Source organism: Enterococcus sp. 2STP, assembly GCF_032465635.1.
Lineage (GTDB): Bacteria > Bacillota > Bacilli > Lactobacillales > Enterococcaceae > Enterococcus_B > Enterococcus_B lactis.
The window spans coordinates 1-56012 of sequence record NZ_JAWDJH010000011.1; the positions used below are offsets into that span (position 1 = coordinate 1).

A 56012-nucleotide genomic window follows, 5' to 3' on the forward strand; every position below is an offset into this window, starting at 1 on the left:
CTACATCTTGCTGATAGATATGCTGAAAGGAAAACACCAACATTATGTTTTGTGCGGTCCATATCAACATCTTTTGCGCTTGGTGTCTCATATTTCTTTACATCGAAAAGTACCATCCTCTGATTCCCCCAATTATGATATAATACTTGTGTCAGAAATATTATTCATAGTCGGAGGAATCCGGCTTTTTTATTTACTAAATATTGTTATGAGTTTTCCGCCTTCTCGAACATAGGTTCTATTAATTTTTTTGAAGTTTTTTATACATCCTAAAAAACACATAAAATACTCTGGCGAGCTATTCATCTCAATTTCTTGCAAAGTAATTTTTTTATCATTCTTATTAGCAAGATAATTCAGAGTATCAGCCTCCATTTTCTTGCTTTTTTCTAACCTAGATTCCATTTTCTTCATACCGTTTCCTCAAACATCAAATCAAACAGTTCTCTTGAAATGTCTAACCAAGCTCCGCTTTCGTGAGTAAGTTCTACTTCTGTGTCATTGTCTTCGATATCTTCTTCACTTTCCCAGATACTCCCTTTCAGAATATCAACCTCTCGCTCTGTTTCAACTCCATCATCGCATTCAGGTAAACTGAATGTTTCTAAGCATTTGTATTTCATTCCATTTCCTCCATCCCTCTAATTCCTAGCACTACATATCCATCTTGCTGAGCGTAATCAGTAATATAAGTGATTTCTGCTTTGTATGAGTTGCCTGTATATTTTTCGCCAGTCCACTCTCTCAAAATTAACTGACTACCAACTTTAAAATTACGATCATTCCTGCGGATCTCGAATTGTTTGCGTCCGCTTGTGACTGCTTCAAAATATTCTGGTAGTATTTTTAGTTCGTGGATCATTCCGCTTCCTCCTATTCTAATCCCCACTGTGCAAATGCTGCTAGGACTTCATTTTCTTGTTTTCTGTCAAGTTGCCAGTGAGCTTTTCTAACCTTTAAATCTGTCATTCTATCTAATTGATTAATTGCTAGTATCGGAAGTTTTAAAGAGTAGTCATTACTCTTCAACCACTCCAACACGATTTTCTGGTTGTCGTCTAGCTGTATTTCTTCAAGGGCTTGGGCATTTAATAGCGCATAATTGAATCCTTCTAAAAAGCTATGATTTACCGTTTTGTGAGGGTCGTTATTCTCGTTACACTCTTTTTCTAATCTGTCTGATTCTGCTTCTAACCATTTCAACGACTTGCTCATTCTTCCACCGCCTCATATGTTTTTTCAAAAATATCTGGCTTACATGGATAAAATTCGCCTTCCACACCTTGAATAATATAGTCTCCATCTATAACAGTCATATTGCCTTCTAAAGTAGAAATGAAAAATCTGCCTTCACGTTCTTCGGTTCCTTTCGCTGTAGTTAATCTAGCCATATCTGTAACCATCGGATAGTACTTTGCAACATCCTTTTCCGCTTTTGATCGATCAAATTGTACTGCTTCAATAACTACTGGTTTCTTTCTATATTTCATCCTTCTGCCACCTCAAACATTAAATTGAATAGTTCCCTTGAAATTTCTAACCACCAGCCATTTTTATGAGTAATCACTACTTCCTGATCCATTTCTCTGACAGGTTTCTCGCTCTCCCAAATACTACCTGCCGGCACGATAAGTTCTCGCTCTGTTTCAACTTCATCATCGTATTTAGGTAAACTGAATGTTTCTAAGCATTTATATTTCATCCTTCTACCACCTCTTCCTGTTCTACTTCCTTTATTTCCCAAAAAGGTTTAATTTTATAGAATTTATGCATTTCTCGATTCATGGAACGAACCATGCTTTCTAATACAGTTGATCGTGTACCTAGCGAAACATTTTGTTTCTTCGCTTTCTTAACACTTGTCATGCCAAGATATTTTTCACTAAAAACATATATCCCTTGGGAATAATATTTCCACATCAATTTATCGTCTTGCTGCATCTTCTCCCATAAATCTTGAGTAATGACTAAATAATTGTAATCGCCTATAAACGTTTGTTTCGCTTTGCTTTTCAAATCAGCCATGCTTACTTTAATTTCATAGCATCGGATTGTATTGTCTGTTGAATAAGTAATATAATCTACTCTTTCATTACCAGACCATCCAATTGTTACTTCAAAACAACCAAATACTCCCATGCGATTTGTTTCATGCCACAAGCATTTTTCTGCTTGCATAGTGAGTTCTGTCTTCATCCTTCTGCCTCCTCTTCCACTGGCACAGCAAACGGCCAGAATCTCTCATCTATTGCTTTGATTTCTTGTTCGGTAAAACTTACTTGCTCGTAGTTACCTATAACATTTTCGTTATTTGATAAATAGAACAATTTTGTTTTAATGTTTTTCACTAAAAATTTCTGTTCCTTCAAAATATCAAATACTACGTAATACAACGGCTCTTTCTCGACCTCGTAGCCAATTAGCCAAGCACGCATGAACGGCTCTGGATTTGCAACTACCCAACTAATCTCATCGCTGTAGTCACCTTCTTCTGATTCTAACCAATCCTTAAAGCAAACAAGAATATCAGTTAGCTGTACATCATCTTCTTTGTATTTTTCTATTAATACCGCTATGGATTGTGGCACCACTGGCTTTTGCGGTTCGTCTAGTTGTTTTATTATCGTAATACCTGCATTTATACCCTCGTTATAGCAAGCAGCTCTTGCATCATTTCCTATCATTTTAAGACTTTCTAAATCCTTGATGGCTTCCTGTTTATTCATCGCTGTCCTCCTAACCATTCATCCAAAACATAAACTTCACCAAATCTTCTTGTGTACCATTTACATAAAGGTTCAGTTCTGCTCCAACTGCAATCAAAATTCCAACGGTTAATAAAGTGATTCCTAATACTGTGCAGTCTTTTCCTCGCTTGTTTGTATGATTGATTAAATAAAAACCAAAGATTGCTAATACTGCGCCCATCACGCTCCAAAAAATTGTCATTTCAACCATTATTTTTTTCCACCTTCAAATTTACTTTTCCGAACTTCACTAAGTTTTCTAAATATCTTACTTGCTGAGCCACATATGCTTCTTCTTTGCAACATTCCAAGCGATGATTGACATCGCTTAGAACTGACAAAGGAAAATCATATTTGCTTATTAACTCATTGATTTTATCCATCGTTTTCACTAGTCACTACTTGGCTCATTGATTTTAATAGTTCTTGTTCCTCATCAGTCAATCCTCCGTTTTTAGGACGTAAGACCTCCTCAGCATAGTAATAGTTACCTGCTTTATCATGTTCACCAGCAATTCCTGTTGCATATTTGTTATACAAAGGTGTTTTACAACTAGGACATTTTGTAAATACATTGCCATATTTGGTTATATTTCTGCCTCTATACCTACATACAGGACATGTGACTTCTGCTTGAACCCATTTTGGAATATTGTTTTCTACAGATTTCGTTTTTGCTTCTTTGTTGGTGTTGGTTGTTTCGCTATCTTCTTTGATAAATAAAGCTTCAAAATTTCCTGTAGCCAATTGATGTGCTGCAATTATTTCTTGTGTGTCTAATTCTCGCTCCGATTTAATTGTTACTGTGATTTCTTTGCCTTGAATGACTGTTCTCATTTTATTTCCTCCTAAAAAATAGATTGCCAAATGATTACTGCTAACTTCATTAAAGCCCCCACAAGCATAAGAATGAGAGCAAGAACAAAAGTACATCCTAATAAATCGCTGATAATATCAAACCAATTTTCGATTTTTTTCATTTCTTTAATCCTCCAACTTTGCAGTCAACCCAAATGGCAACTGAATTTTGGGCGGAAATACCCAGAGATGATACATATTGGCTTCATCCACTAATTCACTCATTTTTGGAAAAAACTCTATAGCTTCACGTTCTTCTCCAAATAATTCATTTTTGATTCTTTGTTTTTCTCGCCAAGGAATATCCGTGTTTTCAATGTTACGAATAGCCGCATGAAGTACTGGACCATATTCTTTTGTCTCAACAGTCCGAACTAAAACGGCAAAACTACCATCCGTGTAGCCTCTATCCATTTCAGCAACCCAACCGTGACATCTATTGGTTGATTTTGGGCTTGCTCCTTGTCGCCAATTTTTAGGCAACGGCGAGCGCATACCTTTAACTCTATCGAAACTTTTGCGTTCTTTTTTATTCATTTTTCCTCAACCTTCCTGATATTAATTTCCAAAAGCCTTTCTTACTTCATATGCATCATTAATGATTTTCGTTAATGTATCAGAAGGATAGATACGCTTATTCATGACTTTCTTATCTTGTTCATAAAGCCAGTCGAGCTTCTCTATTGTTCCATCATCAAGCGAATACCTTGGGCGTTTCTTCTTAGGTGGGACATCTTTTTTATTCAACTGTCCCACCTACTTTTTTGTTCTGCGTTTCTTCCGCATTTTTTTAACTGCATGTTCAGGGAAATTTTGGTATTTCCAGTTTAAAAATCTGCCAGAAGAAACTCCTACCGCTTTTTGTATGTCTCTAGATAAATAACCGAGATCAATTAAGTGTTTATATTTTTCATAGGTCAGTTCACTTAATTCCATCTTTGGCAACGGTCTTGATGTTCCCATTAAATCAGAACTAATTTTTTTGCTAATTGATTGAACAGTTTTAAGCTCTTCTTCTGTTAAGTCATTGACAGAACGACCTGCCATTAATACAATAAGTTGCTTTCTTGCTCTAATTTTCTCTTCTTTGGTTACGTTCATACAATCATCCTTCATATATAATTAGATGTGCTATTCCCCTGTGCCGATGTCGACTCTTTTTTCCGTTTCAAATATTCTTCAAAACGTCGGTCAATTTCAGCTTTTTTATTAGGGTCTAGTGCATTTTCTTCTTGCTGTTTATCTACCCAGTCAGGTAACTTTTCACGTCGCACATTATTTTGATATTTTGAATTTGAAGATTTTGCCTGCTGATTTTTCCGTTTTTCCTCTTCACCTTCAATAGCAGCCTTACTAAATAGACGTTTGTTGAAACGATTCTTGAGAATACCTTCTAAATATTTCCATCTGCGATTATTATTTTCGATTGCTGTATTTACACCATGGATCATCCAAGCATCTGCTTGTTCAATGGTCAATCCTGCTTCTTCTAGGTCTTTTAACCAAAAATTGATATTGTCTCCCATAGTATTTCCATACGGACTACCGAACCCATTTTTTTCGAGATAAGAATATATTTGGAGCGAATACTGTTCTGATTCAGTAGTATTTTCTTTACTTTTATTTTCTTTACTTTCCTTTACTTTACTTTGTGGATTAATGTTTACATTATCTCCATTAGAAGAAGAGTTAATGTTTACATTAATTACGTATTGGGTTGGTTTTGGTGATTTTCGTCTTTTTGTTGCTTCGAAGTACACGGCTTGGATGTTTTCAGATGTCAGCACCTTAGCCGAATTGAACAGGTCTTCGTTAAAGAATTCCCACGCAACCAAGCGGGCTACAATCTGATCTAATAATTCCTTACTTACTCCAGGCAGGCGTTTTAAAAGGGTCGCTTTGGTTAAATCATTCCACACAATGAAGTATCCTTTTTTATATACCGCACATAGCAGTTTGATAACCGCAAGCTCACCTTTTATGCCAAATTCCCCAGCAATAGCCTCTATTTTTTCATCTTCGAAAATATCAACATCAAGTGGAAAATAATCAAGACCATCCTTTGTAGGTCTTGCCAAGTCATTACCTCCTAGTACTTATGCAGTTTCTAATTCAAAATATCCTTGTAATACTTCCTGCTCTTTAAATTCATCTAAAACTTTCTTAGAAGTAAGCTTCAGTTTTAAAATATCTTCTTCCTCTAATCGAACCGGAATAATCTGATTCGCTTTAACGAAATAATTTATACCTTGCTGATGCTGTAGTTGGTGATGTTTACGACATAGTGCCATGAGCAGCAATAAACGATGATCGGTTCTCTTTCTATTTTTTCCTGCTCCCACTGATTGAAAGTGAGCAATGTCTGCATGTTCGCCACAAAGACAACATTTTCGATGTTTCAAAGAGGAATAAAACCAATAATCATCTTCTAGAAGATAAATGTAATCTCCAGGAAGCTCGATATTTGCTTCTAGGACAAAATCAATTAAGAAATGAATCCATTGGTTAGCCTCATGACGAGTAGCTAACCGATGGGAAAACACTTCTCCTGTTCTTCCTTTGTAGTAATATTTCATCAATAGCTCTGTTCTTTCAGGGTAGTCGTTGCTATATCTCGCAATATCCCGAATCAATGAATGAGAAAGAGCATTTTGCTTTGATGTAATCTTTCGATTGTCATGGACCTTTACTTCTACATAAAGTTCTTGTCCATCCGCTAATAAATTTAAAAACTCACGATTGATTGGCTTACTAGACTGTATTCGAAACCAATTATTTTTCACTTCAAATACTTTAGCTAGGAATCTCATTCATCCATCTCCACCTGATACTTCACGCCTAAATCTTCGATTGTCTTTTTGATAATGGAAATTTGTTTTGCCGTTCCTGTGATATTTAAAGTAAATGAGTAAGTCGGTTCATCTTCGCTTTCTTCTGCATGTAGTTCTTTGTGTACTTCTACAGCCGTTTTATTTGGTAAAGCTTGCTTGATTTCTGCTTCTGCTTTTTCTAGTTCCCTTTGTTCTTGCTCTAAAACTTCCTTAGCTGCTGCATCTATCTTTGGAAAGATATTAGCAGCCGTTAAGCCTTCATCAATCAACATGACCCAAGAATGTGGTTCTAGCTTGTTTGCCTTTGCGTAACTTTCAACTAGTTTTTTATTCTGTTCTCTTGTGTCTTTTCTTTGTTTTATCTCAATACATTCAGCTAGAATCTCTTTTTCAATCTTTTTAGTAAGTTTATTTTTAGCAGTAAAGTTTGAAGAGTTAAGCCATGAAGACTTCAACTCTATTTCTGAAACTTCTAATCCATAATTGGTAGCTTGTTCGGTTAGTTCAGCTAACACAATTACTTTTCGATCTTCCTTAGTTTTTTCTTCAAATTCTTTGATTTGAGAATCAATTTTATTCGAAACCATTTGTATTTCAGTACTGTACTCTTTTATTTTTTCTTCAAAAGATTTCAATGGTTCGTTAAAATCCTTTTTCACTTCTTTTCGTTTATCATCAATCAAAGTAAAAATTCTCTTCAATTCTTTTCGAGCTTTTTTAGCATCTGCAATATCCGACTCTTTAAAAATTAAATTGTCATATTTTTGAACTGTTGCATTGATGAGCAAGGCTAGTTGATCCTCATTAGTAATATTGATGATGCTTGGTGTGTACTCTACGTCAAACAATAATTCTGTTGAAAGTTCGTTTGTCATTTAAAAGTCCTCCCACGATGATTTTTGGGGCTGTTCTTTGGGTTGTCTGTTGTATTTACCTTCTGCTTTTTTGAATAGAATTTTTAGATAACCAATTAATTCCGAATAAAATTCTTCGGTCACTTGTTCTATGCGTTCATAACCATGCTTGCCCAATACATTGGCAGCAATCACTTCTTTTGATGCTTTGGTTATATTAGAAATATCCTGAACGTATTTATTGAATGTTTCTATAAATACCTCATTGAGATTTTCTTCTTCTGATGATTGATCCGTTGGTGGTAATGCATCAGAATCTTTTGTATCATCAATCAAGTACAATCCGTTTAGCGCATATTTACGGGCATAAGACGAAGCAGAACCGGTCACTTGACTATCATCCATTTTTGTCTTTGATTCAGCTTCTCTCGCATATCCGACAATACTTTTACTCTCATTACCATCAGTTAATAGAGCAGTCGCCTTTATATAAAAGCGGTCACCAATCATTACTGGCTCATCTGTTAAGGTTAAAAGCAATCCCATCTTTTTGTTTAATGGTTTCACGGCTTTTAGAATGTCTTCACAACTTCTATAGTTATAATTGCCATATTTGCTATACTGGCTTTTCGGAGCCTTCAAATCATTTTGAATGGAGATTATTTTTTCATTAAAGGATAGATTTTCACTTTCAGTCATATCATCACCGGCTTTCCCACACTATTTTCAATGAACGCTTTTAAATCATCTTCACGAACATACTCATTTTCAATTGAATAAACTGTTTCCCCTGGATACAGAGGTTTACCTCGCCAGTCGAATGCCTTTGGTTCTTCTTCGTCAGGCAAAGTTTTCAATTGATGATCCAGTGCTTGTCCAAAATCATTCATGCCGATTACCTCCGTTCATGAAACGCATTAATTCTTCAAAGGTCATTTCTACGTGCTGATGTTTTGGTTGTTCAATACCGAAAATATCCCTTAAATAATGACAAACTTCGCATGGACATTCTGCCTTTTCCATAGATTCAGTCCAAGAAGTCAAGCTATTGAGTAAAGCAATTCCTGATTCAGAAATTGCTCCGCCAATCGAAGAAATTCCTTTCCCTGTATTCATATCAAACGTGGAAATAGCGTGTCCAACATCTTCTTTTTTCAATTCTTCTTTTAATTCAGCAATCAGATTTTCAATTTTTTTATTCATGTGGTAAAATCTCCTTAGTTATGATTTTTTTAAATTTGCCGATTAGCGACGGCCATCGCTGGTCGGTCTTTTTTGTGTTGGCATTTTGAAACTTTCTCTTACAGCAGTAACTACTACTAAAGTTCCCCAATAAATCAGCGCATATGCTGGATTAATACTTGCCAATACAATTGCTACTAAACTCATTAGCAAAGCACCTTTTACAGTCATTTTGTATACAGTCTTCATTTACCCCACCTCAATTAATTTTGTATATTCTATTCTTTTTTAACATTTCCGGATCAGAAAATTCTCTATAGTCCTTTTGGCTACTGATAGCAGATTTCATAAATCTTCTAATTTCAAAAAGAGGAATCGAAAGGGTTCCAAATTTTATTGCCCTTAATTCTCCCGTTTTAATAAGGTTTCTTATTACGTGTTCACTAGTATTCATAATTTTAGCGGTTTCCTTAACAGAGAAACTTTCTTTTGGTATGTTTGTTGTTTGATTCACAGATAATCATCCTTTCATGTATCCTTGATTAATCCAATATGATAATCTCTCTTCACTTAGCTTCCGAATATCGATTCCCAGCATTTCACATAGACCACTGATAAGTGTTACTTCAACCATAATTTCGTCTAAATACTCATAAGCGTATGAGATTATTTGTTGCCGATCATCAACGGTTAAATACTCAACGTTTTTGAGAAGAATTTTTTCGACTTCTTGTTTCTTCTGCTTTCGCTCATCGGATTCAATTCTTTGAAGCTTGTCTAGCGAAGAAGGGTCTTTTCTATAGACTTCACTATCAATAGATTTGAATAGCCCAAAAAACTCATGAATCACTTGCATAGTAAAATCAGAATCTCTGAAATGATCCGTTAAAACTTGAGCATTTTCTAATGTTACAGGCTTAGTCTTATGTGGTGTTGTCCAGTCACTCAATGACTGTTGAGATACATTAACTTGCTTTGCTATTTCTTTCTTCGTTTTGCCACTCTTATTTATCACCTTAATTAATGATTCTCGAATGACAGCTGATTGTCTTAACAGTTTAAACACCTCAATTTCTTATTCGCCCGTATATCAATACGAGCGATTTTTTTATACTATTAATTTAAAGAATCAAACGAAAGCTGCTTCGTCTAATTCACGTTCAAGCTCTTTTTGAACTTCTTCAACTAAACGATCAAGTTGATCATCTGTAGCACACTTGATGATGTGAACAAGTCTAGGTCTTGCATCAAGTACGATGTTTATTTTTTCTTGTCGTGACATGAAAAGCACTCCTTTTTTAGTTAACTAATAATTGGTAAACAATTGAAACAATAATAGAAAGTAATATTGGCAAAACAATCGTACAAAATTTACCTTCAAGAAAATCTTTATCGTTTTTCATTTAATTACCTCAACCACACGTTTTTGTTCCGTTTTAGTTAACTCAGACTCTAAAAAAATGTCATCTGGTTCTTTACCAAATACTAAAGCGATTCTTACTGCATTCTCGTAAGAAAGTTTTCTCTTTCCTTTCTCTATCATCCAGTAGAATTCTTTAGTTAATCCAGCTTGATCCGCTACATCTTGAAAAGTTTTTCCGCTTTCTTTTCGGATTTTTTCTAACTTTTTTAAAACCATTTGTTTTCCTCCTTATATTTGTTAACCTCAGGTTAACTTTATTATAAGTTAACTGTTAGTTAATTGTCAACAGCAAAATTACTATTTAGCTAACTTTTTTTTAATGCTTGAGTTAACAGGTAGTTAACGATAAAATCATATTTAGAAATGAGGTGTTAATATGGACTTTGGTACTAGATTAAAAGAACTTAGAAAAAGTAAAAAACTAACGCAGCAAGAATTAGGAAATATTGTCCATGTCTCTAAAGTTTCTATTTCTGGTTATGAACGTGGAGAAAGAAGTCCGGATAGAGAAACACTAACAGCTCTTGCGGATTTTTTCGGTGTCACTACTGATTATTTATTAGGTAGAAATAAAACGCCCGACTGGGCAAAAAAAGAAGATGTCATACAGTTAGATAAGATTCTTAAGTCTAATTCCGGCATGTCATATGGTGACGATTTGGCAACTGAAAAAGACAGAGAAGTAATAGATGATTTAATCGCAGGATATTTTTGGTCAAAAAAACAAAAAGAAAAGAACAAAGAAGGTTAAATTATGGTATGGGCTGTAGACGAGTTACATGAAATAGCTAAAAAAATAGGAACATATAATCCTTTTGCTATTGCTGAGTATAAAAATGTTGACATAGTTTTTACGGATAAACTTCCTGAAAATCAAATGGGATTAGCTGTTTCAGAATTAGAGGTAGCTTTTATCAAGAGCTATTTTCGGGAGCAGCCTTTTTCTCTGTTTTTGTGTGCACATGAACTTACTCATGTCATTTTTCACGATGGTATACAAGCCTATTACAATAGAAACAGATTTGCTAAAGGAAAAATAGAAAATGAAGCAGATAAAGGTGCTGTATATTTGCTTGTGAATTACTACGCAGAACTATTTCCTTACGCAGATTACTTTCGTGCCGATCTCATATTAGAGTACTTTGACTTGCCTAAATATCTGTTTGGTAAAGTAGAAAAAGAAATGAAATTATTTGCTTTGGAAAAAATTAATTTTTAAATTTTGGCGACTACTACTACCTGCCATTAAATGGGAGTAAATATATTTTTATTGTTGTGGAGGAAATATGGAGAATTTTGTATTAATTTTATTCGTAGTATTTTTTATTAGTTTCATTGTTGGTTTGGTATGGTTAATAACTAGTTTTTTGAAAAAAAAACCAAAGAAAAAAAGCCTTATTACATTAGGTATATCATTAGCTTCTTTTGTACTAATGATTATTACAACTCAAGTAGCTGCTTCCAATCAAGCAAAAGAACTAAAAGAAACAGAATATACGGATGATTCAACTTTTAATTCTTATTATGATAGCTTAGTGGCAAAAGCTTCTAGCGAAATTAATTCTAAAGAAAATTCAGGAAACACTACTGATTCTTCAACTGAATTATCTTCAGAAGATACATCAACTGTTTCTTCAAACGAAGAAAAACACACAGAATTTAAAACTGGCAATTATAAAATTGGTGAAAAAATGCCTGCTGGTGAATATAAACTAACTAGTGATGGTAGTATCGCTTATTACAAAATAAGTTCAGACCCAAACGGGGAAGAAATCATTACAAATGGAACTTTCAACACATTTGGTTACTTATCTGTTCAAGATGGACAATACTTAACTTTACAAGATATTGTTGCTACACCTATCTCGGAAGTTTCCCCTTACACTGGAGATTATAAACAAGGAACTTATAAAGTGGGCTTTGATATCAAAGCTGGTGAATATGAATTAAAAGCTGATTCAAATGATGCTTACGTAAAAATATCAACAGATGCTAACGGGGAAGATATTGTTTCGAATGATACCTTTACTAACAATAAGTTTATCCAGATTACAGACGGACAATACTTAACTTTACAAGCTTGTGAAATTATTCAATAAAAAAGACTTGCCTTCGGGCTTTTCTTTTTAAACAAGACAGAACATAAGTTCTTATTATTAGTGAAGATATAAGAAAGTAAACAAATTTAACTCACATTGACTGATATAGTTTAAACAGTTTGTCATATTTCTTTATTACAAATACGAAAGGAAAATAAGTATGAATGGCTCAGTAAGAAAACGTGGAAATAGTTGGTATTACAGAATGGATTTAGCTTATATAAATGGCGAACGGAAACAAATAGAACGCTTTGGAGGTAAAACTAAAGAAGAAGCTCAGAACGCATTAAGAGACGCCATTAAAGAATATCAAACCACAGGAGACGTGCTATCCCTCTCTGACATATCTGTTATTGATTATTACGAATATTGGTTCAATAACTACGTAAAAATAAACCTTAAAAAAAATACTCAAAAGAATTATCGAGGGATTTTAGACAATCATATTTATCCATATATAGGTAATTATAAGTTGAAATCTGTGAAACCTGGTAAGCTTCAAGAATTGCTTAACGAAGAATTTAACAAAGGATTTTCAAAACAAACTTTGTCAATTATAAAAGGTGTTTTAAATAAGGGATTTCAAATGGCTATATATCCCTATGGTTATTTACATCAGGATCCTACACGATATATCAAAATCCCTAAATATGACTTAAAAGAATGGAAAGATAAAGGAGACTTGAAAATTATTTCAATGGAAGATTTTAAACTACTCTCTTCCGCAATTTCCCCTAGTGATCCTTACTATTTACCCATGATGATTAGTTTTCAAACTGGTTTACGGCGTGCAGAAGTATGTGGTCTAATGTGGAAAGATATAGATTTCGAAGATGAAACATTAAGAGTGGAAAGAATTATGATCCAAGATGGAAAAGACTTTACTCTTGGAACACCAAAAACAAAAGCTTCGTATAGGACCATTCTTCTGGGAGATACTCTATTAAAAATATTAAAAATGATGAAAAAGAGACAAAAAGAAAATAAATTATTTTATGGAAGTAAATATATAGATTCGGACTTTGTGTGTGTAAAAGAAAATGGTCAACCAGTTACTCCCAATTCAATCAAGTGGTATACTGCAAAATTACGCAAACAAACAAAAGTGAATTTTAATTTCCACTCATTTCGCCATACACATGCTACCATGCTTTTAGAACAAGGAGCAAAACCTAAAGAAATACAAGCAAGATTAGGGCATTCTAGATTAGCTACTACTATGGATACTTACGCACATGTAACTAAAAAAATGAAAAAAGACACTATCGACATCTTTGAAAAGATGTTACGTGATAATGTCTTTTAATCATCTCCCATTTTAACGTGGGAAAAATGTGGGAAAAGTCAGCGCAAGGGTTTTAATGAATAGAGAAAAACCCTTGCTACTTCTTCGGTTCATCCTCATCCATTTTCAGAACGGCCATGAAGGCTTCTTGCGGAACTTCGACGGAGCCGATTTGTTTCATCCGCTTCTTCCCTTCTTTTTGTTTCTCTAAGAGTTTACGTTTACGAGAAACATCTCCACCATAACATTTAGCCAAGACGTTTTTACGCAAGGCCTTGATGTCTGAACGGGCAACGATTTTTTGTCCAATAGCTGCTTGGATTGGCACCTCAAATTGTTGGCGTGGGATTAGTTTTTTCAGTTTTTCAACGATTGCTTTTCCACGTTCATAGGCAAAGTCTCGGTGAACGATAAAGCTTAATGCATCGACTTTTTCTCCATTCAGTAAGATGTCCATCTTCACTAACTTGCTTTTTTGATAACCAGACATTTCATAATCCAATGAGGCATAGCCTTTTGTGCTTGATTTCAATTTGTCAAAAAAGTCAAAGACGATTTCAGAAAGCGGAATATTATAGACGACATTTACTCGGTAATCGTCTAAGTAATCCATCGTAATGAATTCTCCACGTTTTCGTTGAGAAAGTTCCATGACTGCACCGACAAAATCATTGGGCACCATAATCTGTGCTTTGACAAATGGTTCTTCTACATCTTGGATCGTTACAGGTTCAGGAAAATCTGCCGGGTTATCAACTGTAGCAGTCGTACCATCTGTTTTATTAACATGGTAAATAACGGATGGTGCAGTCGTGATCAATTCTAGATTGAATTCTCGTTCCAAACGTTCTTGGACGACATCCATATGAAGAAGTCCTAAGAATCCGCAGCGGAACCCAAATCCTAATGCTTGAGAGGTTTCTGGTTCGAATTGCAAAGCAGCATCATTCAATTGCAGTTTTTCTAAAGCTTCCCGCAAATCGTTGTAACGAGAAGTATCAATTGGATAAAGACCACAATAAACCATCGGATTCATTTTTCGGTAACCTGGTAAAGCTTCAGCGGCAGGATGGTCTGCTAACGTTACTGTATCCCCTACTCGAGTATCTTGGACAGTTTTGATACTTGCTGTGATATAACCGACATCACCGACCATCAAAAAGTCTCTAGCAACTGCTTTTGGCGAGAAGACCCCAACCTCTGTAACATCAAATGTTTTGCCATTACTCATCAGTTTGATTTTATCTCCTGGTTTGACCATACCGTCCGTGATCCGGACATTTAGAACAACACCGCGGTAACTATCATAAATAGAATCAAAGATCAAAGCTTTTAGCGGTGCGTCTAAGTCTCCAGTTGGTGCTGGAACATATTCCACGATTTGCTCGAGAATATCTTCGATCCCAATCCCTGATTTGGCACTGGCTAATACAGCTTCACTAGCATCGATTCCGATTACGTCTTCGATTTCTTGACGGACACGTTCGGGATCTGCTGCAGGTAGGTCGATTTTATTGATGACTGGCAGGATCTCCAAATCATTGTCTAACGCTAAATAAACATTGGCCAATGTTTGGGCTTCGATTCCTTGGGCTGCATCGACCACTAAAACGGCGCCTTCACAGGCAGCAAGGCTTCGAGAGACTTCATAGGTGAAGTCGACGTGCCCTGGAGTGTCGATCAAGTGAAAGATATATGTTTCTCCGTTTTTCGCTGTGTAATTGAGTTCTACAGCATTTAATTTAATCGTGATTCCACGTTCACGTTCCAAATCCATCGAGTCTAACAGCTGATCTTGCATTTCGCGAGACGTCACAGTGTGCGTCATTTCTAAAATACGATCGGCCAATGTAGATTTTCCATGGTCGATATGAGCAATGATCGAAAAATTACGAATCTGCTCTTGGCGTTCTTTCATTTTCTTTATATCCATAGCGTCTCCTCTTTTCATATAATCAGCACTTTCCATTATACCAACGAAAAGCAGTAATTTAAAGACTTTTTAATTAGTCAGCTTTAGAAGTTTTTTTGGTAGAATTTTGCTATACTGTTATCAAGCTAATAAATGGAGATGAAAAAATGGATCAAAAAGATTTTAGAGAAAATCTTGAATTAAAACCAGTCACTCAAGAACATATCGATCAGTTCAACGAATTACTTTCCTATGTGTTCCAAGTGACTGAAGCAGATATCGAGGAAAGCGGGTTTGAGAACAAACGAGCTTTTATCCGTTCCAAAAGACCGATTTTAGAAGTATCGAAAGTGTTCGGGTGGTTCCATGAAAACAAACTAATCTCTCAAATCGCTATCTATCCTTGTGAAGTCAATATTCACGGTGCACGTTATAAAATGGGAGGTGTGACTGGAGTTGGAACTTATCCAGAATATGCGAACCACGGATTGATGCAAGATTTAATCATCGTTGCATTGGATAATATGCGCAAGAACAAGCAATGGATCTCTTATTTGTATCCTTATAGTATCCCCTATTATCGGCGCAAAGGATGGGAGATCATGTCTGATAAACTTTCCTTTAAAATCAGAGATACACAGCTACCTAAACAAGTCCCAGTAAGTGGTATGGTTGAGCGATTATCAGTTGATCATCCAGACGTATTTGCCGTTTATGACAAATTTGCCCAACGAAACCATGGTGCTTTATTCCGCAGTGATTTTCATTGGGAAGAATATTGGCGTTTCGAAAATGAAGATGAGCGCACAGCCGCTGTCTACTACGATAGCAATCATGAACCAAGAGGTGTTCTATTCTACTGGGTAGCTGAAGAAATATTTCACGTAAAAGAAATGTTCTATCTTGATCAAGAAGCTCGAAATGGCTTATGGAACTTTATTTCCGCTCATTTTTCCATGATTTACTGGGTACATGGAGATATTTACAAAAATGAGCCCTTAGCTTTTTTGATTGAAGACAGTCAGATCAAAGAGCAGATCGAACCATATTTTATGGCTCGGATCGTTGATGTAAAAGAATTCCTTCAACGGTTTCCGTTTGTTGGAACAGCTGATGCTTTTCATTTCATCATTGAAGATCCTGTCGCTCCTTGGAATAATGGCGTCTTTGCTTTAACATGGGATGAACAAGGAAAAGTCCGTGTCTTGAATGAACCTATAGGAAACCCTGTTCGATTGAATATCCAAACATTGACTTGCTTGATGATGAATTATCGACGTGCTTCTTATTTAGCAAGAATCGAACGGTTAGAAACAGATGAAGAAACACTGAAGTCACTAGAGCGTATCATTCCAAACATGGAAGCTTACTTTAGCGATTATTTTTAATAAAAAGGATGATGTTTAGATGAAAATTTATTTTGCCGCACCAATGTTTGCTAAAAGTGATTTGTTATATAACGAGCAGATAGTTAAAGAAGTCAGAGCGCTCTCTCCTGAACTTTCAATTTATCTTCCTCAAGAAAATGAAGCAATCAATGACAAAACTGCTTATGCAGACAGTCGGATGATTGCTCTTGCAGACTCAGAAAAAGTGTTGGAAAGCGATTTGATGATTGCTTTATTAGATGGATTGACGATTGATGCTGGCGTAGCATCGGAAATCGGTGTGGCTTATGCGAAAGGTATCCCAGTGATTGGCTTGTATACTGATACTCGGCAGCAAGGCGGAACCCACCCGAAAAAAATCGCTGCGCTACAAGAAACAGCTGAGAATCAATTTCACTATCTGAACTTATATACAGTAGGACTGATCAAATTGAATGGAAAAGTGGTTTCTTCAGAGACTGAGTTGCTTTCAGAAGTAAAAAGATTTTTAGATGGAGGGACTTTCAGTGATTAAAGAAATCAAAAAGGTTCAAATAGCTTTACTTGCTTTTGGTGTATTCGTTGTCTGCTATAATTTTTATGAATTTATCACCCAAAAGTATTCGACTTCTCAAGGAATCACATTTATCGTGGAATCTTTATTAGGGATTGCATTGATTTTCATGCCACAAGTCATTTTGACAGTTTTCAAACTTAAAATTCCAGCAGCAATCGTTTTGTTTTACTGGTTTTTCTTATTCATCTCTGTCTTTTTAGGTACAGGGATGCATTTGATCAGTATCATCTCTTTTTGGGACAAAATCTTACATGCGGTGAGTCCAATGGTCCTGACAGCTCTTGGCTATGGATTGATTGGTTACTTGATGAAAGATGCGGAGATATCAAAAACCAGTCCTTGGTTGTTCCTTTTATTCGGCTTTGCGTTTGCTGGACTTTGCGGCGTGTTTTGGGAGTTCTGGGAATTCTTATGCGACCAGTTCTTAGGCATGAATCTTCAACGTTTTGCTGCTTCTGATGGCACACTGTTTGTCGGACGAGCAGCATTGATGGATACGATGGGCGACTTGCTGACAAATACGATAGGTGCTGCCCTGATGGGATTGTTTGCATGGTCTCAAAGTAAAAAAGATGAGCGTTACTTTGAAAGTTATAAATTAGAAAAAGTGAAAAATACCTAATAAAAGAGGTTGTGACAGAAGCGGGCAGCTTCAAGAAATTTCGGCTTATTTTTCGAAGAAGCTACTTCTGGAACATTGTTTATTTGAAAAAAAGGAGGTCTGACACTAGTTGTGTCAGACCCCTTTTTTCTTTTATAGTCTCAATGGAAGATTAGACGATTTCTTCTAGCTCTTCTGTTTTGAAATGAAGTTGTCCATCAAGTAAAGTAATCGTTACTTTTGATTTAGGCATAACATGTCCTGCAACGATTTCTTTAGCTAGTGGTGTTTCTACTTCCTTAGTGATAAATCGTTTCAATGGTCTTGCACCATATGCTGGTTCATAAGCATTTTCAGCAATCCACGTTTTGGCTTCATCACTGATTGTCAACAGGATTTCTTGATGTTCCAGACGTTGTGCCAATTGCGCCACCATTTTGTCAACGATTCCTTTCACGTTGTCTAGGCTCAATGGTGTAAATAAAATCGTGTCGTCGATTCGGTTCAAGAATTCTGGTTTGAAGTTTCCACGTAATAGCGTGTTGACTTGTTCAGCCACTGCTTCTGGAATCGTTCCATCAGCAGTCACACCTTCCAACAGTAACTGTGAACCGATATTGCTAGTCATGATCAGAACTGTATTTTTGAAATCAACGACTCGCCCTTTTGAATCAGTTAGGCGTCCGTCATCTAGGACTTGTAACAAGATATTGAAGACATCGGGATGCGCTTTTTCGATTTCATCCAACAAGACGATTGTATAAGGATTTCGTCTGACAGCTTCCGTTAATTGACCGCCTTCTTCGTAACCTACATAGCCTGGAGGAGCTCCGACTAGACGAGACACAGCATGTTTTTCCATATATTCACTCATATCGATCCGTACCATATGATCTTCTGAGTCAAACAAGTTCTCAGCTAAAGCTTTCGCTAATTCGGTTTTTCCGACACCAGTTGGTCCTAGGAAAAGGAAAGAACCTAGAGGACGATTTGGGTCTTGCAATCCAGCACGTGAACGAATCACCGCGTCACTGACCGCATCAACTGCTTCATCTTGACCAATCACTCGTTTATGAAGTGTTTCATTCAATTTAATCAGTTTTTCTCGTTCGCCTTCTACAAGTTTCGTTACGGGGATACCCGTTAATCTGCCAACGACTTGAGCAATCTCATTTTCGGTAACGGACTCTTGAACCATCTTAATCTCGCTGTCTTTTGCTTTGGCTTCTAATTCCTTCAATTCTTTTTCTAATTGAGGTATCGTACCATGACGCAATACAGCAGCGCGTTCCAAATCATAGTTATTTTCTGCATCTTCTAATTCGTGTTTTGCTTTATCGATTTCAGCACGTTTTGCTGAAACAGAATTGACCTCTTCTTTTTCTGTTTCCCACTGCATCTTCATTGCATTTGCTTCTTCACGAAGTTCAGCTAATTCTTCTTGCAAATTTTTCAGTCGTTTTTTACTTGCATCATCTGATTCTTTTTTCAGTGCAGCTTCTTCGATTTCCAACTGCATCAAACGTCTGGTCACTTGATCTAATTCCGTTGGCATAGAGTTCATTTCTACCCGAATCGTTGCACTGGCTTCATCGATCAAATCGATTGCTTTGTCCGGTAAGAACCGATCAGTAATATAACGGTCAGATAAAGTAGCTGCTGCTACTAATGCGTTGTCATGGATATTAACACCATGGTGGATCTCAAAACGTTCTTTTAATCCACGCAGAATACTGATCGTATCTTCCACCGTTGGCTCTTTGACTAATACCTTTTGAAAACGACGTTCCAACGCTTTGTCTTTTTCCATATATTGACGGTACTCATCTAAAGTTGTGGCACCGATCAAATGTAATTCACCGCGAGCAAGCATTGGTTTCAACAGATTTCCGGCATCCATGCTTCCTTCTGTTTTTCCTGCCCCTACGATATTGTGGATTTCATCGATGAACAAGATGATACGTCCATCACTTTTTTTGACTTCTTTCAAGACTGCTTTTAGTCTTTCTTCAAATTCACCGCGGAATTTTGCTCCAGCGATCAATGCTCCCATATCTAATGAAAAAATCGTTTTATCTTTTAAATTTTCAGGAACATCTTTGCGTACGATACGTTGAGCAAGTCCTTCAACGATCGCCGTTTTCCCTACACCGGGTTCTCCTATCAGAACAGGATTATTTTTTGTTTTTCGTGAAAGAATACGGATGACATCACGGATTTCTTCATCACGACCGATGATTGGATCCATTTTTCCACTTTTGACTTGCTGTACTAAATCAACGCCGTATTTTTCTAATGCTTTGTATTGTTCTTCTTGGTTTTGCGAGGTCACCCTTTCTCCTCCTCTCATCTCTTCGATGTTTTTACGCAATTCTTTTTCAGATAATCCGTTTTTATTCAAATAAACAGTTAACGGATAATTTTTTAATTTCATCAACGCTAAAATAACGACTTCCGTTGAAAGAAACTCGTCGCCGAAGCTTTCGCGTATTTGGTCTGCTTCATTCAATAATCGAAAGAAGTTCTGGCTGAGGTTTTGTCCATATTGGACGTTTCCACCAGAAACAACTGGATACTCATCCAGTAGACGATCGATTTCATGTTCAAAAGATTCGACATCCAATCCGGCATCCGTATAGAAATTTCGGCCAAAATGATTAGGTTGTAAAAAGATTTTCCATACATGGGCAATGTCGATATCTTGGTGTTTTCGAGTGACCGCAATCTGTTGAGCTTCAGCAATTGCTTCTTGAAGCGTCGTAGTCATTTTCTCAATATTCATACAGGTATACCTCCTAATTAAAGGTAAGATCAATTATTTCTTTGATCTTTACAAAAACTATTATATCGCTTTGGTCAATTTTGGTCAAAATATACACATAGTTTTTTGACTTTTTTTCTCGTCTTATATAAATCTTAAAAAAACAAATTTGATTGTATGTATACAAAAAAAGAGCCAAGCAAACGTAAAATCATCTTACCTATTATGGTTATTTGGCAAGCATTCTTTTTTCAATAGAAGAATAATATTTTGGCTGCTTGGCTCTTTTTTCATTGATTATTTACGTTAAATACTTGCTTTTAATAACTATATTTTTCACCACTGCGTTTCTTCCATACGATCTTCTAATTCTCGAATCGTATGAGACAGTTCTTCTATTTCTTCTTTTATTTCGTCCAGTGTCATGCCACTAGCACTGTATCCTTTATAGTAGGCAGTCATATAGTCTGTATCTTCTAGTCTCTGGAGCCGATTTCTGAGATTTCCTAAAAGCTCTAGATCAAATTCATCGTATAGTCCATTCATGTTCATTTCTGTCCCTCCTTGTTAGGCTAATGCATTCGGACTTGGAAGCTGAGGCCCTTTTCCTTCACGAGCTAATACCCAATCGTCGTTGTCCCACATTTCCGTTTGTCGGCGTCCGTGAAAATAATCCCATCTTGAGTCGATTTCCATCTCAACGAGTTTGCCGTTGGCTCCTAATGTAACCCAGTTGTAGCTTCCATTTCGATGAGCAAATTTGATCCATTGAACAGGAAATGTTTGTTCCACGCTGTTTTCATCTATAAAGCTACGCTTTTGTTGCTCTATGCGCATAAATGTCAACCCTTTCGCATAGGTTGGATTGAACTTATGAAATATCTTTTCAGCTAAAGCTTTGGCACGTTCGGTTGATAACAATTTTCCTTCAGGTATTTCGGTCAGATTCTTAAAACTGACTAAATGCTTTCCTTCTATGACTTCAATGATTCTTGGTCCATTATGAAGATAGATTCCTTGATTTTGATAACGGATGATGTTGACTTTCTTTTTGTTTCTTTGTTCTATTAATTCATTGACTAATTCGTAATGATTAGGAATTTCTACTAGTCCCTTTAGTACATTGGATGTATTTTCCATGAGGATCACCCTTCTATTCTTCTTGTGCCAACTTTCCTAACAGATACTCAAATGTTCCTTGCTCATCAGCTGTCAATTTTGACAGAAAATTCTTCTGAGCATTTTCTACAGATTCTACTACTTGAGCGTGAAGTTCTTGTCCTTTTTCTGTTAATTCTAAAAGAAAACTTCTTCGATCTTGTGTATTTTTTTCTTTTGTCACTAACCCCATCTTCGTTAACTTCTGTATTGTTCTGGTGACATTGCTTCCATCCAATCCGGTCAATTTGATTAATTCTTCTTGTTTCAAATGGTGATAATCATGGATTTTCACAATAAAGTAATAATTCGTTGAATTTAATTTGAGCGGAGCTAGTGCTTGGTCTAATTCTTTTTGATAAGTTCGGGTCAATTTGGCTAACCACTTCAAATTGCTTTCGCCTTTATTTTCCATTCTTCTCCTCCTTTTAGTTGACAAACTATTCTCGCAAGTCATATAATTGCGTGCGCAAGCATATTCTAAAACAAATCATTGAACTTGTCAATTTGTAGGATGCTTAAAAAGATTTTTAGGAGGAAAAAAGATGAGTCAAACGAAAAAAGGATGGATTTTACTAGCAATCTATCTTGCTACATTTATGACTGCAGTCGAATCCACGATCGTCATCACAGCTGCTAATGCTATTGCTAATAGTTTTGGTCGTGAAATCCCGATTGCCTTACTGTTTTCTAGTTACTTATTCTCCAGTGCATTGTCAACACCTGTATTCAGCCGTCTGGCGGATCAGTATGGAAAGAAACCGATTTTTATCATTGGATTGCTCTTGTTTATGGCAGGTACTTTTCTTTGCGGTATTTCCCAATCATTTTTTATTCTGGTATTTTTTAGGCTGGTTCAAGGAATAGGTGCAGGAGGAATCATGCCCATTACTTTCTCTCTGATTGGTGATTTATTTGATTATGAATCTCGCGGAAGAATAATGGGATTGAATAATTCAGCATGGGGGATTGCTTCGTTAGCTGCTCCTCTTTTAGGAGGGCTATTGGTCGAAAATTTTAGTTGGCACTGGGTGTTTTTTATAAACATCCCTTTTGGCTTATTAACGATTCTGATCTTACTTTTATTCTATGATGAAGAAAAACGTCCGTCTGTCTCTTTTTCTTATCAAGAACTGGGACAATATCTCTTTCTGGTTACAAGTTTATTTCTTTTACTAGTTGGTATCCAGATAATACCAGATCATTTTATACTTGGTGGCGGCGTGTTCCTTTTTGGCATCCTTGTTTCTTTCATTTTGCTTTCCTATGAAAATAAAGTAAAGGAACCAGTCTTACCTGTCGAAACATTGAGATCATCTGACTTTCTTTTGTTCAACCTCGTTACTTTTCTCATGAATGGAGCAATGATGGGGTTTCAAGTATATCTTCCGTTATGGATTCAGACGCAACTTTCTTTATCCCCTAGTCTTGGTGGTTTAGCGCTTTTACCTTCCTCTGTCTTTTTTATTACTGGATCGATGATTGCTGTGCCATTAGGAAAACATTTTGGAACGAAACGTTTATTAACCTTCTGTATGGGGGTGAATGGTTTAGTTTTTCTTATTTTAGGATTTCTACCACAAATGACACCTTATTTCGTTCTTCTTATCTTAGCCTCTTTTTCAGGATTTGGTACTGGCACAACGGTTACTACAAGTGTCTTGTCTGCACAAGTTTTAGCTACAGATAAAAATATCAGTACGGTATCTGGTTTCATCACCCTTTGCAGAAATCTAGGTCAAAGCTTTATGATCACTTTTTTTGGTATCGTATTCCAATTGTTTAGTAATGGTACTTTTTCCATTGATGGTTATCAGGGAGTATTTTTTTCTGCTTTTTTTGTTGTTCTATTAAGTATCTTAATGGTTCTTTTAAAAAGAGACAGTCTAGAATAAATGCATTGGTAGAGCTGCCTCAAGAAAAAATGTGTTTTACATGTTCAAGTGACGCAGCTTCCTAATGTTTTTCTTTTATTAAAAAAAGGGTAGATCTTATAAAAGACCTACCCTTGATTTTCTTTATTCTCTTTTTTTACTTCTATTATTTCTTCTTTGATCACTCTTCGCCGTTCAGTAATCACATACACAAATCCATAGAGAAATGGCAAGATAAAGGAACTGAAACGATACAACAAAAGCGAAGAAACTGCGTCAACTGTTCCAACAACAGGTCTAAACAATAACAAGTAGACAAATTCAAAGGATCCAATACCAGCTGGCGTAGGAATAACTCCTGAAAGCACTACTGCAAAGCTGATAAACGAAATGGTCAGTAGAAAATCTATTTTAGGATGGTTTTCAATCAGAATCAAATAGGGAAGTACATACCAAAATACAAGTTTCAACATATTCCATAGATAGATCCGCAATAGCGCAGTCCTGTCTTGGATAATGGTTTGGACCGTTTCCCTTAAAGAGTAGATCTGCTGATTACATGTATCCACCCATTTTCGCAAACGCTCACTCTTAAATAACTTATTCGATAAGCTGACAAAAAATATTTGGACATTCAGACTGATGGACATTACCAATAAAAAGGCAACAATCACGATCGTCAAAAGAATTCCAGCAATAATAAACCAGATCATTGACGGACCATTAGAATAAAAAAGAGAGAATTGGATGAGCAAGCCAGCTAACGCATAGGTAATCACTGCAAGTTTGTACATGATCATATGGAGTGCTGTCACCCCTGCTCCCTGAGACAGTTTCATTCCTTTTTTATTATAAAAATAAATTTCCGAGATCAATGTTCCTGTACCAAATGAAACGATTCGATAAAATGCAATATAGCTAGAGGTCAGGAACCCATCTTTCGTTGTAAAATTCGGCGCGAAAGGTTCAGCAATCTCTTTGATCGAGCGCCCTTCAGCGATTTGGTAAACTGTCCCTAATATAACAATGGCTGCTAAAACGACAACACTGGTAGACAGTAATTCGGCAAAGATATCTGCAAATGATTGATTGATTAAATAATAAATAATAGCAAAAATCGCAATCAGCAAAAGCAGATTCAGAATGATTTTAATTTTCGTTCCTTTAGATGACATCTCCCGCTCCTTAATGGAAAAAATAAATGAGAATCAAATCAACAAGCACACCCGCAGTGAATCCTACGGTAAACTTCTTTTTCCTTGTTTTATGATGAAAAACTTTCCGAGAAATCAATCCTCCCAAACCACCGCCTAATAGACTGACAAATATCAAATTATTTTCAGGTACACGCCAGCCGCCAGTTCGAGCCTGATGTTTATCATATCCCATCAGACAAAATAAATAAAAATTTACAATGAATAGATAAAACCACAAAGGATTGTGCAACAATACATCCATTATTCTTCCAACTTTCTATTAACTACTATTTCTAATCTTTTTCTTCTTTTTTTGGTGAATAAACTGCTAATCCTTTTGATACAACAGATAATTCAACTGGAAGATCATCTGTCGTGTCTCCATCTGTCCGAGTGCCAACAGATTTTTCCTGTGCTTTGATTTTCATGCGTTTGGCTGTGAAATAAGTAATGCCAGGTATCGTATAGAATTTTCCTCTCATGATTCTAGGCAAATAAAAAATAAATCGGAAAATATCTAAGGAAGGTACGATCGTTACATGGAATTTTCCATCATCTGGGGTCGCTGAGTCGTCGAAATTTGTAAAGCCGCCTACGGAGTTAGACATCGTGACTGTCAATAACTGGGATTTTCCTTTCCAATGCTCCTCATCTGTTTCTAAATCCAAATGATATTTTTTCTTCTTCAGCAATAACTTAAAGAATTTCTTGATAAAAATCCACGAGCCATAACGCTGTTTTTCTTCTTGACTGATCCAAACTGCTGTATCCGCTAAGATACCGATTGTCAGTGTAGAGATAATGACTGCATCATTGACTTGACCATAGTCTATTTTTCGGACATTTCCTTCTAGAATCACATCAGCAGCCTCTTCTTTCTTCAAGGGAATTTCAAGAACACGTGCGAGATTATTGACTGTTCCACCTGGAAGTAATCCGATATGATACTGAGATAATGTTTGCTGGAACGCTTGAACGATATGATGGATCGTGCCGTCCCCTCCTATGATCACTAGCGTATCGGCTCCTATAGCTTCTGCTTTCTTGACTAAATCCGCATGGTCAATCGACGGGCCAGTTTCAGCTAAATCTACAAATAATTCTGGTTGCTTTTCTTTTACATAATCTTGAAACCAGCGTGCTAATTTCTCACCCTCATCTTTCCCTGAACTTTTGTTATAAAAAACTAGCAGCTTTTCCATTCTTTACCTCCTATTTACTCTTCAAAAAAGAGGGCGGGACAATCCATTCCATTGTCCTGCCCTTTAGCCTTAGACAGATGACATTCCATCATCGGACGAACGCCTTGTCATAAGCTGTTCTTTTTCGATTTTAACTCTTTGTGTTCAATTCTGCAATTTTAACAATCACATCTGTTGCTTTTTCCATTACTTGTAAAGAAACAAATTCGAATCGACCGTGCATATTTTCTCCTCCGGCAAATAGATTTGGCGTCGGAATCCCCATGTAAGAGATTTTTGAACCATCTGTTCCTCCGCGAACTGGTTCGATCACTGGAGAGATCCCAAGCTCGATCATTGCTTGTTTCGCTAATTCCACGATGCTCATATCTTTTTCGATGATTTCTTTCATGTTGTAATATTGATCATACATATCTACTTTGATTCGTTCTTGATCAAATCGTTGATTCATTTCTTCTTGGATATGTGTGATTTGTGCTTTGCGTGCTTCGAATTTTTCGCGATCATGATCGCGAATGATATAACTCATAGAAGCTTCTTCAGGATTCCCATTCAATGCCATCAAATGGAAGAAACCTTCGTATCCTTCTGTTTTTTCTGGAACTTCATCGGCTGGAAGCTGATTATGAAAATCAATGGCTAGCTGTAAAGCATTGATCATCGTATCTTTTGCCGTCCCCGGATGTACATTTTTCCCTTGGATCGTGATATTTGCTTGAGCAGCGCTGAATGTTTCATACTGCAATTCACCTAAAGGACCGCCGTCGACTGTATAAGCAAAATCCACATTGAATTGCTCAACATCGAATTTATCCGCTCCGACACCGATTTCTTCATCAGGTCCAAAAGCTACTTTGATGGTACCATGAGGGATAGAAGGATTATTGATCAAGATCTCCATTGCAGTCATGATTTCCGCAATCCCTGATTTGTCATCTGCTCCCAGTAAAGTACTGCCATCTGTAGTAATCAACGTGTGGCCTTCATAATTTTTCAAATTTGGGAAATCTTTTGTATTCAACGTGTAACGTTCTTCCGCATCTAGTACGATCGTAGACTCTCCATCATAGTTTTCAATGATTTGTGGATTGACTCCTACTGCATTAAAGTCTGCTGTATCCATGTGGGAAATAAATCCAATAGAACGCACTTCATGATCGACATTGCTTGGTAATGTTCCCATAACGAATCCATTGTCTTCATTATAGAAAACATTTGATAAACCTAACTCTTCCAATTCTTTTTTCAATTCTTGTGCAAAAGCAACTTGTGTCTGAGTCGAGGGGGTCGTTTTGCTTGTTGCATCGGAGCGTGTTTCTGTTTTGACATACCGTAAAAAACGTGGCAAAAGATTTTCGTACATAGTATTCTCTCCTTTAATTAAATTGAAATGGGTTTGTATTCTTTTCAGAAACGAAAAAGTCAATAGCCCAATTTTCTTCTTGTTTCCAAGTCTCAAATTTCTCGATGAACCGTTCCTTGCATAACGATTCAATATAATGTCCGGGATCAATTGCGATCAATCCGGCGCTTTGCATATCATGAGCCGTATGATAATAAATGTCTCCGGTGATATAGACGTCTGCTCTTTGGGCGATTGCTTGCGGATAAAATTTTTCGCCGCTTCCGCCGCAAATCGCAATACGCCTGATGGATGATTTTGTTTTTTGAGGCTGAACGATTCTCAGTCCCTCTAATTGGAAAACTTTTTTTACTTGTTCCACAAATATTTCTAAAGGGATTTCTTGCGGTAATTCACCTATTCGGCCTAGCCCAAACTTTTCGACTGGTGCATCAATTGCGAAAAGATCATAAGCAGGTTCTTCATAAGGATGAACTGATTGCATGGCATCAATCACTTGTTTTTCGATTGTTTCGGGCAAAATAACCTCGACTTTTGCTTCTTGGACTTGTTCTGTCTTCCCTACTTTCCCAATCGCTGGTTGTGCACCAATATTCGGAGTAAATCGGCCGTGTCCAATCGAGGTAAAACTTGTACCGGTATAATCGCCTTGCGTACCAGCACCAGCTGCAGCTAATGCTTCACGCATTTTCTGTGCATGATCCACAGGTACATAAACCGCCAGTTTTTTATAATGGATTTCATGAGTCTTCACTAAATAACTCTCCACTTCAATACCAAGAAGTTCGCAAAACCAGTCATTCAGTCCGTCCCAAATAATATCCATATTCGTGTGTGCCGCATAAACGGCAATATCATGTTTCAACAGATCTGCATACATTTTTTCTTGCGGCTGATCAGTAGTCAGCCGTTTTACAGGACGAAAGATCGGGGGATGTTTCGCAATCAACAGATCGATTTTTTTCTCGATTGCTTCTTCGACCACTTCTGGGCGAACATCCAATGTCATCATTACCCGTTGAATCGGTTTATCTAATGTTCCAATATGCAGTCCGACTGGGTCTCCTTCTTCAGCTAGCCATTGAGGACAATAGCTTTCAAACTTTTGGATGAAGGTACGTCCGCTGATCGTCATATCTCTAAAACCTCCTCAATCATTTGGATTTCCTGCTCGATTTGTTTTTGACGTGCCTCTTGATTAGCTGCTTGTTTGAGCTGTTCACGGATAGCTTTTCTTTGTTGAAGCTCTCTTGTCCATTTTGATTTGAAGATCTCACTTTTCTCTTCAAGCAGAAATGGACCGAACATCAGCTCCATTTCATTGTAAGTAACTGGTTTTTGTTCTTTTTCGGCTACAATGATTTCATATATTTTTTTGTTTTCTTCAAGTATTTTTTCTGATTGGATTTTGTATTGGTTTTCTTGCAGCCAAGATCGTAACGTACGCTCTCCGATATTTGGCTGAAGGATCAAACGTTCTTGTCCACTTAGGCGTTGATGCACCTTGCCAGCTTCTAGGATCTCTCGGATCAGCGAACCTCCCATACCCGCGATCGTGACAGCCGTTATAGCATCTTGCGGTTGGATCGCATCTAGACCATTTGCAAGACGTACAGTGATACGGTCTTCCAATCCATCTTTTTGGACTTGCTTACGTGCTGATTCATAAGGACCTTGAACAACTTCACCTGCAACTGCATATTCGATTTTTCCTTTTAGCATCAATGCAACAGGTAAGTATGCGTGATCTGATCCAATGTCTGCTAAACGAGCAGATTCAGGGACAAATTCACCAACTGCCGCTAAGCGCTGAGATAAATCTAAATGGTTCATAGCTTCACTCCTTCTAGGTAATTATAGCATTTTCCATATAAAATAAGGAGACTAGGAATAAAAAAATTCCCAGATCTCCTTAAAAAATATACCTTTTTGTTCTATAAAACAACATTTTCTTATTTTTGAAAAAATGTTGTTGATTATTTGTTCAACGAAACGTCAATGATCGAATCTCCAGGCACTTGTGGTGGGATAGACATCGTCATGATCGGCATCTCAACTAATGTAAATTGGACTTTGTCACCGATTTTCAGTTCATCTATGTCCAAGCTTATTTTTTCAGCAGTAGCATTCAAAATCACTCCGTCATTGCTGAATGATGTCCCCATATTCGCTGGATCTTCCTTTGCCATGACATCGACGAGTTTCAGCTGAATCGTTTCTTCTTCCGCTTCTACTTGAGTGATGCTTTCAATCGTTCCTACAAATATGCTTTGTCCCTCCGTTTTCGTACTGCTTGTTTTTATTGTTTGACCCGCATCAATCGAATCAAGAGAACCTGTGTTGCTGTCTGCACTACCGCATCCTGCTAAAATAAAAAATAGACCAACTACAGATATACTAGAAAAAATAGCCCTCATAAAAAATCCTCCGTTTAAGTTTTTGCATTACTTGTTGCGGTGATTGTCTCCGGTCATTTCTGTCCATGTAAAGATTCGCTGACCTGCTTTTACTCTTTGGTCAAATATCAGTTGGACTTATCAACTGTTCAACCATTGCGGCGGTTGCGACCAGTCATTTCGATTTCTTTTGTCAAATAACGTATGCGTTCCATTATGCGTTTCGCTTTCAACGGCTCTTCATCTCCACGTTGAGTGACGGACAAATGCTGTTCCAATTCATCCATTGTGAAATTTGATGAGAAGAATGTCGGTAGCTGTTCCTGCATCCGATATTGAAGGATGACGCCAAATACTTCATCCCGTATCCAACTGCTCATCGCGTCTGCACCGATATCATCAATCATTAAAATGGGGGAACGCTTCACTGCATCTAGCTTTTCTGCCACTTGATCTTTTCCGATTGCCTGTTTCATCTCAACGGCAAACGTTGGAAAGTGGACTAATGTCGTGGTAAATCCAGCAATCGCTAGTTCTCTCGCTGTTGCTCCTAATAAGTATGTTTTTCCAATACCAAAACTCCCTACCAGATAAAGACCTTTATGATACCCTTTTGGATCTGCAGTATATTTCTCTACGAAATCTAGGGCTTCCAAGCTTGCATATCCTCGTCCATCTGTACGCTCAAAGTTTTCAAAAGATGCTGATTGAATATCTTTTGGCATATCCATTGCTTTTACTCGGCTTCTGATTTCTTCTTGTCTTTGCCGAGCTAACAATGCTTCTGTTGGTACATAAGTGACATCCACATAATGAAAATTCAACGTCAACTTCGGCTCGTATCCTGGAGCGATCATCGTTGGATCGTTTTTTTGATATTTACGCTTTTCTTGCACGAACTCATACAATTTGGCGTAGCTTTTTTCAATATCTGCTTGTGTCAGTTCTTCTTGGTGTGCACTTAGAAAAGCTTGAACATCCGTATCATTTAGGACGTCAGCAATCATTTCAGCATATTTTTCTTGATAATTACGTTTGCTGATGATCCTCTTCAATTCTTTGCCTACGTCTTCCATTAGATGTCACCCTCCTTTTTCGCCAGGTATTCTTTAAAACGGCGGTCAATCTCTGCTTTTTTCTCACTACTGATCTGTTTTTCATCTTTTGGCTGGTTGACCCAATCAGGAAGCTTTTCCCGCCGAACATTTCGCTTGCCGTTTGGATAATTTGTTTGCTTTTTTTGTTTTGATTGTTTTGCTTGATTGCTTATTTGCCGAATATGCTGAATCGCTTCTTCTGCTGTGGCGATTTTCTTTTGTGCCCATTCATTTGCCACTGTATTCACATAACTAGCATTTAAGCTAGCATTATTTTTGATCACCAATACATAATTCAGCAAAACATTGATCACACTGCTGGAAAGACCTGATTGAGAAACAAGGTCTTGCAGTAACCAAGTTTCTTGTTTCGAAACATATCCGCCTTTTTCTGACTTGATTGCTTCCAGATATTTCATCGGCGGAATGCTCTGTGCTTCTTTTATCAACTGAAGCGCTGCATTTGTCAAATGTTCGTTCGTCGGAGATTCATTGCTGTTTTCAGCAACAGCGACTGTTTCCTTTATTTGCTTCACTGGTCGTCTCTGCATTGCCAAAACAGCTTTTTGCAGCTCCTTCATGGATACTTTTTGTTCGCTAAAATCATAAGATTGACTGATGAGTTCACCAAGAGTTAGTTCATCGAATCCATAAAGCTGATGATACATGTCGACTTGTTTGAGGATTGAATCATCAAGAACAGTCATATGTTTTTTTGACAGCCAATCATTCAAAAATTGCCAATCGAATGTCGAATCTGTTTCAAGTAATGCTACTGGCTCAGATTCTTCAAAAGATTTATTCAGTGATTCGATGTTTTCTTGATTAGCAGCGTATACTGCTTCATTGAAGCGATAAACATCTAAAAATTTTTTTGTGATTTTTTGATATCCCTCTGTTGTATGCCTTTTAGGTTCAAACAACTGGGTAAGCTTCTGGAATCGTCGTTCACCAACTTTTTCCAAAAGAAGAAATGCCAGAACAGAATCTTTGAAAAATGCTTTAGGAATGAGTGGCTCTAACAACTCATAAATAAAACGAGGCCCCAGATCGCTATCTTCTTTAAAATAAACATCCAGTAAGCCGATTCCTTCCAGCTTTTTTCTTGCATCATAAAATTGGGGGATCCCGCAGCCTAGACTACTGAGTAAATCTGCATGCATCCCTTCAGGACCTTCGCCAGATTCTTGCGAGATCTCTGATAACAGAGTGAAATAGATACTCAAGGCTTCTCCGCCGATCAGTGGCTGATAAAGATACAGCAACGCGTTTTTGCTGTCTTCTCTCAGCGGAGCTGCTTTTCTTCCTTGGTAAATATTTTTTGGTTGAAGCTCTTTCCAAGCATTTTCCAAGGAAATGCCTCCTTTTTGTTTCTTAATTGTTTTCTTTATTATTCTCTTTATTATTTTCTTTTGCTTTATCCACGATATCTTGCAGCTCTTTTAAGAAAACAGACATATCTTTGAACTGGCGATAAACACTGGCAAAACGGATATACGCGATTTCATCTAAATCGACTAAATCCTCCATCACATATTCACCAATCAGATTCGTTGATACTTCGTTTTCCCCAAGACTGCGTACGCGGTTTTCGACATGGTTGACGATTTGTTCCATTTGCTCCATAGCTACAGGTCTTTTTTCTGCTGAGCGGATGAGTCCTCTTAAAATTTTATCGCGATTGAATTCTTCGCGTTCCCCGTTTTTCTTGATGACTAATAACGGAGCAGCTTCAATTCGTTCAAAAGTAGTGAAGCGGAACGAACAATTCTCACATTCGCGACGGCGACGGATCGCACGTCCATCATCTGCTTGACGGCTGTCGATTACTCGTGAATTATTATGTTGACATCTGGGACATCTCATTTTGTCTCACCTCTTGCATCGCATTTTTATATAAAGGATGTGTCTTTCTTTACAACTAGTTGTATTATAACACGAAACAAATCACAAACGCGACTGTCCTACCCAAAAAAACACGGATATAAGAACAATTTTTTCTATTTTCATGCGTAATTATGTCCCCTGTCCTAATCCAATTTCAATTTTCCAGTACTGATGACCTTGATTGCTGAGAAATGACTCGCCCAAAAGCTGATTTAGTCGACTAGCACAAAAAACTTGAAGCAGATGAACATCTTATCATCTGCTTCAAGTCACGTCTCTATTTCTTACTATTTTATAACTTCTCTTCGATTCCTGTATAGTGTTTCATTCGTTGTTCCTCGATCTTTTGTTCATCAGGAATGTGTTCACTTTCTGGGAGCGGTGTCTTACTACGATCAGGGGCCGGATTTTTTCGTTCTTGAGTCAAATCTTGCTGTTTCGCTTCTTTTTCTGCCTGCTGGTCTTCTATTTCATCGATTCTTGCTTGGTACTGCTTTTCTTTCTCTTCTGCTGTTTCTGATTGCGTACGACCTTCATCGATTAGATTTTCTTTATTGAGTATTTCGCCGATTTTTTCTTTTGCGTTACCTACGACTTTATCCTTTTGGTTTTTAAATGATCCCAACGCTATCCCTCGCTTTCTATATACTCAGGATAGCAAACTTGACACAGATACTCAAAGAAAGCGATTAGCTGAAAGCCAATTTTCGATTTGTTCCACAAGTTCCTCTTTCGTTCCGTTGTTGTCAAACAAAATATCCGCACGCTGCTTTTTTTCTTCGATTGGAAGTTGACTGCTAATTCTCTGCTGCGCTTGTTCTAGTGTTAGCTGATTACGTTTCATCAAGCGTCTGAGTTGAATATCTGGCGTGGTATAAACGACAGCTACTGCATCCATATAGTAGTCATAATGACCTTCGTAGAGCAATGGGATATCTACAATTACTAAAGGATGATTGGAACTTAGAGAGGCGATTTGATCTTTTATCGCTTTTCGGATAAACGGATCTAATAGCTGATCAAGTTTTTGCCGTTTCTCCTTTGATGGAAAAACAATCATCCCAAGTTTCCCTCGATCTAGCTGACCATCAGACTGCAATATCTCTTGGCCAAACACGGACACAACCTTCCTCAGAGCAAGCGTTCCAGGCTCAACAGTTTCTCTGGCAATCACGTCGCCATCGATCAAAGGAAATCCATGAGACTGAAAGACTTTGGCTGCCGTACTTTTGCCAGTAGCTATTCCGCCCGTCAAACCTAAAACAAAGCCTACTTTTCGATTTTCAGCCTTTGACAATTCGGACAATAGTGAGTCCCCCTTTGTGCCACTTTTGTTTTCACGATCGGCGTCCCACAACGTATACATGGTTTGCCAGTTTGCTGATAGACATGCAGTGCGACTTGGAATCCGCCTGATTCTCCTAATGCATTCAAATAGCTGCGAATCGTGGTACCTCCGGCTTCTATTGCACGATTCAAAACATCAATGATCGATAGACGTAATTGTTCTATCTCTTTTGGATGTAATGTATTCGCCGGTTGTTCTGGATGAATCTTCGCTTCCCATAATGCTTCGTCTACATAAATATTGCCTAGTCCCGTTACTAGACGCTGATCTAGCAGTAAAGGCTTGATTGCTTTGTGCGATTTTTTCAATCCAGCTGCAAAATCTGCTAATAAAAAGCTGTCAGGCAATGGCTCAGGTCCTAATTTCATGATTCCTCGGTAAGTTGCACTTGCTCCTTTTTCGACGATTGTCATACGACCAAATTTTCGTACATCGTTGTAGCGAAGTTGGCTCCCGTCCTCAAAAAAGAAAAGTACATGCGTATGTTTATCGATTGGTGTATTTTCTTTCGTGAATTGATATTTTCCTTCCATTCGCAAGTGTGAGATCAGTTCATAATGATCGAGATGAAAAATCAAAAACTTCCCTCTACGTCCAATGGATTGGATGGTTTCGCCAACAAGAGAAGCCTCAAAGATGGGTGTCTCTGGTTGCTCGATGATCTTGGGCCACAAGACTTGCACTTTCTGAATCGTTTTTCCTACTACTAACCGTTCCAATCCTTTACGAACGGTTTCTACTTCTGGTAATTCTGGCATTTTTTCTTTTCACCTTCATTATATTGCTCTGTTTTAAACAATGTTTATTTTGCTTCGTACCACGTTTTTCCCCAACTGCTGTCAGTGATCAGTGGTACATGGAGAGAAACAGCTTGTTCCATAACTTCCTTCACCAATTTATCTAATGATTCAAGTTCTTTTTCAGGTACCTCGAAGACAAGTTCATCATGAACTTGTAACAGCATCGTAGCTTGAAGACCTGTTTCTTTCAATCGTTTATCCAATTCGATCATCGCGATTTTCAAAATATCAGCAGCACTTCCTTGGATTGGTGTATTGATAGCTGTTCGTTCCGCAAAAGAACGGATATTGTAATTTCTTGAATTGATGTCTGGCAAATATCGACGGCGGTGATACAGCGTTTCGACGTAGCCTTGGTCTTTTGCTTCGCGTACGATTCTTTCCATATATTCTTTGACACCTGGGTATTTTTCAAAGTACGTATCGATGTATTGCTGTGCTGCTTTTCGGCTGATGCCTAAATTTTGTGAAAGTCCGTAATCAGAGATGCCATACACGATACCAAAATTCACTGCTTTTGCCTGCCGACGCATATTTGGTGTGACATCCTCTGCTTTTTCGATTCCAAATACGCGCATCGCTGTGCTGGCATGGATATCTTGACCTTCTAGGAAGGCAGCTTTCAAATGTTCATCATTTGAGATATGCGCAAGTACGCGTAACTCGATTTGTGAATAGTCAGAAGAATAAATCAACCAGTCTTTTTCTCTAGGAACAAATGCCTGACGTATCTTTCTCCCTTCATCTAATCGAATCGGGATGTTCTGCAAATTAGGATCAACAGAGCTTAATCGTCCTGTTTGGGTCAATGTCTGGACATAACGGGTATGCACTTTTCCATCTGATTGGATCACTTTCAGCAGTCCCTCGACATAGGTAGATTGAATTTTTGCGATTTGACGATAGGTTAGGATATCCTCTACGATTGGTGCTTGTTCACGAAGCTGTTCCAGTACATCTACGGCTGTGGAGTACCCAGTTTTTGTTTTTTTGATAACGGGTAATCCCATTTTTTCAAATAAGATCACTCCTAATTGCTTTGGTGAATTCAAATTGAATTCTTCGCCGGCTTCTTCGTAGATTTTTTGTTCGATCTCTCTTAAGCGAGCAGAAAACTCGCCCTTCATTTCTTGTAAGCGAGTCGCATCTACTTTGATCCCGCTTATTTCCATCTCTGCCAAAATGATAGACAATGGCAGTTCCATTTTCCGGAAAAGATCTTCTTGGTTTTTATCTGCCAGTTCTTGGCTCAATTTTGGTGTCAACGCATTGATTGCAGCTACTTTTCGCGCTAAATGAGCAAAAAAGAGTTCTTCTTCTTCTGGTAAACCTTTTTTCGCCCCTTTGCCGTATACAGTTTCATCTGACTGGATATCGTTGTATCCGTAATGTGCAGCTATTCCTTCGATATCTGTGCTTTTTTCATTCGTATCGAGAAGGTATGCACCTAGCAAGACATCAAAATCGATTCCTTTCGTTTTTCCAGTATAGCGATTTAAAGCAACATAAGTTCGTTTCGCATCATATACTTTTTTCAATCGGGTCGGATCAGTGATCCAAGAATGGAACGCTTGGTTTTCGAATACAGACAGATCATTCGTGACATAGATTTTCTTTTCTGTCCCCCACGCTACTCCTACGATTTCCTCTGTATGGTAATTGTCGCCCATCATTTCCACGTACAGTGCCATATCCGTAGTAAACATTTCCTCTTTAAATTCATGCACGACTTCAAATAAAATATCATCCATTTTTACTTCTTCTTCAACGATATTCAGTTTAGAAAGGAACTGATTGAAATCCATTTCTTTATAAAATGGAACGAGTTTATCGAGATTTTTCCCTTCATACTTCAATGAGTCGATAGAGACCTCCACAGGGGCTGAAGTATTGATGGTCGCCAATTTCTTCGATAAGAAAGCTTGCTCTTTGTCATTTATCAGATTTTCTTTCATTTTGCTTTGCTTCATTTCATCAATATGCTCATAGATTCCTTCGACTGAGCCATATTGTTTCAATAGCTTGATAGCTGTTTTTTCACCGATTTTAGTCACACCTGGGATATTGTCAGAGGCATCTCCGGCTAGTCCCTTCATGTCAATAATCTGTTTTGGTGTCAATCCATCATATTTTTCCGCCACATGTTCTGGTGTATAACTTTCGATATCGCTGACACCTTTTACAGTGATATCCACTTTTACTTCTTTACTAGCTAATTGAGTCAAATCCCGATCACCGGAAAGTACGACGACATCAAATTGATTTTTATCTACTTTTTCTGCCAAAGTACCGATAATATCATCCGCTTCATAATTGGGCAATTCGTAATACTGTACACCTAATCCCGTCAACAAATCACGGATATAGGGCATTTGTTCTTTGAATTCGCCTGGTGTTTTAGATCTTCCGCCTTTGTACTCCGCATACATTTCTGTCCGAAAGGTCGTTTTTCCTGCATCGAACGCAACCAGAACATGCGTCGGTTGCTCTTTTTGCATAACATTTTCAAACATCGTATTGAATGCATAGATTGCATTTGTATGAAGACCGTTTCTGTTTTTGAAACGTTCAAGGGAATTGTGCAGCGCAAAGAATGCGCGAAAAGCCACACTGTTCCCATCAACGAGTAATAATTTATTTTTTGTCATCTTCTTAACTCCTTACTGTAAAGTTCTTATTCATTCTAACAAAGAATCATGCGGAATGCGAAAAGAAAAAGCGGGACCATACCAAATATTTTGGTATAGCCCCAACTGATCAATTTTTTCCCTTTTTTAGTTGTTCCGTCCAAAGATTCTTAAAAACGCCAAGAACAAGTTGATAAAGTCCAAATACAGCTTCAATGCCATAAATACAGCAATGCCACTATGTGCTGTTCCATTTGTCTGGACATAGGTATTACGAATGCTTTGGTTATCATAAGCTGTGATCCCTGCAAAGATGACGACTAAAAGCAGTGAGATGAACAGCTCAACTGCGCTACTTCTCAAAATGAAGATGTTCAAGACTAGTGCAATGATCACTCCGATCAAAGCAGCCTGTCCTGCTCTTCCAACCCCGCTAAGATCTCGTTTTGTTGTCACTCCGACGACAGACATCCCCATGAACATCAAGGTAGCTGTCAAGAAAGCTTGGGTTACTGTTCCAATATCGTAGAATGCAAGAGTAACTGCTAATGTTACGCCATTCAAAAGAGAGTAGGCAATAAATCCACCGATCGCTAAGCTCGGATTCTTTTGTGCTTTTACGCCTAGAACCATTACTAAAATCAGTTCAACGATCCACAGACCCATAAAGCCTAATGGAAAGTTATTGATAAAAGTTGCTAGTTGCAAAGGAAATACCCAAAGAGCCAAGTAAGAAGTGACTGCGCTAAGGGCAAGTCCCATACCTAAAAAGCCATAAACTTTTGCATAAAAACGATTGATACCTGACATTGATGTACTTGGATTATTCATTTAATTCACCTTCACTTTCGATTGCTATTTCCAATTCAGGAACTTGTGGCGGTTGGACCATAACAACAGCATCCAACACACGATCTTCGTTCGTGTTTTCCGCTTCTACAGAAATCGTCACCACATCCTTCATCTTATCTACTTTTATGACCTCAAACTGAAAAGTCAGTGTTTCATAATGGAAAACCGGTTCAATAAAATTGACAGAAAAATTGACAACATGTGATCCTGGTCCAGGAAGATGCTTTGAAATTGCACTTGTGATGATTCCCATCAGCATCACTGATGGAACGATTGGCTGATGATATTCTGTTTTTTGTGCAAAGTCATGTTGGATATACAAAGGATTTGCATCATTCGTCAATCCCAAATACAGCAAAAGCTGGTTATCTTCAATAGATTCTGTTAAGGATAACGAGTCGCCTTCCTCGATTTCATTTATTGTTTTTCCTAGTTTTCTCGGCTTACCTATGTTCAAGATAGAAACCCTCCAGTTTATTTTTAATCATACATTATTGTACCAAAAGCAGCACAAAAGGCAAGTTCTGCTCCATTGATTTAACAGATTCCTATAGTTTAAAGAGGTCGTGAAAAAGCTGTCCTGCATCAAGTAATAAGAACAGCCAAGAAAAAACAGCTTCTCATGTTTTTGATTTGGTTGGGCTTATTACCGCAGATGCAAGCTTTTGAACACCGTATATCTGAGGTCGTGAAAAAGCTGTCCTGCATTAAGTAATAAGAACAGCCAAGAAAAACAGCTTCTCATGTTTTTGATTTAGCTGGGCTTATTACCGCAGATGCAAGCTTTTGAACGCCGTTTATCAAAAGTTGTAAAAAAGGGAGCATGACAAGAATTTTGCCACTCTCCCTCTTTCTATTTTTATAAGGACACTGCAGTAATTGTATTACAGTACATTTTTCGTCGTGCTGCTTAAAAGTTTTTCATACGCTTGTTCAAATTTTTGAACATCTCCAGCACCCATGAAGATTACTACTGCATCATGATAATCTAATAATGGAGATACATTATTTTCTTTGATGACTTCTCCACCTTTTTTGATTTTCGCTCCAAGGTCTTCGATCTTAACGTTTCCTTGTTCTTCCCGAGCCGAACCAAAAATATCGCATAAGTAAACTTTATCAGCTAAATCAAGTGCTTCTGCAAATTCATCCATCAATGCAATCGTACGCGTAAACGTATGAGGTTGGAAAACTGCAATTATTTCTTTATCTGGATATTTTTGGCGTGCGCCATCAATGGTTGCTTTGATTTCTGCAGGGTGATGCGCATAATCATCGACTACGGTCATGTCTGCTACGATTTTTTCACTGAATCGACGTTTTACTCCTGGGAAAGTCAGCATTTCTTCCGCAACTTCCTTCAGATCCAGTTTTTCGAAATACGCGACTGCAATAACACCTAAAGCATTTAAAATATTGTGTTTGCCGAATGCTGGTACAGTGAAATGTCCAACAAATTCATCCCCATGATAGACATCAAAAGCAGAACCGGATGTTGTACGTTCGATGTTTCGTGCTTGGATATCATCATTTTCTGTGACACCATAATAATAAATCGGCACATCTGCTTCTAATTTGCGTAAATAAGCGTCGTCACCGTACGCAAAAATAGCTTTTTTCACTTGTCCAGCCATTGTTTGGAAAGCTGTAAATACATCGTCGATACTTGTATAATAATCCGGATGATCAAAATCGATGTTTGTCATGATCGCATAGTCTGGTGAATAGGCAAGGAAATGACGGCGATATTCACAGGCTTCAAATGAAAAGAATTCCGCTTGCGGATCACCATGCCCTGTTCCGTCTCCAATTAGATAACTTGTTGGACGGACACCACTCAATACATGAGAGAGCAGACCAGTCGTACTTGTTTTTCCGTGAGAACCTGTTACAGCGATACTCGTATAGTTTTGGATAAAATGACCAATAAAGTCGTGATAGCGAATCACTTCCAAACCTAATTCTTTTGCTCGCTGGATTTCTTCATGTGAATCAGGAAATGCATTTCCTGCAATAATCGTCATACCTGGTTTTACATTCTCTGCGTTAAATGGCAGAATCGTGATATTTGCTTTTTCTAAATCTCTTTGTGTAAAGAAATATTTTTCAATGTCTGATCCTTGGACATTTAAACCTTGTTCATGTAAAACAAGAGCCAAGGAGCTCATTCCTGAACCTTTGATACCAACGAAATGATACAATTTATTTTGATTTTCCATTTGAATCCTCTTCTCTTATCTAGCGTCCATTCTTTTAGCTATTACATTCAACACGCTCCTCATTATCTTATAAACGATTGAAAATTTCAACCAAATTTATTTAGAAAGGAGGATTCGCCTGCTAAAAAGGTCATGTACGGGAAAAATCCGTTTTTATTGACTGTTTGATTCTTGTATAAGAAGACCAAACTTCTTCTGATATATCAATATGAGGAATAAAATCTTTTCCTTTCGGACCATAGCCATTCTCATCGTCGTGGAGTCGCTCCATTTCTCCTAACACCAGTGCATAGAAATATTCCTTCGGCCATTGGTGGTTCAGTTCTTTTGCTGTAAAGATGATCTCCTCAGAAAAGTGAAGGATTTCCGGCACAAATGGCACAGCATTTACGAAAACAGTTTGTTCATTTTGCCATACTTTCTCAAAAGTTGCTCGAGTCCTGCGTTGCAGTGTCGGATCATTCATCAATAGGACTTTTTCTGGTACAGCATCTAAGGAATGAAGAATCTCCAGTGAAAAAGTAGCGTTCTCTCCAGAATTTGTAGACTTCGATTCTATCAGAAGAGCTTTATCAGGCAAACCATAGACTTCTTTCAGATACTGACGACAGATTTCACTTTCACTCATGCCTTCTTCAAAATGAAATCCTTGCTTTTCAAAATTCTCATAAAGGATCCTAGTCGCATGCCCCACCCCGCCGACCAAAAATAAACGTTCTACTTGACCATTTACATACATTTGTGCTGCTTTATCAGCTAAGATAGGAAGACCGTTTCCAGCTAAAATAAGTGTAGGTGCTGACAATTTCTCAAAATCTTTCTCATCAGGTGCGGCTAAAAAGGCTAATAGCTGATTCCAGTCTTTTAGAGTTCTCTGCTCGTTTTTTTCCAAAAACGCTTCATCCTTTCATCTGATTTTTTATACTTCATTGAGGCTTTCTCTCTTTGTCTCAATCCATTTGATTTCCCCATGACATCTTCCACAACGATATTTGTGTACATCGATTCTTCTTTTGCGGCAGATTGTGGCAGAACAATCTTGGCATTGATAATATTCGATCTTTATCTGTTTCTTCGTCAAGGCTGGCGCATAGCGCAACCCGCCTGTTTTTTTCAAAAGATACTTGAAATCCATATCTTTATGACGATATCCTCTTCCAGTGAGATGAAGATGATAATGGCAAAGTTCATGTTTGATGATTCCTGTAATCGTTTCTTTATCTGACTCTTCAAACAGCTTTACATTAAAATCTAAATGATGATCGTTTAAATGATAGCGCCCGCCAGTTGTACGCAATCGTGGATTGAACATTGCTTGGTGCTTGAAAGGACGCTGGAAGCTTTTTAATGATATCTCTTCTACTAACTGCTGCAGTTCTTCTTGTGTCAATTTTTGTTACTCCTCATTGTTACTCTTCATAAGGGGAAAGCATCGTCAAACTGATTCTGCCTTTTTTCGTATCAACTTGTTCTATCCAAACCGTCACGATATCTCCGACTGACACGACGTCTGTAGGATGCTTGACAAATTTTTTGCTAAGTTTTGAAATATGGACAAGTCCGTCTTGTTTCACACCGATATCGACAAATGCGCCGAAGTCGATGACGTTACGGACCGTTCCAGTCAATTCCATCCCTGGTTTCAAATCTTCCATACTCAACACATCTGTACGCAATAGGGGCGCTGGCATCTCATCACGCATATCTCGTCCAGGTTGTGTCAGCCCAGCTAAAATATCGGCTAACGTTTCTTCTCCGACTGATAAACTTTCAGCCAGTTTCTCCGCGGATAACCGTGTCAATTTTTCTACTGCTTCTTCTGTCCCAAGCTCTTTTTCTGAAAGATGGACGGTCATTAATATGTCTTTCGCAATAGAATAACTTTCGGGATGGATACCGGTGTTGTCCAAAATGTTTTTCCCGCCAGGAACTCGCAAGAAGCCGATTGCTTGTTCATATGCTTTTGGTCCTAAACGTGGCACTTTTTTCAGCTGAGTTCGTGCAGTAAATTCTCCATTTTCTTCACGATAACTGACAATGTTTTGGGCAGTCGTTTTATTCAATCCTGATATGTGCTGCAAGAGCTGTGGACTAGCCGTGTTCACATCCACGCCTACTTGGTTGACCGCTGTTTCCACGACAAAATCCAATTGTTCAGCCAAACGTTTTTGAGAAACATCATGTTGGTACTGTCCTACACCGACAGCTTTAGGATCGATCTTGACTAATTCAGCTAAAGGATCTTGCAGACGACGGGCAATAGAAACAGCACTTCTTTCTTCTACTTGTAGATGCGGGAATTCTTTTCGTGCAATTTCGCTAGCGGAGTAAACAGAAGCGCCAGCTTCATTAACAATGGCGTAATAGGCTTTATGGTCGGCTGATTTCAATTGCTCAGCCACAAAAAGTTCTGATTCCCGACTGGCTGTTCCATTCCCGATAGCTACCATATCTACTTGATATTGATTGATCAATTGGATAAAAGCTGGACCAGCAGCTTCCCTTTTCGCTTGTGCTGCAGGTTTATGCGGATAAATGACTTCGATTGCCAAAACTTTTCCTGTCGCATCTACGACTGCTAGTTTACATCCAGTACGATAGGCAGGATCAAATCCCAGTACGACTTTACCTTTTAGCGGTGGTTGCAACAAAAGATTGCGAAGATTTTCTCCAAAAATAGCGATGGCTTGCTCATCCGCTTTTTCAGTCAATTCATTACGCAGTTCTCGCTCGATTGCCGGCTGTATAAAGCGTTTATAACTATCTTGATAGGCTTCTCTTACAAAGGAAGAAGAAGGAGAGGCAGGATTTTTCACTAATTGGCGATCCAAGTAAGCTAAAATTGCTGCTTCGTCTACTTGAAGGAATACTTTGAGAACCTCTTCTTTTTCTCCTCGATTAGTGGCCAATATCCGATGAGAAACCATTTTATGGACAGGTTCTGCAAAGTCATAATACATTTCGTATACGCCTTTTTCATCTGCTTGCTCATCCTTGACTTGGCTGACATACATGCCTTTGTTATACGTATAAGACCGAATCCAAGTCCGAAATTTTGCATTATCGCTGACTTGTTCAGCAATGATCTCATGCGCACCTTGCAACGCTTCTTCAGCAGAAGAGACTTCTTTTTCTTTATCGATATATTTTTCTGCTTCCGATTGCACCTCTCCATCTGTAAGCTGCATCAGCCACAGCGCGAGTGGTTCAAGTCCTTTTTCTTTAGCAATCGTTGCTTTTGTCCGTCGTTTCTGTTTGTATGGACGATATAAATCTTCCACTTGTTGCATTTTTACGGATTGCGTGATTTCTGTTTCTAACTCAGGGGTCAGCTTCCCTTGTTCATCGATCAGCCGAATCACTTCGTTTTTTCGTTTTTCTAAGTTTTCAAGATAGGCATACCGTTCTTCGATTTCACGAATCTGGACTTCATCAAGACTTCCCGTCATTTCTTTTCGATAACGCGCGATAAAAGGAACGGTGTTTCCTTCATTTAACAAATTAAGTACAGTCGTCAACTGCTTGGGACGATAGTCTGAAAGCTCTTTTTGTACAAGCTGAATGATTGTCTGGTTCAAATTTTCCGTCATTAAAATGCCTCTTTTCTGCTAAAAATTGCTTCTTTATTCTATCATACTTTTTATCATGGGTTAAACTGCTGAAAGAAACAATATTCTCTATACAAATAAAAAGAGCCGCAACAAAGTCGCAGCTCCTTCATTCTTTCCATTCGTCAGATTCCTTGCCAAGATCCTTTGTTGTTCTGATATTCAATGTCTTGAAGGATACCTTCCTTGTCAAAAACAACCCCATGCAATGACCCTCCGAATACAGCTCCACCGTCCATTCCGATTTTATGATCCTGAATCCAGAGGTCTGTTGTCTGCATATCTCCATGGAGCATTGGTGTAATCGTATGTCCAAATACAATTGTCTTACCTGTATTGTTTTTCCCTTCATGAAAGGGTTCCCGTATCCAAATAAAGTCTCTTGGACTTGTCTTACGCCAGTCTTTCTTTGTCAAATCCACTCCAGCATGGACAAACAGATAATTTTCCCATTCATAATACAAGGGGCGCTGGACTAAAAATTCAATCAGTTCTGGGTATCTTGATTGGATCATCATTGAGATTTCAGTCGGGGAGTATTCCTCCGACGCACCTGGGTGAAGTAGGCTTTCAAATGTTTCTTTTCCACCATTTCTGATATAAGGCGCATACCAGTCTTCCGGCGCTTGCAGAAATTGCAAAAAATATTCTTCATGGTTGCCCCGGAGATAAATGGCTCCTGTTTTTTCGACTAATTGCTTTCCTAATAGAAAACATTCCTTTGTACGAGGTCCTCGATCATTGAGATCTCCTAATAAAACAAGCTGATGGATCGTCGGATCATAATAGTGAATAAGTTTTTCAAAAAGATCATATTTACCATGGACATCGCCAATAGCATAAATCAATGATTTCATGTGGATCACCATCCTCAACGATAGTATAGCGCATATCGGAAATGGTCGACAATCAAAACTATTGTTTTCTATTTATTTAAAGCTGCAAATCGCAGTTCTGCTTCTTCTGGAGAGATTCCATGATCTTGAACATAGCGGTTGCGTGGATGTTTCGCACACTCTACGCTACATGCTCCTAAATGTTTTTCTTCATTTTCAATAGAAGCAAGAATCTGACGATTGCACTCAGGATTGCTACAATTGATATATCGTTCACATGGTGTTCCGTCAAACCAGTCGCGACCGACGATTTGTTTATCTACTTGGTTGATATCGACAGCGATCCGTTCGTCAAACACATACATCTTGCCGTCCCATAATTCCCCTTTAACTTCAGGATCCTTACCATAAGTAGCAATACCGCCATGCAGCTGTCCGACATCTTTGAATCCTTCACGGACAAGCCAACCAGAAAACTTCTCGCAACGAATACCACCAGTACAGTAGGTCACTACCCGTTTTTCCATAAATTCTTCTTTGTGCTCGCGAATCCAGTCTGGAAGCTCTCGAAAACTGCGTATATCTGGGCGTACAGCCCCTCGAAAATGCCCCAAGTCATATTCATAATCATTCCGTGCATCAATCACCACTGTCTGTTCGTCTAAAATAGCTTCTTTAAATTCTTGCGGTGAAAGATAAGCACCTGTCACTTGGTTTGGATCAATGTCCTCTTCTAGCTTTAAACTTACAAGCTCTGGACGGTATCTTACAAACATCTTCTTAAAGGCATGTCCTTCGCTTGGATCGATCTTGAACATCGTATCAGCAAATCGAGGATCAGCTTTCATTGCTTCCATATAGGCAGTCGTGTTTTCAACGGTTCCAGACACAGTACCATTTATTCCTTCTTCAGCTACTAGAATACGACCTTTAAGATCCAAAGATTTGCAAAAGGCTAAATGATTTTTGGCAAATTCCTCTGGTTCTTCTATTTTTGTATAATTGTAATAAAGCAGTACTTGATAATCCATGTATTTCTTCCTTCCTTCTTTTCGTTCCTAAACAGTATAAAGAAGGCGTTCGCATTTGACGATTTATTTGCTTGTGTATAATTACGCATGCGTTTTTTTGTTTACATAATATTATTATTTGAATTAAAAAGACTTCGCTTTCCTGTTTTGCACAGAAAAACAAAGTCTTTGTTTCTATTATTTACCTGTAACCGCAAAGTAATTGCCATCAGGATCAGCAAAGTTGAAGACATATTCTTCTCCAAGCTGTACCATATCACCTAATGTGACTGATTGCGTCTGCATTTTTTTATATAGTCCAAAGATATCTTTGCTGTAAAACATCAAAGATGGGGCACTAGTAGCTGTGCCAGGTGAATGGGACTCAACAAACGCTCGATCATATAACACGAATGAGGTTTGACTGTCCTCAACTCCTACTTCAATTACAAGCGTCCCATCCATTTCTTGACGATCTTTTTCCGCAAAGCCAATTGCTCTCCAAAACGCTGCATTTTTTTCTACATCGTCCACATAAAGCATGATTTTTATTTCATTCGTAAACATCTGTTTCCTCCTAAACGATCTGTTCTAACATTCCCAACTTTGTCAGTTTACCATAGGAAAATGGGAAAATCTACGAAAGCTCTCAACAGAATCGTCCTACTTAAATACGCTTTTCTTTAATAATAAATAAGTTGGTTGTTTTTGTTATCTAGGCTTTCACTTTTCGGAATAAATATTTTGTACTTATATGGAATGAATAAAAAAACATACTAAGAGAGGAGAATATCATTTATCAATGATGTTCCCCTCTAATCTTAGTATGTTTTTAACTATGCATTCACATCGATCACTTTAGAATCATCATTGATGACATCGCGATCTAAATCTTTGATGCGTGCACTTGTCACGATACCAGCTACCATGCTACCGCTGACGTTTACTGCTGTGCGTGCCATATCGATTAATGGTTCAACAGAGATAACTAACCCAACAATTGCTACTGGCAAGTTCATTGCCCCTAAAACGATCAGTGAAGCAAATGTTGCGCCCCCACCGACTCCAGCTACACCAAAAGAACTGATTGTTACAATCGCCACAAGCATCAAAATAAATTCCAAACTAAAGACATTCACTCCAGCCGCTGGTGCGACGATCGTTGCCAACATAGCTGGATAAACACCAGCACAGCCGTTTTGTCCAATAGACAAACCAAAACTTGCTGAGAAGTTAGCTGTTGCATCGTCTACTCCTAAAGCTTTTGTCTGAGTCTCGATGTTCAATGGCAAGGCTCCGGCACTTGAACGTGAAGTAAACGCAAAGCTCAATACTGGAAAAGCTTTTTTGAAATAGTTGATTGGATTGACTTTGGCACCAATCAAAATCAGTGAGTGGACAATCAAAACAGCAAGCAATGCTACGTAAGATGCAACGACAAATTTACCTAAATTGACGATAGCCGCAAAATCACTTGTTGCCAAAACGTTTGTCATCAAAGCAAATACCCCATATGGTGTCAAACGCAGAACAAGCGTCACGATCCGCATAATGATTTTATACAGACTGTCGACTAGATCTGAAAAGAATGCTGCTTCTTTTGGCGCTTTTCTTTTCACACCTAGATAAGCGATACCGACAAAAGCTGCAAAAATAACGACTCCAATCGTACTAGTTGCACGGCTACCTGCTAAATCAGCAAATACGTTTTTAGGGATAAAGGATAAAATCTGCTGCGGAATCGATAAGTTTTCAACCGTTTCCTGACGTGTCGCCAATTCAGAGATCCGTGCTGTTTCTGCTGCTCCTTGTGTGAATTTAGCTCCTTGAAGACCGAACAGCATCGTTGAACCGATTCCGATCAATGCTGCAATAGCTGTTGTACCAAGTAAAGAAGTCAGTACAGTTGCACTAATTTTCCCCAGCTTTTCAGAAACTTTCATTTTTGTGAATGCACCAATGATTGAAATGAACACTAGAGGCATAACTAGCATTTGCAAGAATGATACATACCCTTGTCCTACGATCCCGATCCATTCCATTGATTGAGTAACGACTTTGTCTTCTACACCAAAAATCAATTGAAGCAGACCGCCAAAGACGATACCAACTCCTAATGCTGTAAAGACGCGTGTTGAAAATTTTGTATGGCGCTTTTGCATACGATAGAACACATATAATAATGCCGCAAAAACTAGAACCACTAAAACTGTGATGAGTGTTGTCATTTTTCTCCTCCTCATATTATTAATGACAAGTCCATCGAAGGAAGTAAAGGTTCCCGAGAATGATTCTTCAACCATCCTCCTGAAAAATTTTTTTCAGTGACTTTTTACATTTTAGACGATTTTTATCGAAATGACATTCTTTTTGCTTACAATTAGTAATAAAAAAACATACCTGTGATAGATTAAAACTATCGCAGGTATGTTTTTACTGTCTATTCTTGTTTTTCTGATTGAAAATTCAATTTTACCCCAGGCTGATCCAAGGCGATCTCTGTCACCTCATAAGACATCCGGCGTACGATATCGAATAACGGTGCTACTAGCTCGTCCACCTCTTCTTGTGTGACATCATTTTGACCTTCAATTTTCCGATTGAGGATATGATTGATCTGACTCACACTTCCAGATAAAACATATGTATCAAACACTAAACGGAACTCTAAGCGTGCTCCTACGATGCTATGTTCTTTCGGATAGTTTTCGATCGTTTCTTTCAAAGGCGAGAAGCCCACTTTCAAATCTGTTTCTACTTCTTGGTTCGGTAATCTCATATCATAATGAAATGCTTCTACTACTTCTTTTTGTCTTCTGATTTCCATATAATTTTATCACTCCTTTATAAAAATTATAACATATCTCCTTTGTAAGGGGATACTATTTTTTTACGTTACTCTGCAAGGAGAGGATTTCATTCAAATTTCCTACCACATGATCTGCAGGAATCTCCCCCAGAAAATGATCGATATCGTAAAGACAAGTAACGACTCCTGCGTTTTTCCCCGCTTCGATATCTAAACGGCGATCGCCGATCATCATCGTGTCTGTTCTTTCTAAATGAAAAGTATCGATCAAATAATTTAACGATGCTGGATTCGGTTTACGAGGAAAATCCTGATCAATCCCTACTACTTCCTCAATCAGATGGGCTAATTGATACTCTTTCAGCAGTTCCCATGTCGATTCTGTCAAACGGTGGGTCAAGATGAAGTGACGTCCTTCATTGATTTTTAGACTTTCAAGTACTTGTTTCGTTTCTGGAAATGGACGGGAAGCTTCCTTGCTTTTTTTCTCATACCGATGAAACCATTCATTAAATTCATTGGCGTCCAAATTTGATTCATTGATCAAATAACTGGTGGAATATTTTTTCATTTTGAAGTAGATTTCTTTTTTATCCATACTGATACCAAAATCTTTTAGTGCTTGCCATGCACCATCTACCATTGCGGGATACGTATCAAACAATGTCCCATCAAAGTCCCATATATAATTTTTCATGTTCTTTTTGTTCCATTCCTTTGCTTCTTTTTTCTATCTTTCACTATAGATAAATACGTTGATTAAAGTATTGTTTTCTCTAGAATCGTCAAATCGTCTGCTAATGTATATTGGATTGGTTGTGCGTTCGGGATATCAATTGTATCCATTTGATCCTCAGGAATATTTTCTAAATATTTTGTCAGTGCTCGGATGCTATTCCCATGACCCACAACTAGTAAATCTTTCCGATCTTTCAGTTTTGGTGCCAGTTGATCTTGCCACAAAGGAATGATCCGATTCACTGTCATTTCTAGACTTTCTCCGTACGGAATCAAATGTGGATCCAAATGATCATATCTGCGGTCAAATCGGTTTTCTGCAGTTAACGGCGGAACTTCTGTATATCCTCTGCGCCATTTCTTTACTTGATCTTTTCCGTATATTTCTTTCATCTGATCCTTGTTTTTACCAACAAGATCCCCATAGTGCCGTTCATTCAGACGCCATGTTTTTACTATAGGAAGCCACAACTGCCCCATTTCTTCTAGTGCGACTTGACCGGTAAGAATCGCGCGTTTTAAAACAGAGGTGTAAACCGCATCGAATTGAAGACCGGCTTCATACATTTTTTGACCGGCTACTGCTGCTTGTTCTTTTCCTTTTTCTGTTAAGGCGACATCTAGCCACCCTGTCCAGTAATTTTCAAAATTTGCTTCGCTTTCGCCATGACGCAATAATACTAATTTCATTTTTTTCTCCCTTAAACATTCGTTTCGAATTTTATGCCACATGTTTTGCATGTCACGCGTATTCGTCCTTTTCCTCTAGGCGCACGCTGCTTTTGATGACAATTCGGGCACTCAAAAAAAGTATAGCTTTTTCGTTCCGTTTTAGCTTGCTTTTTGTTTCTCATCTGATGATATTTTTCTTTGACTTTATCAAAATATTCCAAATAACGTTGATTTTCATTTAGTCTAGGATAGATTTTTTTTGATAGAAAACGAAATAGCATCCATCCGAAAAAGACGATGAACAACAATTGCCCGATCCTATATGGCAACCACCGACTTAGTAAACTAAAAAAAAGTGCGATAATCAATAGAACACGATTCAATTGATCAAATTTTGCATATCTTCCCTGCATAAGTTTTTGATAGTTCTGCTGAAACCGTATCAGTCTTTCTAACCATGTTTGCATCCTGTTATCTCCTCCATCATCTATCATTCATTATGACAAAAAAATCAAAAAAGAAAAAGCCTTAATTGGCCTTTTCCATTGCGACTTGATGAAGGACATTCCGATTTCTGGTAAAGTCGATCACAATCACTTTCTTTTTATCTTCTCTGTTGACTACACGGAATGTGTCCGTCAATGGCAAAAACAGCTTCTTAGATGGTAGCTGTTGCATACGTATAAAACGATGGATCATCGTAATCAATTGAGGGAATTGAATGGACGTATGAAGCAGATTTGGATATTTTTTCAACAGTTGAGTCGTTTTGATCAAATTCCGTTTTTTACTGATTACTTTTAAAAAGCTTTTTAGAATCTTTTGCTGACGTCTAAAAATAGAAAAAGAATTTTCATCATCTATTTGATAACGCATTTGTTTCTGTAGTTCTGCTGCAGTCAAATGAATCTTCTCATCGTTCGTATCGATCATCAAACCTTCTGGGAATAGCTCAACGACTGCTCGATCCCAAGATTCAAGAGAAAGCTCGATATAATCTTTTACCGGTAATTCCAATTCTGCCTCAAAAAAGTGCAAAACAGCCGATAGCCCTTCTGCTTGATAAATTTCTCCTAATGTTAGTCCCTCTAGATGGAACTCTGGTGAAAAATGCAGCAATGTTTTATTTTCCTGCAATTGAACATATAGAAATGTTGACCGCTCAATCAGAGTATCTTTTAAAACAACTAAAAAATTCATTTTTCTCCCCCTTTTTTCATCATTTTTAAAATAGCATATTTTGAAAAGAAAGTCTGATGCTTAGAGAAGAATTTCATAAAAATTTACTATTTCATAAGTATTCACGAAAAAAACATAAACAAAAAAGCGGAAATAACGTTCATCCGCCTTCTTGTTTAGGTTTATTTCTTCTTCAAATGCTTGTCTATGATTCAGGATTTTCTCTATCGTTAGTTTCATCCAAAAGTTCCTGCATCCCGATAATTTCCCGATACTGATGAATCTTAGTGATACCAATTACTTTATCTACATCAATACTAAAACAAATCCCGTTACCTGGAACATCGATGTTGATGCCTTGACCAATCGCATCCATCACTTGATTCGTCAAACTATCTGGTACTAATGTCAAAACAACATCTTTTTCTGGCGAGATGTCCAAACCTAAAAATTTCCCTGAATCATGTACACCAGAACCACGACCATGCAAGATCGTTCCGCCAGCTGCACCTGCTTCTTTTGAAAAGTCGATGACATCTTCACCTGTTCCTCCGTCCACGATCGTCACAATCATGTGAAGATTCAATGCTACAAGATCTTTCATTTGCTTTCCCCCAATTTTCGCAATCTTTCTTTTTCGATTCTGTCTTTTTCATCTTTTCGTTTATAAATATATCCTAGTACTAAAGTGGATAATATTGGTGTCAATGCAATCATTGCAACCACACCAAACCCATCAATGATCGGATCTCTTCCCTCAATTTGTGCAGCGATCGCCACGCTCATTGATAAAATAAATGTCGAACACATCGGACCCGTTGCTACTCCACCGTTGTCAAAAGCCATTGCTAAAAAGATCTTGTCCACTTTTCGTCCTAAAATAAATGCTAGCCCATATCCTGGGATCAAGAAATAATAAAGAGAGAATCCGATGAGCAAACGCCACATAGACAATCCTACTGCTGCGCCAATCCCAATCGAAATCACCATCAGCATGATTTTCGACCGGATCCTCCCTTCACTCAATTCTTCAACCTGTTTGACCATTACATGAATCGCCGGCTCAGCAAACCCTACTAGGAACCCCATCAAAAAGCCAAGGGGAACCAATATATAATTATAGGGCAATCCAGCGATCGTACTACCTAAATGCTGTCCTACCGGAACGTAAGCCATATTGACTCCGTGCAGGAAAAGAATCAACCCAATAGTCGTTATCAAGAAGCCTTTCATAATGTCAAAGAAACGCTTCTTGCGCATACGAAAACTAATGATATTCATCAAAACAAATAGAATCACGATAGGTGCCACTGCTAAAATAACTTCCATAGTAACGATCTCGATACCATCTATCACTTGCTGCCAGAAACTCATTGGAAGATCACCCCCAAAATCATTACGGCAAGAATTGGCCCTAATGAAGCAATACCAACCATTCCAAAGCTGTCATTTTCATTTTTCTTTTGTTTGATCATACTAGTCATCCCTCCGGCAAGGGCCAAGATAAATGGAACAGTTACTGGACCAGTAGTCACTCCCCCCGAATCAAAAGCAATCGGCATGAATTCGGAACTAGTGAAAAACGAGGCGATCAAAACGCCTATGTAGCCTATAGCCATCAATTGATAATAGGATAGCTTGAATACGACCCGAAGCAGCGCAAAGGCTAGAAATACTCCAGTGCCAACGCTGACGATCCCAATCAGCAACACTCTGCCAATCTCTCCGTCAGATATATCATATACTTGTTGTCCCAAAACTTGCACGGAAGGTTCGGCAATCGTGATCACGATCCCGATAGCAAACCCCAAACTGACCAAAACAGCCAAACTTTTCTTTTTGATCATATATTTCCCTACTAGATCTCCGACTTCCATCATGGAATAGTCTGCCCCAAACAAAAAGAGCGTCATTCCGATCATCATGATAGCCGCACCTACCAAGAATGAAGCGAGGTCTTCTCCTTCTAACGGCGCAAAAACAAACGTTAAAATGACAATCAGGACGGTCATCGGCAATATGGCAGCAATCACTTCTTTAAAATTTTTTAGCATGTATCCTCCTCCTTTACTCTTTAAGTTTACCTTAAAATGAAAGAGTTTTCGAGTATAAATTTAAAACGTTATCATTTAATTTTTCTCGCCATAAAATAACACACGTCCCAAAAGTATCTTTTTACTTGGAAAAGATGACTTTGTAGGGACGCACTTACTGTTGTTTTTTATTTTACAGAGCCGATCATTCCTTGAACGAATTGCTTTTGCAAAACAAAAAATACGATGGCAGTTGGTAAAGTAGCAATGACTAATCCAGCCATGATCATTCCATAGTCTGGTGTATAGGAAGCACCCATAGCAGATAAAACAAGCGGAACCGTCCGTTTATCAGGAGACTGCAAAGCCACTAAGGGCCATAAATAATTGTTCCAGCTGCTCATGAATGTGATGATTGCTGCCGCTGCATAGGTATTTTTAGCCGTCGGCATATATACTCTAAAAAAAATACTTAGTTCTTTTAGACCGTCTAATCGAGCGGCTTCTACTAGATCTTTTGGAAAGGATTTAACATTTTGTCGGAAGAAGAAGATCAAAAAAGCAGTGCTGATAGATGGTAAGATTACAACTAAGAAACTATTGATTCCCAAAATCGTTCCGTTCAATTGTGAAAACATTCGATACAAAGGAATCATCAATGCCGCAAAAGGAACCATCATCGATAGCAGTAGAATATTGAAAATCAAGTCTTTTCGCTTGCTTTGATAAATCTCAAATCCATATCCTGCCATTGACGAAATCAGCAATGCAAACACAGTGGTCACTAGAGCGATCATTGCTGAATTCCAAAGGGAACGAGTAAAATTCAGTTCATTGAAAAACAAATTTTGAAAATTGATGATCAAGTTACTGCCAATCTTTATTTTTCCCGATGTGATATCCACGGGTGTATTCGTCATTCCCAGAATCATCCAGACAAAAGGGAAAATGGAAATAAATGATAGGATGCTTAATGCTGTATATTTTAATGCTGACCCAATTGCCGAACGAAGTCCTAAGGCTTGTTTTTTGACGTTGGGATGTGCGATCGTTTCTTTTTCTACCATGCTTTTCATCGACTCTCTCCTCCTACTTTCGTTTGGATTATCGACAATATCACAATAAAGGCAACAATAACAAAGGAAACTGCTGCCGCATATCCAAAATTAGGCGTGAATTTATAACTCAAATTATAGATATATTGAGACAAGGTGGTCGTTGCATTTGCTGGACCCCCGCCAGTAATATTTTGTACTTCATCAAAAAGCTGCAATGTCCCGATCGTCGAAGTAATGGAAGTAAACAAAATGATCGGTTTTAAATTCGGGATCGTCACTTTGATAAACTGCTGCCATTTAGAAGCACCGTCAATAGATGCTGCTTCATAAATCTCCGAATCAATATTTTGCATGCCTGAAAGGAAAAAAATCATATTGTATCCAGTCCAACGCCAAGTGATCGAAAGAATGATCAGAACTTTCGCCCAAATTGGATGAGTCAGCCAGCCAATCGGTGTATCAATCATACCAATGCCCAACAACAAGTTGTTTACAAGTCCAGATTGAGAAAATAGACTTTTCATGATCAGAGAATAACTGACCATCGAAGTGATACACGGAAGAAAAATAGCTGTTCGAAACAACCCTTTATATTTCAGCTTTTTATCATTTAAAAGGTTGGAAATAAAAAGCGCTAGAAACAGCATGATTGGTACTTGAACTAGTAAATACAGGAACGTATTGAAAAAAGCTTTTTTAAAAGTAGCATCTGTCAGCATCCGCTGATAATTACCTAATCCGTTAAATGTCATATTGACAGGGGGACCACTTTGAAAAGACGTGATCAAAGCCAAAACCATCGGAATAAAAACCATGATCGATATCAAAATGACTGGCAAGATTAAAAAAGCATGCCCGTTTTTGAATAAATCTTTCTGCTTCATTCTTTTCCCTCCAATTCTATCATTGATTGTTTACTTGAAAAGACAAGAAAGACAACGTCTGTAAGGCAGCCGCCATCTTTTTTGTCTTTTCGGTTGTCTGATAAAAAAGCAAAGAAATTTGCTTTTTTATCACCAATCAATTAGCCAACTGTGCTTCTACTTGTTTTTGTGTATCTGCTAGTACCTTGTCTGTCTCTTCTCCATTGATGATTCGATGAAGAGCTTCGGCTACGACTGCTTCAATTGCATAGGTCTCATGTCCGTAATTCACTTCTGGAATTTCTGATGTCCATTTGGAAAAATCATCAAAGACCTTTTGGCCACTGTAAAATTCTGAAGCTTCTTGATAAGCTTCTTGTTCATTTGCACTAAGCATCGTAGACACCAGCCCGATTTCTTTCGCAAGAGTGCCCATCAGTTCTTCATTCGATGCAAACGTTGCTTCGAGGAAATCTTTCGCTGATTCTTCTCCAGCTACTCCTTTGAGCACATACCAACCAGCTCCGCCAAGGTTAGAAGCTTGCGCTTTTTGTAAATTTTCTGGTAGTGCAGGTATTGGCGCAATCTTCCATTTTCCAGATTGGTCTTCTGCTCCTTGGATCGTTGAAGAATACCAAGCGCCAGTTGGGCTAGAAGCTACTGCTCCTGATTGTATCGCAGTTACTCCAG

The 56012-nt window shown here is 38.0% G+C and carries 74 protein-coding genes and 1 pseudogene (1 of these 75 running past the window's edge); 8 read left to right on the forward strand and 67 right to left on the reverse strand.

Annotation, left to right across the window (positions count from 1 at the left end; translation table 11 throughout):
• The 27 genes and pseudogenes from RWU19_RS02945 to RWU19_RS03075 form a co-directional block, all read right to left on the reverse strand.
• Positions 1-116 (reverse strand): annotated as a pseudogene (locus RWU19_RS02945) (ArpU family transcriptional regulator); the annotation flags it as partial.
• Positions 117-189: 73 nt separating this feature from the next.
• Complete coding sequence (locus RWU19_RS02950; protein WP_316002676.1) at positions 190-414, reverse strand: hypothetical protein; 225 nt, start codon at positions 412-414, stop codon at positions 190-192.
• Positions 411-623, reverse strand: a complete 213-nt coding sequence (locus tag RWU19_RS02955) for a hypothetical protein (RefSeq protein ID WP_316002675.1) — start codon at positions 621-623, stop codon at positions 411-413. Before RWU19_RS02955 ends, RWU19_RS02950 begins: the two co-directional genes overlap by 4 nt.
• The gene (locus tag RWU19_RS02960) at positions 620-862 is read right to left on the reverse strand and encodes an ASCH/PUA domain-containing protein (protein WP_316002674.1); all 243 of its coding nucleotides are present in this window, start codon (positions 860-862) and stop codon (positions 620-622) included. The genes RWU19_RS02955 and RWU19_RS02960 overlap by 4 nt, the downstream gene beginning before the upstream one ends.
• 11 nt (positions 863-873) lie before the next feature.
• Positions 874-1215, reverse strand: a complete 342-nt coding sequence (locus RWU19_RS02965; RefSeq protein WP_316009841.1) for a hypothetical protein — start codon at positions 1213-1215, stop codon at positions 874-876.
• Positions 1212-1490 carry a hypothetical protein gene (locus tag RWU19_RS02970; protein ID WP_316002673.1) on the reverse strand — a complete coding sequence of 93 codons (279 nt, stop codon included), beginning with the start codon at positions 1488-1490 and terminating at the stop codon, positions 1212-1214. Before RWU19_RS02970 ends, RWU19_RS02965 begins: the two co-directional genes overlap by 4 nt.
• Positions 1487-1702 carry a hypothetical protein gene (locus tag RWU19_RS02975; protein ID WP_316002672.1) on the reverse strand — a complete coding sequence of 72 codons (216 nt, stop codon included), beginning with the start codon at positions 1700-1702 and terminating at the stop codon, positions 1487-1489. Before RWU19_RS02975 ends, RWU19_RS02970 begins: the two co-directional genes overlap by 4 nt.
• Positions 1699-2196, reverse strand: coding sequence for a hypothetical protein (locus tag RWU19_RS02980; RefSeq protein WP_316002671.1), 498 nt, complete (start codon positions 2194-2196; stop codon positions 1699-1701). The genes RWU19_RS02975 and RWU19_RS02980 overlap by 4 nt, the downstream gene beginning before the upstream one ends.
• Positions 2193-2726, reverse strand: a complete 534-nt coding sequence (locus RWU19_RS02985) for a DUF1642 domain-containing protein (RefSeq protein ID WP_316002670.1) — start codon at positions 2724-2726, stop codon at positions 2193-2195. The genes RWU19_RS02980 and RWU19_RS02985 overlap by 4 nt, the downstream gene beginning before the upstream one ends.
• A gap of 10 nt (positions 2727-2736) precedes the next feature.
• Positions 2737-2958, reverse strand: coding sequence for a phosphocarrier protein HPr domain protein (locus RWU19_RS02990; protein ID WP_316002669.1), 222 nt, complete (start codon positions 2956-2958; stop codon positions 2737-2739).
• Positions 2951-3130: a DUF6877 family protein gene (locus tag RWU19_RS02995; RefSeq protein ID WP_252702777.1), complete on the reverse strand. Its 180-nt coding sequence runs from the start codon at positions 3128-3130 to the stop codon at positions 2951-2953. The genes RWU19_RS02990 and RWU19_RS02995 overlap by 8 nt, the downstream gene beginning before the upstream one ends.
• The gene (locus tag RWU19_RS03000) at positions 3123-3584 is read right to left on the reverse strand and encodes a hypothetical protein (RefSeq protein WP_316002668.1); all 462 of its coding nucleotides are present in this window, start codon (positions 3582-3584) and stop codon (positions 3123-3125) included. The genes RWU19_RS02995 and RWU19_RS03000 overlap by 8 nt, the downstream gene beginning before the upstream one ends.
• Before the next feature lie 11 nt (positions 3585-3595).
• Positions 3596-3727 (reverse strand): hypothetical protein, encoded by a 132-nt coding sequence (locus RWU19_RS03005; protein WP_316002667.1) that lies wholly within the window; start codon positions 3725-3727, stop codon positions 3596-3598.
• A gap of 4 nt (positions 3728-3731) precedes the next feature.
• Positions 3732-4142: a hypothetical protein gene (locus RWU19_RS03010; protein ID WP_316002666.1), complete on the reverse strand. Its 411-nt coding sequence runs from the start codon at positions 4140-4142 to the stop codon at positions 3732-3734.
• Between the two features lie 21 nt (positions 4143-4163).
• Positions 4164-4352 (reverse strand): hypothetical protein, encoded by a 189-nt coding sequence (locus RWU19_RS03015; protein WP_410053480.1) that lies wholly within the window; start codon positions 4350-4352, stop codon positions 4164-4166.
• A gap of 9 nt (positions 4353-4361) precedes the next feature.
• Positions 4362-4706 (reverse strand): hypothetical protein, encoded by a 345-nt coding sequence (locus RWU19_RS03020; RefSeq protein WP_316002664.1) that lies wholly within the window; start codon positions 4704-4706, stop codon positions 4362-4364.
• A gap of 11 nt (positions 4707-4717) precedes the next feature.
• Positions 4718-5683 carry a Lin1244/Lin1753 domain-containing protein gene (locus RWU19_RS03025; protein ID WP_316002663.1) on the reverse strand — a complete coding sequence of 322 codons (966 nt, stop codon included), beginning with the start codon at positions 5681-5683 and terminating at the stop codon, positions 4718-4720.
• A gap of 18 nt (positions 5684-5701) precedes the next feature.
• A complete protein-coding gene (locus RWU19_RS03030) occupies positions 5702-6415 on the reverse strand; it encodes a putative HNHc nuclease (protein ID WP_316002662.1) in 714 nt (237 codons plus the stop codon).
• Positions 6412-7311, reverse strand: a complete 900-nt coding sequence (locus RWU19_RS03035) for a DUF1351 domain-containing protein (RefSeq protein ID WP_316002661.1) — start codon at positions 7309-7311, stop codon at positions 6412-6414. Before RWU19_RS03035 ends, RWU19_RS03030 begins: the two co-directional genes overlap by 4 nt.
• Positions 7312-7989, reverse strand: coding sequence for an ERF family protein (locus tag RWU19_RS03040; RefSeq protein WP_316002660.1), 678 nt, complete (start codon positions 7987-7989; stop codon positions 7312-7314).
• Entirely contained in the window at positions 7986-8180 is a 195-nt protein-coding gene (locus RWU19_RS03045; protein ID WP_316002659.1) for a hypothetical protein, read from the reverse strand. Before RWU19_RS03045 ends, RWU19_RS03040 begins: the two co-directional genes overlap by 4 nt.
• Positions 8173-8493: a hypothetical protein gene (locus RWU19_RS03050; protein WP_316002658.1), complete on the reverse strand. Its 321-nt coding sequence runs from the start codon at positions 8491-8493 to the stop codon at positions 8173-8175. The genes RWU19_RS03045 and RWU19_RS03050 overlap by 8 nt, the downstream gene beginning before the upstream one ends.
• Before the next feature lie 42 nt (positions 8494-8535).
• Positions 8536-8721 (reverse strand): hypothetical protein, encoded by a 186-nt coding sequence (locus tag RWU19_RS03055; RefSeq protein WP_316002657.1) that lies wholly within the window; start codon positions 8719-8721, stop codon positions 8536-8538.
• Between the two features lie 10 nt (positions 8722-8731).
• Positions 8732-8986 carry a helix-turn-helix domain-containing protein gene (locus tag RWU19_RS03060; RefSeq protein ID WP_316002656.1) on the reverse strand — a complete coding sequence of 85 codons (255 nt, stop codon included), beginning with the start codon at positions 8984-8986 and terminating at the stop codon, positions 8732-8734.
• 6 nt (positions 8987-8992) lie between these two features.
• Positions 8993-9538 carry a hypothetical protein gene (locus RWU19_RS03065; protein WP_316002655.1) on the reverse strand — a complete coding sequence of 182 codons (546 nt, stop codon included), beginning with the start codon at positions 9536-9538 and terminating at the stop codon, positions 8993-8995.
• A 63-nt stretch (positions 9539-9601) separates the two neighbouring features.
• The gene (locus RWU19_RS03070; protein WP_179189687.1) at positions 9602-9754 is read right to left on the reverse strand and encodes a hypothetical protein; all 153 of its coding nucleotides are present in this window, start codon (positions 9752-9754) and stop codon (positions 9602-9604) included.
• 117 nt (positions 9755-9871) lie between these two features.
• A complete protein-coding gene (locus RWU19_RS03075; protein ID WP_316002654.1) occupies positions 9872-10111 on the reverse strand; it encodes a helix-turn-helix transcriptional regulator in 240 nt (79 codons plus the stop codon).
• A gap of 160 nt (positions 10112-10271) precedes the next feature.
• Between RWU19_RS03075 and RWU19_RS03080 the strand changes: the two genes are divergently transcribed.
• From RWU19_RS03080 to RWU19_RS03095, 4 genes are all read left to right on the forward strand, one after another.
• On the forward strand, positions 10272-10646 hold the full coding sequence (locus RWU19_RS03080) for a helix-turn-helix transcriptional regulator (protein WP_316002653.1): 375 nt from the start codon (positions 10272-10274) through the stop codon (positions 10644-10646).
• 3 nt (positions 10647-10649) lie between these two features.
• Entirely contained in the window at positions 10650-11114 is a 465-nt protein-coding gene (locus RWU19_RS03085; protein WP_316002652.1) for an ImmA/IrrE family metallo-endopeptidase, read from the forward strand.
• 67 nt (positions 11115-11181) lie between these two features.
• Positions 11182-11994: a hypothetical protein gene (locus tag RWU19_RS03090; protein ID WP_316002651.1), complete on the forward strand. Its 813-nt coding sequence runs from the start codon at positions 11182-11184 to the stop codon at positions 11992-11994.
• 160 nt (positions 11995-12154) lie between these two features.
• Positions 12155-13300, forward strand: coding sequence for a tyrosine-type recombinase/integrase (locus RWU19_RS03095; protein ID WP_316002650.1), 1146 nt, complete (start codon positions 12155-12157; stop codon positions 13298-13300).
• A 76-nt stretch (positions 13301-13376) separates the two neighbouring features.
• On the opposite strand, the gene lepA is transcribed toward RWU19_RS03095, so the two are convergent.
• Positions 13377-15212 (reverse strand): translation elongation factor 4, encoded by a 1836-nt coding sequence (gene lepA, locus RWU19_RS03100; protein WP_316002649.1) that lies wholly within the window; start codon positions 15210-15212, stop codon positions 13377-13379.
• Positions 15213-15358: 146 nt separating this feature from the next.
• Between lepA and eis the strand changes: the two genes are divergently transcribed.
• From eis to RWU19_RS03115, 3 genes are read left to right on the forward strand one after another with little or no spacing between them, the layout of a single operon-like run.
• On the forward strand, positions 15359-16579 hold the full coding sequence (gene eis, locus RWU19_RS03105) for an enhanced intracellular survival protein Eis (RefSeq protein WP_002340728.1): 1221 nt from the start codon (positions 15359-15361) through the stop codon (positions 16577-16579).
• A gap of 19 nt (positions 16580-16598) precedes the next feature.
• On the forward strand, positions 16599-17093 hold the full coding sequence (locus RWU19_RS03110; protein WP_123837807.1) for a nucleoside 2-deoxyribosyltransferase: 495 nt from the start codon (positions 16599-16601) through the stop codon (positions 17091-17093).
• Entirely contained in the window at positions 17071-17757 is a 687-nt protein-coding gene (locus RWU19_RS03115) for a hypothetical protein (protein WP_002316308.1), read from the forward strand. Before RWU19_RS03110 ends, RWU19_RS03115 begins: the two co-directional genes overlap by 23 nt.
• A gap of 151 nt (positions 17758-17908) precedes the next feature.
• Here RWU19_RS03115 and clpB read toward each other — a convergent pair whose 3' ends face one another.
• From clpB to RWU19_RS03135, 4 genes are all read right to left on the reverse strand, one after another.
• On the reverse strand, positions 17909-20518 hold the full coding sequence (clpB, locus tag RWU19_RS03120) for an ATP-dependent chaperone ClpB (RefSeq protein ID WP_002340730.1): 2610 nt from the start codon (positions 20516-20518) through the stop codon (positions 17909-17911).
• A 315-nt stretch (positions 20519-20833) separates the two neighbouring features.
• Positions 20834-21049, reverse strand: a complete 216-nt coding sequence (locus tag RWU19_RS03125; RefSeq protein WP_123837808.1) for a hypothetical protein — start codon at positions 21047-21049, stop codon at positions 20834-20836.
• A gap of 15 nt (positions 21050-21064) precedes the next feature.
• Complete coding sequence (locus RWU19_RS03130; protein ID WP_123837809.1) at positions 21065-21637, reverse strand: YcdB/YcdC domain-containing protein; 573 nt, start codon at positions 21635-21637, stop codon at positions 21065-21067.
• Positions 21638-21650: 13 nt separating this feature from the next.
• Positions 21651-22070 carry a MarR family winged helix-turn-helix transcriptional regulator gene (locus RWU19_RS03135; protein WP_002340733.1) on the reverse strand — a complete coding sequence of 140 codons (420 nt, stop codon included), beginning with the start codon at positions 22068-22070 and terminating at the stop codon, positions 21651-21653.
• Positions 22071-22200: 130 nt separating this feature from the next.
• On the opposite strand from RWU19_RS03135, the gene RWU19_RS03140 reads away from it, so the two are divergent.
• Positions 22201-23550: an MFS transporter gene (locus tag RWU19_RS03140; protein ID WP_260241526.1), complete on the forward strand. Its 1350-nt coding sequence runs from the start codon at positions 22201-22203 to the stop codon at positions 23548-23550.
• 107 nt (positions 23551-23657) lie between these two features.
• Here RWU19_RS03140 and RWU19_RS03145 read toward each other — a convergent pair whose 3' ends face one another.
• The 35 genes from RWU19_RS03145 to RWU19_RS03315 all read right to left on the reverse strand — a co-directional run.
• Positions 23658-24704 (reverse strand): YbhN family protein, encoded by a 1047-nt coding sequence (locus RWU19_RS03145; protein ID WP_024635066.1) that lies wholly within the window; start codon positions 24702-24704, stop codon positions 23658-23660.
• Positions 24705-24714: 10 nt separating this feature from the next.
• Entirely contained in the window at positions 24715-24987 is a 273-nt protein-coding gene (locus tag RWU19_RS03150; RefSeq protein ID WP_002340736.1) for a DUF1294 domain-containing protein, read from the reverse strand.
• Positions 24988-25018: 31 nt separating this feature from the next.
• Positions 25019-25927: a diacylglycerol/lipid kinase family protein gene (locus RWU19_RS03155; protein WP_002340737.1), complete on the reverse strand. Its 909-nt coding sequence runs from the start codon at positions 25925-25927 to the stop codon at positions 25019-25021.
• A gap of 130 nt (positions 25928-26057) precedes the next feature.
• Positions 26058-27290, reverse strand: coding sequence for a peptidase T (gene pepT / locus RWU19_RS03160; RefSeq protein ID WP_002340738.1), 1233 nt, complete (start codon positions 27288-27290; stop codon positions 26058-26060).
• 13 nt (positions 27291-27303) lie between these two features.
• Complete coding sequence (locus tag RWU19_RS03165) at positions 27304-28425, reverse strand: Nif3-like dinuclear metal center hexameric protein (RefSeq protein WP_123837811.1); 1122 nt, start codon at positions 28423-28425, stop codon at positions 27304-27306.
• Positions 28422-29123: a tRNA (adenine(22)-N(1))-methyltransferase gene (locus RWU19_RS03170; protein WP_123853077.1), complete on the reverse strand. Its 702-nt coding sequence runs from the start codon at positions 29121-29123 to the stop codon at positions 28422-28424. Before RWU19_RS03170 ends, RWU19_RS03165 begins: the two co-directional genes overlap by 4 nt.
• A 143-nt stretch (positions 29124-29266) precedes the next feature.
• Positions 29267-29707, reverse strand: coding sequence for a hypothetical protein (locus RWU19_RS03175; protein ID WP_123837813.1), 441 nt, complete (start codon positions 29705-29707; stop codon positions 29267-29269).
• Positions 29708-29835: 128 nt separating this feature from the next.
• A complete protein-coding gene (gene dnaI / locus RWU19_RS03180; protein ID WP_002306563.1) occupies positions 29836-30762 on the reverse strand; it encodes a primosomal protein DnaI in 927 nt (308 codons plus the stop codon).
• Complete coding sequence (locus RWU19_RS03185) at positions 30762-32135, reverse strand: replication initiation and membrane attachment family protein (protein ID WP_123837814.1); 1374 nt, start codon at positions 32133-32135, stop codon at positions 30762-30764. The genes dnaI and RWU19_RS03185 overlap by 1 nt, the downstream gene beginning before the upstream one ends.
• 22 nt (positions 32136-32157) lie before the next feature.
• Positions 32158-32649 carry a transcriptional regulator NrdR gene (nrdR, locus tag RWU19_RS03190; protein ID WP_002288327.1) on the reverse strand — a complete coding sequence of 164 codons (492 nt, stop codon included), beginning with the start codon at positions 32647-32649 and terminating at the stop codon, positions 32158-32160.
• A 313-nt stretch (positions 32650-32962) separates the two neighbouring features.
• On the reverse strand, positions 32963-33295 hold the full coding sequence (locus RWU19_RS03195) for a hypothetical protein (protein ID WP_002348395.1): 333 nt from the start codon (positions 33293-33295) through the stop codon (positions 32963-32965).
• 51 nt (positions 33296-33346) lie between these two features.
• Complete coding sequence (gene coaE, locus RWU19_RS03200) at positions 33347-33976, reverse strand: dephospho-CoA kinase (protein WP_123837815.1); 630 nt, start codon at positions 33974-33976, stop codon at positions 33347-33349.
• Positions 33940-34776 (reverse strand): DNA-formamidopyrimidine glycosylase, encoded by an 837-nt coding sequence (gene mutM, locus RWU19_RS03205; protein WP_002340745.1) that lies wholly within the window; start codon positions 34774-34776, stop codon positions 33940-33942. Before mutM ends, coaE begins: the two co-directional genes overlap by 37 nt.
• A 44-nt stretch (positions 34777-34820) precedes the next feature.
• Complete coding sequence (gene polA / locus RWU19_RS03210; protein WP_123837816.1) at positions 34821-37466, reverse strand: DNA polymerase I; 2646 nt, start codon at positions 37464-37466, stop codon at positions 34821-34823.
• Between the two features lie 126 nt (positions 37467-37592).
• Positions 37593-38276 carry a Bax inhibitor-1/YccA family protein gene (locus tag RWU19_RS03215; protein ID WP_123837817.1) on the reverse strand — a complete coding sequence of 228 codons (684 nt, stop codon included), beginning with the start codon at positions 38274-38276 and terminating at the stop codon, positions 37593-37595.
• Positions 38269-38754 carry a MaoC/PaaZ C-terminal domain-containing protein gene (locus tag RWU19_RS03220; protein ID WP_002291977.1) on the reverse strand — a complete coding sequence of 162 codons (486 nt, stop codon included), beginning with the start codon at positions 38752-38754 and terminating at the stop codon, positions 38269-38271. The genes RWU19_RS03215 and RWU19_RS03220 overlap by 8 nt, the downstream gene beginning before the upstream one ends.
• Positions 38755-39181: 427 nt before the next feature.
• Positions 39182-40516 (reverse strand): UDP-N-acetylmuramate--L-alanine ligase, encoded by a 1335-nt coding sequence (murC, locus tag RWU19_RS03225; RefSeq protein WP_002319131.1) that lies wholly within the window; start codon positions 40514-40516, stop codon positions 39182-39184.
• A gap of 130 nt (positions 40517-40646) precedes the next feature.
• Positions 40647-41408: a YdcF family protein gene (locus RWU19_RS03230; RefSeq protein WP_070770021.1), complete on the reverse strand. Its 762-nt coding sequence runs from the start codon at positions 41406-41408 to the stop codon at positions 40647-40649.
• Between the two features lie 27 nt (positions 41409-41435).
• Positions 41436-41906: a SprT family protein gene (locus RWU19_RS03235; RefSeq protein ID WP_002291983.1), complete on the reverse strand. Its 471-nt coding sequence runs from the start codon at positions 41904-41906 to the stop codon at positions 41436-41438.
• Positions 41907-41925: 19 nt separating this feature from the next.
• Positions 41926-44106: a Tex family protein gene (locus RWU19_RS03240; protein ID WP_002319129.1), complete on the reverse strand. Its 2181-nt coding sequence runs from the start codon at positions 44104-44106 to the stop codon at positions 41926-41928.
• Between the two features lie 143 nt (positions 44107-44249).
• Positions 44250-44981 carry a metallophosphoesterase family protein gene (locus RWU19_RS03245; RefSeq protein WP_123837818.1) on the reverse strand — a complete coding sequence of 244 codons (732 nt, stop codon included), beginning with the start codon at positions 44979-44981 and terminating at the stop codon, positions 44250-44252.
• 68 nt (positions 44982-45049) lie between these two features.
• A complete protein-coding gene (locus tag RWU19_RS03250; protein ID WP_002327859.1) occupies positions 45050-45991 on the reverse strand; it encodes a rhodanese-related sulfurtransferase in 942 nt (313 codons plus the stop codon).
• A 177-nt stretch (positions 45992-46168) separates the two neighbouring features.
• Positions 46169-46537, reverse strand: a complete 369-nt coding sequence (locus RWU19_RS03255; RefSeq protein ID WP_002374534.1) for a VOC family protein — start codon at positions 46535-46537, stop codon at positions 46169-46171.
• Between the two features lie 269 nt (positions 46538-46806).
• Positions 46807-48198, reverse strand: a complete 1392-nt coding sequence (locus RWU19_RS03260) for an L-cystine transporter (protein ID WP_002306552.1) — start codon at positions 48196-48198, stop codon at positions 46807-46809.
• A gap of 212 nt (positions 48199-48410) precedes the next feature.
• On the reverse strand, positions 48411-48797 hold the full coding sequence (locus RWU19_RS03265; RefSeq protein WP_002291995.1) for a DUF1149 family protein: 387 nt from the start codon (positions 48795-48797) through the stop codon (positions 48411-48413).
• 55 nt (positions 48798-48852) lie between these two features.
• On the reverse strand, positions 48853-49476 hold the full coding sequence (locus RWU19_RS03270) for an HAD-IA family hydrolase (protein WP_123837820.1): 624 nt from the start codon (positions 49474-49476) through the stop codon (positions 48853-48855).
• Positions 49477-49538: 62 nt separating this feature from the next.
• Entirely contained in the window at positions 49539-50207 is a 669-nt protein-coding gene (locus RWU19_RS03275; RefSeq protein ID WP_002329270.1) for a 2,3-bisphosphoglycerate-dependent phosphoglycerate mutase, read from the reverse strand.
• A gap of 11 nt (positions 50208-50218) precedes the next feature.
• Positions 50219-50656 carry a hypothetical protein gene (locus tag RWU19_RS03280; protein ID WP_002319123.1) on the reverse strand — a complete coding sequence of 146 codons (438 nt, stop codon included), beginning with the start codon at positions 50654-50656 and terminating at the stop codon, positions 50219-50221.
• A 61-nt stretch (positions 50657-50717) separates the two neighbouring features.
• Positions 50718-51389, reverse strand: a complete 672-nt coding sequence (locus tag RWU19_RS03285; protein WP_002327855.1) for a hypothetical protein — start codon at positions 51387-51389, stop codon at positions 50718-50720.
• 184 nt (positions 51390-51573) lie between these two features.
• Positions 51574-51972, reverse strand: coding sequence for a P-II family nitrogen regulator (locus tag RWU19_RS03290; protein ID WP_002292005.1), 399 nt, complete (start codon positions 51970-51972; stop codon positions 51574-51576).
• Positions 51969-52742: a DUF1538 domain-containing protein gene (locus tag RWU19_RS03295; RefSeq protein WP_123837822.1), complete on the reverse strand. Its 774-nt coding sequence runs from the start codon at positions 52740-52742 to the stop codon at positions 51969-51971. Before RWU19_RS03295 ends, RWU19_RS03290 begins: the two co-directional genes overlap by 4 nt.
• Complete coding sequence (locus RWU19_RS03300) at positions 52739-53422, reverse strand: DUF1538 domain-containing protein (RefSeq protein WP_002292009.1); 684 nt, start codon at positions 53420-53422, stop codon at positions 52739-52741. Before RWU19_RS03300 ends, RWU19_RS03295 begins: the two co-directional genes overlap by 4 nt.
• Before the next feature lie 167 nt (positions 53423-53589).
• The gene (locus RWU19_RS03305; protein WP_123837823.1) at positions 53590-54477 is read right to left on the reverse strand and encodes a carbohydrate ABC transporter permease; all 888 of its coding nucleotides are present in this window, start codon (positions 54475-54477) and stop codon (positions 53590-53592) included.
• The gene (locus RWU19_RS03310; RefSeq protein ID WP_002329276.1) at positions 54474-55343 is read right to left on the reverse strand and encodes a carbohydrate ABC transporter permease; all 870 of its coding nucleotides are present in this window, start codon (positions 55341-55343) and stop codon (positions 54474-54476) included. The genes RWU19_RS03305 and RWU19_RS03310 overlap by 4 nt, the downstream gene beginning before the upstream one ends.
• 136 nt (positions 55344-55479) lie before the next feature.
• Positions 55480-56012: the final stretch of an ABC transporter substrate-binding protein gene (locus RWU19_RS03315; RefSeq protein WP_123837824.1), read on the reverse strand. 754 nt of this gene lie beyond the right edge of the window; only the last 533 of its 1287 coding nucleotides appear in the window; its start codon lies off the right edge, out of view — the gene reads right to left on this strand; its stop codon occupies positions 55480-55482.

Coding starts and splice junctions, on each gene's coding strand:
- RWU19_RS03305 (WP_123837823.1), bottom strand. CDS start 54,477: ATGAAAAGCATGGTAGAAAAAGAAACGATCGCACATCCCAACGTCAAA.
- RWU19_RS03240 (WP_002319129.1), bottom strand. CDS start 44,106: ATGACGGAAAATTTGAACCAGACAATCATTCAGCTTGTACAAAAAGAG.
- RWU19_RS03295 (WP_123837822.1), bottom strand. CDS start 52,742: ATGAGTTTCTGGCAGCAAGTGATAGATGGTATCGAGATCGTTACTATG.
- mutM (WP_002340745.1), bottom strand. CDS start 34,776: ATGCCAGAATTACCAGAAGTAGAAACCGTTCGTAAAGGATTGGAACGG.
- RWU19_RS02975 (WP_316002672.1), bottom strand. CDS start 1,702: ATGAAATATAAATGCTTAGAAACATTCAGTTTACCTAAATACGATGAT.
- RWU19_RS03150 (WP_002340736.1), bottom strand. CDS start 24,987: ATGGATGTATTGTTGCACAATCCTTTGTGGTTTTATCTATTCATTGTA.
- RWU19_RS03265 (WP_002291995.1), bottom strand. CDS start 48,797: ATGGAAATCAGAAGACAAAAAGAAGTAGTAGAAGCATTTCATTATGAT.
- RWU19_RS02985 (WP_316002670.1), bottom strand. CDS start 2,726: ATGAATAAACAGGAAGCCATCAAGGATTTAGAAAGTCTTAAAATGATA.
- RWU19_RS03310 (WP_002329276.1), bottom strand. CDS start 55,343: ATGAAGCAGAAAGATTTATTCAAAAACGGGCATGCTTTTTTAATCTTG.
- murC (WP_002319131.1), bottom strand. CDS start 40,516: ATGGAAAATCAAAATAAATTGTATCATTTCGTTGGTATCAAAGGTTCA.
- RWU19_RS03285 (WP_002327855.1), bottom strand. CDS start 51,389: ATGAATTTTTTAGTTGTTTTAAAAGATACTCTGATTGAGCGGTCAACA.
- RWU19_RS03035 (WP_316002661.1), bottom strand. CDS start 7,311: ATGACAAACGAACTTTCAACAGAATTATTGTTTGACGTAGAGTACACA.
- RWU19_RS03170 (WP_123853077.1), bottom strand. CDS start 29,123: ATGAACCATTTAGATTTATCTCAGCGCTTAGCGGCAGTTGGTGAATTT.
- RWU19_RS03095 (WP_316002650.1), top strand. CDS start 12,155: ATGAATGGCTCAGTAAGAAAACGTGGAAATAGTTGGTATTACAGAATG.
- polA (WP_123837816.1), bottom strand. CDS start 37,466: ATGACAAAAAATAAATTATTACTCGTTGATGGGAACAGTGTGGCTTTT.
- RWU19_RS03280 (WP_002319123.1), bottom strand. CDS start 50,656: ATGCAAACATGGTTAGAAAGACTGATACGGTTTCAGCAGAACTATCAA.
- RWU19_RS03075 (WP_316002654.1), bottom strand. CDS start 10,111: ATGGTTTTAAAAAAGTTAGAAAAAATCCGAAAAGAAAGCGGAAAAACT.
- RWU19_RS03300 (WP_002292009.1), bottom strand. CDS start 53,422: ATGCTAAAAAATTTTAAAGAAGTGATTGCTGCCATATTGCCGATGACC.
- RWU19_RS03115 (WP_002316308.1), top strand. CDS start 17,071: ATGGAGGGACTTTCAGTGATTAAAGAAATCAAAAAGGTTCAAATAGCT.
- pepT (WP_002340738.1), bottom strand. CDS start 27,290: ATGTACGAAAATCTTTTGCCACGTTTTTTACGGTATGTCAAAACAGAA.
- RWU19_RS03090 (WP_316002651.1), top strand. CDS start 11,182: ATGGAGAATTTTGTATTAATTTTATTCGTAGTATTTTTTATTAGTTTC.
- eis (WP_002340728.1), top strand. CDS start 15,359: ATGGATCAAAAAGATTTTAGAGAAAATCTTGAATTAAAACCAGTCACT.
- clpB (WP_002340730.1), bottom strand. CDS start 20,518: ATGAATATTGAGAAAATGACTACGACGCTTCAAGAAGCAATTGCTGAA.
- nrdR (WP_002288327.1), bottom strand. CDS start 32,649: ATGAGATGTCCCAGATGTCAACATAATAATTCACGAGTAATCGACAGC.
- RWU19_RS03135 (WP_002340733.1), bottom strand. CDS start 22,070: ATGGAAAATAAAGGCGAAAGCAATTTGAAGTGGTTAGCCAAATTGACC.
- RWU19_RS03110 (WP_123837807.1), top strand. CDS start 16,599: ATGAAAATTTATTTTGCCGCACCAATGTTTGCTAAAAGTGATTTGTTA.
- RWU19_RS02980 (WP_316002671.1), bottom strand. CDS start 2,196: ATGAAGACAGAACTCACTATGCAAGCAGAAAAATGCTTGTGGCATGAA.
- RWU19_RS02955 (WP_316002675.1), bottom strand. CDS start 623: ATGAAATACAAATGCTTAGAAACATTCAGTTTACCTGAATGCGATGAT.
- RWU19_RS02995 (WP_252702777.1), bottom strand. CDS start 3,130: ATGGATAAAATCAATGAGTTAATAAGCAAATATGATTTTCCTTTGTCA.
- RWU19_RS03260 (WP_002306552.1), bottom strand. CDS start 48,198: ATGACAACACTCATCACAGTTTTAGTGGTTCTAGTTTTTGCGGCATTA.
- RWU19_RS03000 (WP_316002668.1), bottom strand. CDS start 3,584: ATGAGAACAGTCATTCAAGGCAAAGAAATCACAGTAACAATTAAATCG.
- RWU19_RS03125 (WP_123837808.1), bottom strand. CDS start 21,049: ATGAACATGAATGGACTATACGATGAATTTGATCTAGAGCTTTTAGGA.
- RWU19_RS03030 (WP_316002662.1), bottom strand. CDS start 6,415: ATGAGATTCCTAGCTAAAGTATTTGAAGTGAAAAATAATTGGTTTCGA.
- RWU19_RS02950 (WP_316002676.1), bottom strand. CDS start 414: ATGAAGAAAATGGAATCTAGGTTAGAAAAAAGCAAGAAAATGGAGGCT.
- RWU19_RS03070 (WP_179189687.1), bottom strand. CDS start 9,754: ATGTCACGACAAGAAAAAATAAACATCGTACTTGATGCAAGACCTAGA.
- dnaI (WP_002306563.1), bottom strand. CDS start 30,762: ATGGAAGACGTAGGCAAAGAATTGAAGAGGATCATCAGCAAACGTAAT.
- RWU19_RS02990 (WP_316002669.1), bottom strand. CDS start 2,958: ATGGTTGAAATGACAATTTTTTGGAGCGTGATGGGCGCAGTATTAGCA.
- RWU19_RS03040 (WP_316002660.1), bottom strand. CDS start 7,989: ATGACTGAAAGTGAAAATCTATCCTTTAATGAAAAAATAATCTCCATT.
- RWU19_RS03085 (WP_316002652.1), top strand. CDS start 10,650: ATGGTATGGGCTGTAGACGAGTTACATGAAATAGCTAAAAAAATAGGA.
- RWU19_RS03130 (WP_123837809.1), bottom strand. CDS start 21,637: ATGGAAAATACATCCAATGTACTAAAGGGACTAGTAGAAATTCCTAAT.
- RWU19_RS03250 (WP_002327859.1), bottom strand. CDS start 45,991: ATGGATTATCAAGTACTGCTTTATTACAATTATACAAAAATAGAAGAA.
- RWU19_RS03050 (WP_316002658.1), bottom strand. CDS start 8,493: ATGAATAAAAAAATTGAAAATCTGATTGCTGAATTAAAAGAAGAATTG.
- RWU19_RS03275 (WP_002329270.1), bottom strand. CDS start 50,207: ATGAAATTAGTATTATTGCGTCATGGCGAAAGCGAAGCAAATTTTGAA.
- RWU19_RS03155 (WP_002340737.1), bottom strand. CDS start 25,927: ATGGAAAAGCTGCTAGTTTTTTATAACAAAAGTTCAGGGAAAGATGAG.
- RWU19_RS03045 (WP_316002659.1), bottom strand. CDS start 8,180: ATGAATGATTTTGGACAAGCACTGGATCATCAATTGAAAACTTTGCCT.
- RWU19_RS03055 (WP_316002657.1), bottom strand. CDS start 8,721: ATGAAGACTGTATACAAAATGACTGTAAAAGGTGCTTTGCTAATGAGT.
- RWU19_RS03215 (WP_123837817.1), bottom strand. CDS start 38,276: ATGAATAATCCAAGTACATCAATGTCAGGTATCAATCGTTTTTATGCA.
- RWU19_RS02965 (WP_316009841.1), bottom strand. CDS start 1,215: ATGAGCAAGTCGTTGAAATGGTTAGAAGCAGAATCAGACAGATTAGAA.
- RWU19_RS03270 (WP_123837820.1), bottom strand. CDS start 49,476: ATGAAAAATTATATATGGGACTTTGATGGGACATTGTTTGATACGTAT.
- RWU19_RS03175 (WP_123837813.1), bottom strand. CDS start 29,707: ATGAGGGCTATTTTTTCTAGTATATCTGTAGTTGGTCTATTTTTTATT.
- RWU19_RS03140 (WP_260241526.1), top strand. CDS start 22,201: ATGAGTCAAACGAAAAAAGGATGGATTTTACTAGCAATCTATCTTGCT.
- RWU19_RS03005 (WP_316002667.1), bottom strand. CDS start 3,727: ATGAAAAAAATCGAAAATTGGTTTGATATTATCAGCGATTTATTAGGA.
- RWU19_RS02970 (WP_316002673.1), bottom strand. CDS start 1,490: ATGAAATATAGAAAGAAACCAGTAGTTATTGAAGCAGTACAATTTGAT.
- lepA (WP_316002649.1), bottom strand. CDS start 15,212: ATGGATATAAAGAAAATGAAAGAACGCCAAGAGCAGATTCGTAATTTT.
- RWU19_RS03020 (WP_316002664.1), bottom strand. CDS start 4,706: ATGAACGTAACCAAAGAAGAGAAAATTAGAGCAAGAAAGCAACTTATT.
- RWU19_RS03010 (WP_316002666.1), bottom strand. CDS start 4,142: ATGAATAAAAAAGAACGCAAAAGTTTCGATAGAGTTAAAGGTATGCGC.
- RWU19_RS03165 (WP_123837811.1), bottom strand. CDS start 28,425: ATGACGATCAGCGGACGTACCTTCATCCAAAAGTTTGAAAGCTATTGT.
- RWU19_RS03255 (WP_002374534.1), bottom strand. CDS start 46,537: ATGTTTACGAATGAAATAAAAATCATGCTTTATGTGGACGATGTAGAA.
- RWU19_RS03080 (WP_316002653.1), top strand. CDS start 10,272: ATGGACTTTGGTACTAGATTAAAAGAACTTAGAAAAAGTAAAAAACTA.
- RWU19_RS02960 (WP_316002674.1), bottom strand. CDS start 862: ATGATCCACGAACTAAAAATACTACCAGAATATTTTGAAGCAGTCACA.
- RWU19_RS03290 (WP_002292005.1), bottom strand. CDS start 51,972: ATGAAAGATCTTGTAGCATTGAATCTTCACATGATTGTGACGATCGTG.
- RWU19_RS03245 (WP_123837818.1), bottom strand. CDS start 44,981: ATGAAATCATTGATTTATGCTATTGGCGATGTCCATGGTAAATATGAT.
- RWU19_RS03145 (WP_024635066.1), bottom strand. CDS start 24,704: ATGTCATCTAAAGGAACGAAAATTAAAATCATTCTGAATCTGCTTTTG.